Raw genomic sequence first — 57,671 nt, 5'->3', positions numbered from 1 at the left:
GAACTCGGTTTAGGCGGTTGCGCTGGCCACGAAGTGCGGGACCGAAGCGTGCGTGGCGGCAGTATCGGTGGCCGTCGGGGTCTGGCGCTTGTGTCGCTTGCGGGGCCTCTGGGCAGCCAGCAGGGGCCGTGCCAGCACCATCGCCGCGCTGATTTGCCGTTGGGGCCGGTGCTTGAGTAGCTTTTTTAGGTTGTAAGCCACGGCCGTCAGCAGCATGGTTTTGTGGGCACCGGCGTGGCCGCGCACGTTCATCCGGCGCAAGCCGTAGTGGTGAATCAGGTGGCCAAACACGGGTTCGACCGTGCCTTGGCGGAGGCGGCGTTTTCCTTGCCCGCGCCGGGTGTGCTGCCGCAGCCAGGCCCGGCGGTAGGCCGCGTCGTAAATCGTGCGGTTGATTTGCTTGCGCCGGGCCTTTGGCGCGCAGGTCGGTTTACGCGGGCATTGCGGGCAGTCTGAGCAGGTGGCCCAGTAAATCTTGTGCCAGCCGCCGTCCTGGTTCGTGTCGACCTTCTGAAAGGGGAGCGGCTTGCCTTCCATGCAGGTAAAAGAGTCGGTGGCGCGGTCGTAGGTAAACCCTTCAATTTCCGGCTTGTATGGGCCAACCACCGGTATCCAGGCCGTGATACGCTGGGCTTCGAGCAAGGCGTAGTTGGCGCCGTTGGCGTAGCCCGCATCGGCCAGCAGGTGGCGCAGGGGCAGCTCGTTCGTGCGCAAGCGCTGCTGCAGGCCACGGAGCAGCCGAGGCAAGTGGAGGCGGTCGCGGCTATCCGCAAAATCGGCCTGCACGTGGCTAATAACGCCTTTTGCGGTGTCCACCGCCAGGCTACAGAGGTAGTTCAGGGCCCGGGCTTTGCCGGGCTTGACGGAGATGCGCGCGTCGGGGTCGGTGGGACTGTAGTGGGTCTTGTTACTGAACAAGCGGGCTTTCTCGTGCTGCGCGCCGGGCACGCTGGAGTGGGCAGCGAGCCGGGCCTGGTGAGCTGCCAGGTTGCGTAATTGGTGGGCGGGCGCCGTCACCACCGAGGCGGCCAATACCGGGGCAGCCGGCGCGCCCGTGGCCAGCACGGGGCCATGGGTACCCGTTGGCCGCTTTTCCCGCACGGTTTCCAAGGAGGCATTGGCCTTAACCGGCGCCGAGTCGACGGCCTGCGTGTCGCCGGCCACCAGGCCGCGGGCCACGCACTGGGCGAAGACGTGGTCGAACAGGCGCTCGAACACGGAAGCCGGAAACAGCTGGCGGGTACGGCTGATGGTCGAGTGCCAGGGCAGCTCTTCGTCCACCTCGTAGCCCAAAAACAGCAGGATGTCGAGCCGCAGGGCGCAGTGCTCGACGAGGCGGCGGTCGCTGACCAGGTTTTCCAGCCGCCCGACGAGCACCAGCTTGAAGAACACCACCGGGTCGAGCGAAGGCTGCCCGGTGGGGCTGTAAAGACCCCGGGTCTGTTCGTAAAGAAACGTCCAGTCGACCAGCTCCGCCAGTCGGCGATACAAATTATGCGGCGGTACCCGCTCACTGAGCCGAAAGCGAACCACCTCTTTGTCGAGAAACAGCTTCTTGCCTTGCATCTTCCCTTTACGAACCCGAGTTCTGCAACAGCCACCCCTGTTTTATGGAACATCTGCCCTCTGTTATTTTAGTCGGCATTGTGTGCTTATTAGCTCCTTTTTGTGAACTGAGCGCGATGAGAAACCACGCCGGCATCAATCAGCAATGGCTCAGGCTAAAGGCTGCATCTGCGTTGGCTTAGGCCTAAGCCAGCAGCACACAGAGCAGCAGATATCCGCTTGTTCCGTAGCCGAAACGGTGGCTAACTAGCGTCCAGCCCCGGCAAGCCGAGCAAGTCCGCGACACGGCGCGCCACGGTTTTGACACGGGCGACATCCGGACCGGTGATGGTCAGGTGGCCCATCTTGCGGCCGGGGCGTGCGTGCTCCTTGCCATACAAATGCAGGTGCGTGCCCGGCTGGCGCAGCACGCTGCGCCAGTCCGGCTGCCGCGGCTGGCCCTCGGCGTCGAACCACACGTCGCCCAACAGGTTGAGCATGATGGCCGGGGAGTGCTGGCGCGGCTGCGGCAAGGGCAGGCCCGTCATGGCATACACTTGCAGGTCGAACTGCGACGCGTCGCAGGCGTCTAGGGTGTAGTGGCCGCTGTTGTGCGGACGCGGAGCCATTTCGTTGACCACCAGCCCCCCGTGGTCGCTGCCGTCTTCCACCACGAAGAATTCGACGCACAGCACCCCCACGTATCCGAGGTGCTGCGCGATGGAAACGGCCGCGGCGCGGGCCCGGTCGGCCAGGGCCGGCGGCATATTGCCTGCGTAGGCGTGGGTCACGGCCAGAATGCCCGCGACGTGCACGTTGCGCTGCGGGGCAAAGCTGACGACTTCTCCATCCCAGCCGCGCGCCACCAGCACCGAACACTCGGCGGTGAGCGGCAACATCTTTTCCAGCACGCAGGCCACGCTGCCCAGCTCCGCCCAGGCGGCGGCCAGCTCTTGGGCGGTCCTGACGCGGAGCTGGCCTTTGCCGTCGTAGCCCAGGCGCGCGGTTTTCAGGATGCCGGGCAGCAAATCCGCCCGGTCGGCCTGAATAGTTTGCAGCTGGGCCGGCGTTTCCAGCACCGCGTAGGGCGCGCAGGTCACCCCCGACAGGCCAGCGCAAGCCACGAAGTGGGCTTTCTCCTCGATGCGGTTTTGGGCAATGCCCACCACGGCCGCGCCGGGCGCCACGGGGCGGGCCTGCGCCAGCGTTTGCAGGGCCTGGGCCGGCACGTTTTCAAACTCGGTGGTGATGGCCTGGCACAGCCCGGCCAGCTGGGCCAGCCCGGCCGGGTCGTCATAGTCGGCCTGGATGTGGTGGTGGCTCACCAGCCCGGCGGGACTTTGCGCGTCGGGTTCCAGCACGGCGGTGAAATAGCCCAGGCGCTGGGCGGCGTGCACAAACATCCGGCCCAGTTGGCCGCCCCCCACCACGCCCAGCGTGGCCCGCTGGCCAGCGGCGTCCACCGTGCCTGGAAAAACCGGGGCAAGGGCTGCAAGGTGACCGTCGGCGCTCATATGGGCAGCGTCATGGCGCGGGCGGCTTCGGTTTGTTCGGCGCGAAACGCCTGCAGCTTGGTCGCCAGGGCCGGGTCGTGCAAGGCCAGCTGGCCCACGGCAAACAGCGCGGCATTGGCCGCCCCGGCCGTGCCAATGGCAAACGTGGCCACGGGTATCCCTTTGGGCATCTGCACGATGCTGTGCAGCGAGTCGACTCCTTGCAAGTGGCGACTGGCCACCGGCACGCCCAGCACGGGCACCGTCGTTTTGGCGGCCAGCATTCCGGGCAGGTGGGCGGCCCCGCCCGCGCCCGCAATGATGGCCTGCAAGCCGCGCGGGCCTGCCTGTTCGGCGTAGGCAAACAAGTCGTCGGGCATGCGGTGGGCCGACACCACGCGCGCTTCGTGGGCCACGCCAAACTGCGTGAGAATCTGCACGGCGTGCTGCATGGTGTCCCAGTCGCTGCTGGAGCCCATCACCACGCCGATAAGCGGCTTATCGGAGGAAGTAGTGTTCATTGAAATTACTTGGTCGTCATGCTGAGCGCAGCCGAAGCATGACGTTCTTAGTTAATGCTTTGCTTTTCGTCACCAATTAGCGCTCCAGCAGAATTTCCGTGCCCAACACCACCAAATCCACCCGGCCCTTCAAGGTCTGGTCGATGAAGGGGGTGTTTTGGGATTTGGATTTCATGAATTCCCGCGTGAAGGTGGTTTCCGCCCCGGTATCGAACAAAACGCACTCGGCTGGCTGGCCCACTTCGATGGTGGGGACGGGCAGGCCCATCAGGCGCCGGGGCTCGGCCGAATAGCGCTTCACCACCAGGTCCCAGCCAAACTTGCCGGGCTCCACGAAATGGTGGTAGAGCGACACCAGCGCCGTATCGAGACCGGTGATGCCGTTGGGCGCGCTGATGAAATCCTGGGCTTTCTCAAACGGCGTGTGCGGCGCGTGGTCGGTGGCAATGAGGTCGAACACGCCCTCTTTGAGGCCTGCGAGCAAGGCGTCGCAGTCGGCCTGCGTGCGCAGCGGCGGGTTCATTTTGTAGTTGGTGTCGTAGTCGCCGATGTGCTCGTCGGTGAACATCAGGTGGTGCGGGGCCACTTCGGCCGTCACCTTCACGTCGCCGCGCGATTTCCACCAGCGAATGGTTTCCATCCCGAGCTTGCTCGACACGTGCTGGATGTGAATGTGCGCGCCCGCCGCGTGGGCCAGGCGGATGTCGCGGTCGATGATGATTTCCTCGGCGCACGCCGGCGAGCCCTTGATGCCGAGCCGGTAGCTCATCACGCCTTCGTTGAGGGCGCGCGGCCCGGCCAGTTCCGGCACCTCGCAGTGGCTGGCAAAAAACATCCCAAACTCGGTGGCGTACTGCATGGCCCGCAGCAGCACCGCCGGGTCGTGGGTGGTGTCGCCGTCGTCGGTGAGCATTTTCACGCCCAGCCCGTGCATGCCCTCAATTTCGGCCAGCTCCTTGCCTTCGCGGTTCTTCGTCACGCAGCCGGAAGTGTACACCGGAATGCGGGACCGGTGCTTGGCGTTTTCCAGCACGGTGGCCACGGCGGTGGCCGAGTCGAGGGCCGGGCGGGTGTTGGGCATCATCACCACGCCGGTGATGCCGCCGTTGATGGCCGCTTCGCTGCCCGTGGTGATGGTTTCCTTGTTCTCAAAGCCAGGGGCGCGAAAGTGGACGTGGGCATCAAACATGCCGGGCATCAGCACCCGGCCGCGGGCGTCGATGACGCGGGTTCCCTCGGGGACGGCCAGTTTGGGACCAATTTTTTGAATAATTCCCTCGACAATCAAGACATCGCTCTCGACAAGTTCGGGTGAGTTTTCGGCGGCGATGCGGGCGTTTTGAAGGAGCAGCATGGAGGAAGAAGGGCGGTAAACCGGCAAGGGATGGGGAATATTCGGGTTATTAAAAATGAACGTCCTGCTGAGCGCAGTCGAAGCAGCTCTACCGCTTCGTCAGGCTCCCCTCTCTTTTGGAGAGGGGCCGGGGGTGAGGTTTCGCCGTCAGGCAAAGCGGGAGAGCTGCTTCGACTGCGCTCAGCAGGACCGCCTGGTTAAGGCAGCGCTACCGCGGCGCTGGCGCGCTGCGGGGCCACGTACGACTCCTGTTTCGGAAAGTCGCCGCCCGGCGTGAGCCAGTCGAGCACGGCCATGCGCACGGAAATCCCGTTTTCGACCTGGTTGGTAATCAGGCTGCGCTCGTAGTCCATCACCGCGTCGCAGAGTTCGACGCCCCGGTTCACGGGGCCGGGGTGCATGATGTAGAGGCCGCGGTCGCCGATTTCGGCCAGCCGGGCCGTGGTGATGCCGTAGACGCGGTGGTACTCGCGCACGCTGGGGAAAAACTGCACGTCCTGGCGCTCGAGCTGCACGCGGAGCAGGTACACCACGTCGGGCGCCCAGGCCATGGCGGCCTCGTAGTCGGTGAAGCGGCGGATGCTGGCCGGCACGTATTTGGGCACCAGCGAGCCCGGCCCCAGGTACGCCACCTCCACGCCCAGCTTCTGCAGCAGCGTGCTGGTGGAGCGCGCCACGCGGGAATGCAGAATATCGCCGATGATGAGGACCTTCTTGCCGCGGGGGTCGGGGAATTTTTCCCGGATGGTGAAGGCGTCGAGCAGGGCCTGGGTGGGGTGTTCGTGGGCACCGTCGCCGGCGTTGATGACCGAGGCCGTGGTTTGCCGGGCTATCATGCCGGGCAGGCCGGGGTGGCTGTGGCGCACAATGATGTAGTCGGTGCGCATGGCCTGGAGTGTTTCAATCGTCTCGCGCACCGACTCGCCCTTGGTGATGGAGGAGTTGGCCACGTCGAAGTTCGTGACCTCCGCCGAGAGGCGTTTGGCCGCCACCTCGAAGGAGGAGTGCGTGCGCGTGCTGGCCTCGTAGAACAGCATGAGCACGGACTTGCCCTCCAGCGCGGGAATTTTCTTCACCGAGTGGCTGAACAGTTTCTTAAAGGACGTGGATTGGTCGAGCAAAAACTCGATTTCCTCGCGGTGCAGGGATGCGATGTCGAGCAGGTCTTTACGTGCCATACCGGAGTGGGGAGAATAAGTGCGTGGTCAGTGGTTGCGAGTTGGCGTTTTTACCCGATTGGTGGAGCGATGCCCAGCTCCGTGGGCATAAAAAAACCGTTTCGGAATCCGAAACGGTAGCGGGGCAAAACCAGGAAAAAATAACGGAAATACCAGCGGCAAAATCAGGAGAACCGATGATGGCAAAGACCTCTCGGCCCACTCGCGGCGCCCTGCCGAGCAAGGTCCCGCGCTTCATCAACAAATTCTTTGGTTGAAGCATGGTGCAAAAATACGGCATTGTTACGCCCGGCCATCCATCGGTCATGTTAACTTTATTTCGCGCCGTTTTTTTCAACGTTTATTTTCGGGCTAACCGGCTAAACGACGCCCTTTTTATCCTTATTTTCTCCGTTCAAAAAAAATGCAGCCTGCGTAGCCAATTGCTCGGCAACGACCACCCCGCTTAACTTTGGCTCTTTATTTCGCCGCTTCGGCGGCAAGCGGCCTCTGGGCGGGCGCCGCACGTTAGCCCCGCGCCAGGCTCCGGTTTATGCGGCCTACCAGCGCCGGTCCTTCGTAAACAAAGCCAGGGCAAAGCTGAATCAGCGTGGCCCCGGCGGCCAGCTTCTCCTGCGCATCGGCCACGGAGTGGATGCCGCCCGCGCCGATAATCGGCAGCCCGCCGTCGGAGTGGCGGTGCAGGTAGCGGATGACTTCGGTGGCCCGCGCCCGTAGCGGCTTGCCGCTCAGCCCGCCCGCACCCAGCGAGGCCACGTAGCCCGGCGCGGTGCTCAGCTTGTCGCGGCTGATGGTGGTATTGGTGGCAACGAGGCCGCTGTGCCCGGCGCAGGTTGTCGAACACCAAGTGGTAGGCGCGCTTCGCATTGAGGTTGAAAAACAGGGGTTTGACAGAAGCTTTGTACGCGGGCATCAGGTCCTGATTGGTGGCAAAGGTCGGTGAATAAGGCTGCCAAAACCCGTCCTGGGTCCGGAATAATATTTAGGGAAATTTGCCTCAGGTTTACTAAATCAACCGTCTAAATGAACGAGTAGTTAGAACCCAACATCAAAACGGCCTGACGTGACGGAGATGGTACTGCCGCCCCGATAGTCAAGCGCAGAAAACTCAAAGGTGCCGGGCATCACGCGGGCGACGGTATCAATGCGGGTGAGCGTGACCGCCCCCGCGCGTGGACCATGTATAGAAACTGCCCGCGCTGCGATTAAGACTGCCGTAATCACCCGTGGAGGGTTCGTGGCCAAGGAGTAGGTGCCTGGCCGAAACGCGTCGCGCAAGGCCAAGTACATTTGCCCCTGTTCGCCATAAGCCGTTATGCCAATTTCACGTCGGTAGAAATAGCCCCGTAGCGGGGTAATAGGCTGAAAAACGTTTTGGCTAGACGTAGGCAGAAACACTTGGCCATCCAAGAGGCAGCCAAACGTGTTTTTTCCATCTTGCGTGGCCTTGGGCAACGGGCCGCCGTCGTCCTTTTTGCAGCCGACTAATAGGACGGAGATGGTGGCAGGGCGTGAGGATGGGGCCGAAGCGGGCGAGGTGCTTCGGCTGCGCGCAGCAAGACCGCCTTTTTAGGCAACTACTTACACCCACCGACGCTTAAAACAGGAAGTCGAACCCCACAAAAAGCAGTTTCTCCTCCCCCACCGAGTAGGTGGCGTTGATGACGGCGGCCTTTAGAATGTCGATGTAAATGCCGCCACCAAAGCCGCTGTGGAAAGCGTTGAGGCCGGTGTAGGTGCCGGTGTCGTTGTCGGAATACACGCGGCCGATGTCGGCCAGGCCCATGATGCCGAACTTGCCGGGGAAGAGGTAGGCGTTGAAGGAAAACAGCTCCAGGCGCGGCTCAAAGTTGGCGTAGATGGCCGTGCGGCCCGCAAAGCGGGTGCGGCGGTAGCCGCGCAGGTTGGTGGTGCCGCCCAGCGTGTTGGCCTGGTAGAAGCGGTAGTCGCCGTAGTTGTGCTGGTAGCCGATGCGGCCGGCGTAGGTAAGGTGGAAGGGGAAGTTGGGCGTGAGGTAGGCCCGGAACTCGGTGCTCAGGCGCCCGAAGCTCAGGCTTTCGCTGTTGAGCTGCCAGTTGTACTGGAACTCGTTGTACCAGCGCAGGCCAATGCGCGGGTTTTTGGCCGAGGAGCTGGCGTCGAGGTTGAGGTACATCAGGCCGCCGAGGTACTGATTCACTTGGAAGTCGGAGGCGCGCACGCCGAAGCGGCGGTTCTCATACGTCACGGTGCCGCCCTTGGTGAGGCTGTCCTTGATGGCCGTGCCGATGGGGTCCTGCTCGACGCGGAACTGGTCGTACTGCGGCCCAATGCCGAACTTGAGGAAGGTAAACAGCTTGCGCTCGAAGGTGGGCGCAATGGTGAGGCGCTGGAAACGCACGCGGTAGGCACTGTTCACGGTGCGGGCCGTCACCACGCCGCGGTTGGCGTCTTCGGTGGCCAGGTTCACGGTGTTGTTGCCGATGCCGAAGAAGTTGTAGAGCAGCTGCGGGCCGTAGTACTGGGCCGCCACGTGCAAGTCGGTCTTCTTGAAAATACGGGTAAACTGGCCGGTGTAGCGAATGTTGTAGGCCTCGCGGGCCGGCGCAAAGTTGGCCGCAATGGTCTGCTCCCAGGAGTAGGGCTCGCGGCGGAAACCGTAGTGGCGGTAGGTGGCCCCGCCGCCGATGAGCACGCCGTCGTCGATGTTGTAGCCGAAATACAGGGCCGGGCCAAAGTAGTCGAGCCGGTAGTCTTTCAGGTCGAAGCGGTGCGGGTAGTCGTAGCGGCTCACCTCGTAGCCGGGCTCCAGGCGCAGGCGGGCTTCGCTGCTGGCGTTCACCACGTTGCCGGTGTCGGCGTCGTAAATCTGGGTTTTGTGGAGCAGGCCGCCCACGTGGTCGCGGGTGGTGATGGTGTCGTGGCCGGTGCCGGCAATGATGCGCAGCTTCACGCCCTTTTTCACGTCGCCGCGCACGTCGTACACGTCCTTGCCGCTGATGCCGTAGAGGCGCACCTCGTCGGTTACTTTGTCATCGAAGGTGCGGTCGTAGAGCACCTTAGTAAGCTTGCCGTCCTTGTTGATTTTGCGCATCACCACGTGGGTTTTGTTGCCCGCCAGGCGCTCCACGGTGAATTTCTCGCGCTTCTTGGAGCCGCGCACTTCTACAATCTCGGCCAGCACGTCGGCGTACTTGCCGGCCAGGTCGGGCAGCAGGTCGCGGCGGCTTCTCAGCTTGGCCATGATTTCCTTGGCGTGCAGGTCGTAGATTTCCTTGGGCCACTTATCGCGGAAAGCCTTCTCAATCACCTCGTCGGTGAGGTGGCTTTTCATGTACTCGGCCTGCGCTATCCACTCCTCGCGGGTCACGGCGCTCATGAATACCCGGTCGTTGCTCAGGCCGGTCTGGTTCAGCCCCTTGTAGTCGGCGTAGTCGTAGCCGAAATTCTGGAAGTTGCGAATGGCAAACTTGCGCGAAATCAGGTAGGGCAGCACACCGTCGCCCTTGAAGAAGGCAATATCCCGGTCCTCGGGCACAGCCACGTAGCGGCGGTCGCCGTCCTTCTGCTTGGTTTCGCTCCAGCGCCACTGGTCCTCGTGCCGGTCCCAGTCGCCAATCCACATATCGAAGAGGCGCGAGCGGGCAAAGGCCACTTGGTCTACCTGGTTGTCGTTGTCGTCCAGCAGCTTGTCCAGCATCTTGTCGGTGCTCACCAGCTTGGTGGCAAAGCCCAGGCTGGCCACGTTGTCCTGGCTGTCCTTGGCGTCTTCCTCGATGGCGGCGGGCAGGTTGGCAAACTGCGCGTAGTACTGCCCCAGCAGCGGGTCTTGCGGAATGTAGACCGGCTCGGGGTTGGTGTGCAAAATGCCGGCCGCCGTGCCCAGCGGCGGCAGTACAAACGAGGCATACGGGTGCTGGGCCGAAATCTGGTCCTGCAGCACGGCCTTGGCCAGGCCGGTGCGCAGCTGCTCGGGCAGCACGGCGGCAGGGTCTTTGTCGATGCCGCGCAGCGAGTAGTTGTAGCCGGCCTCGTTGCGCACTTTCAGCGAAGCGGTTTGCTTGCCGCCGCCGGTTTTGTAGGGCATCAGGCCACCTTTGTCGTTGGCCAGGTCCAGGGTGCGGAATTTCACGGGCGTGGCCCACTCCTTGCGGTAGTGCTCGCCCAGCAGCCAGTTGTGGAAGCCGCCGTGCTTGTCGTAGGCGGGGTTGATGGCCACGGTCACGCTGCTGTCGCGGAAGTCGGGGCGCTTCGTGGGGATGGGGGCTTTGGCAATGGCTTCGGCGTCTTTCTCCTTTTTCTTTTCCTTGTCTTTCTTCTTTTCCTTGATGGCCTCCTCGGTCTGGGGCAACTTCTTGCCGTTGGCCTCGCCGTTGGTGGTGGTCAGGGCCGTTTCCGACACGGGCTGGGCCTTTTGGGTGGCAATGGCGCCCGTGGTTTTGGCGTAGAGCGGCGTGCGGAACACCCGGCGGGCCGTGGTGCCGTTGCCCTGCGGAATGAAGTACTCGGTCCACACCTGGCCGTCGTCGTAGTAGTTCACCTCGGCCCAGCCCTTCTCCTTGTCCGAAAAAATGGCCCCGCCGCCATCACCCGGCTTCACGTGCTGGGTTTTGCAGCCCGAGCCGCTCACGATGAAGTGCGTGCTGCCTTCCTTGTAATACTGGAGGTTGTGCTCGTGCCCGGCCGCGTAAATGACGTTGGGGTATTTGCTGAAAATATCGAGCAGGTTCTTGCGGTAGGCCTGGTAGGCGGGGTGCGGAATGTCCTGGTTGATGCCGCCGTACTTGCGGGCAAACGGGTAAATCGACCCAATAATGGGCAGCGGAATAAAGGCGTATTTGAAAACGATGCTGAGCGGAAAAATGTGGTCGGCCAGGGTGAAATAGCCGCCGTGAATGCCGTCGGAAAACAGCGGGTGGTGGGCAAACACCATGATGTTTTTCTCCTTGTTGCGCTCAATGATTTCCTGGAGCGCGGCGTACACATCGTCCTCGTTTTCGGCGCCGCAGTTGCCGTCGCGGCCGGAAGGGCGGTAGGCGGGCGGCGTCAGAAACCACTGCGAGTTCAGGGCAATGAGCACCAGGTCGTCCTGCACGCGCACCTCAAACGGGCCGGGGCAGCCGTCGCGCGGCACAAAGAAGTCGCCGGTGTAGCTGAACGCCGTCGAGTCCTTCATCATGTAGTTTTCCACGAAGGCCTGCTCGCGGTTCACCTGCTCCAGCCCGCCGGGGTTGCCCTGTATCCAGTCGTGGTTGCCGGGCGTCATGTACTTCTCGCCGGGGTAGCCCCGGAAAATATCGAGCTGCGTGGTGAGGCGCCTTTCGGCAATCTTGCGGTCGTAGGACCCTTCCGGCGGCATGCCGTAGTTGTAAATGTTGTCGCCCAGGTAGATGGTGGTGCTGTTTTTGCCGGCTTTCATGATTTCCTGGCGCAGGAAATTGAGGCTGGGCTCGCCGCCCTTCTCGGGCGAAATGGGGTTGCCCACGTCGCCAATCAGAAACACCCGGTAGCGGATGCGAGTCGAATCCGGCGGCACGTTGCGCTGCCAGTTCACGCCGGCTTTGCGGTAGTTGGGGCGGCTGCGGTGGGGGTTCTGGTCCGACTCGCCGGGCGAGGGTATTTCCTTTTGGGTTTCTTTCGGAACCGGGGGCTTCTTGGGCCCGGCAGGTTGGGCAAGGGCCGCGAGGGGCAGGCAGCAGGCAAGCAGAAAAGCAAGGCGGCGAAGTAAAATCATGTAATAGGGTACTAAAAAAGAGAGCTCCACACCCGGCCACAAAGCGCCGCCACCGCTCGGGGATGCGTGGGGAGCAGAAGCTTGGTAGGGCCCGTTACGCAAAGCACGGCAGTGCGGTTAAGGACGGGGTTTTTAACTTACGCCCCGCCCTTCGCGTTGAAAGCCCGGAAGCCCGTCGGATGAACCGGCCGTAGCTTCGCTCATCATGAAAGAAACTTCTCCCGAAGCCATCGAGACGGCTGCCGCGGCCACGCCGGCCGAACCAACGGAAACCCCGGCTGCCGATAGCCCCGCCGACCGCGTGGCCGACCCCGATGGCAAGCCCTCCAAAGCCAAAGCCTCGCCCCTGGCCAAAGAGGCCGAAGCGTACATTACCGCGCTGTTTGCCAAAGAAATGGCACCCCAGCTCACCTACCACTCCATTGGCCACACCGAAGCGGTGGTGAAGGAATGCCGCGCCCTGGCCCCCGCCGCCGACCTCAGCCCCGACGACACGGAACTGCTGCTGCTGGCCGCCTGGTTTCACGATGCCGGCTACCTCGACGTGTACGAGGGCCACGAGTTCCGGAGCATGGAGCGGGCCGGCGCCTGGCTGGCCGAGCACGGCATGGCCGCCGGCCGCGTGCAGCTGGTGAAGGACATGATAAAAGCCACGCACCGCGACGAAACGCCCGAAACCGAGCTGCAAAAGCTGCTGGTGGATGCCGACATGAGCAACCTGGCCCGCGACGACTTCCGCTCCCGCGCCGAGATGCTGCGCACCGAATGGGAACTGGTGCTGGGCAAAACCTACTCCAACCCCGAATGGGCCGAGCTCCAGCTCAACTTCATGCTGGGCCACAAGTACCATTCTGCCGCCGGCAAGGAGCGCTACCGCAAAACCTTTAAAAAGAACATTGAAGACCAGCGCGACGAGCTGAAAAAGCGGGAAAAGAAAGACAAGAAAAAGGCCAAGGAAAAGAACGAAACCTTCGCCGAGCCCAAGCGGGGCATCGAAACCATGTTCCGGACCATGTACGGCAACCACGTGAAGCTTTCGGCCATGGCCGACAAGAAGGCCAGCATGATGATTCAGCTCAACGCCGTGCTGATTTCGGTCATTATCACTTACCTGGGTGCCAAGATGGGCAAGGCCGGCGCCCTGGGCCCCATGATGAGCGGCAACCCCGTGCTGGGCATTCCGGTGAGCATCCTGCTGGTGACGGCCCTGGGCTCGGTCACCACGGCCATTCTCTCGGCGCAGCCCGACGTGACCAGCTTTGCCTGGCTCAAGAAAAGCCCCGAAATCGCCAGCAACCGCCGGGTCAACCTGCTGTTCTTCGGCCAGTTCACCAAGCTCAGCCTCGACCACTTCCAAAGCGGTATGCGCGAGATGATGCGCCAGAAAGAAGCCATCTACACCAACATGATAACCGACGTATACTACCTCGGCGAGGTGCTCTCGCGCAAGTACAACCTGCTGCGCACCAGCTACACCATCTTCATGGTCGGGCTCATTCTGACGGCCCTGTCGTTCGGCATTGCGCTGCTGTATAAGTCGTAACTGAACCCGAGAATGCAAGACGTGCGTTATATTTGCTGGGCAAGTTTGCCACCTGGGCCTGTAGCTTAACTGCATAAAGCAAGCCTCTCCTAAGGGCTAGAGTACAGGTTGGATTCCTGTCAGGCTCACTTAGTTAAGTCTCGCACTGTCGTCATTTTAATGGCTGATTAGTGCGGGACTTTCTGCTAATAGGCCGTGGTCGTATTCCCAGTGACAATTCGGACAGAGCACCAAAATGTTCTCCGGGCCGGATACTTGTTGAACCGTTGCTGAATCTGGGAAATCCCTGATGGGTTGCTTATGACAGTATTCCACATGCTTGTCGTATCCGCACGCTTGGCATACGCGAAGCCGGTGGGCATTCAGCAACCGCGTAATGCTATTGAGATATCCCCGGTAATAACTGGGGTGCTTGATGGCATCTTTGGCCTTGAGCTGTGCCACGGTTAGCAGCCGGTAATCTGCTTTGCGCTTGCCGTGTACTGCGCAAAATTGCCGGTCGCCCTGAATCAGGGTATCGCACTCGGCACATTTTCGAGTCAACTGCCGCTTGGGGGCCTGTTGGTTGGTATGAATGGCAGCGTGGGAGCGGGAACAATATTTGGGGTTCGATGTGCGAGCGCCACAGTGCTGACAGGTGTTCATGCCTCAACTTACTGAATATTGCTTACCAGCCCCGCACGCCGGGGGCCAATTCGTTTAAGTAGGTTTCCAGCCAGGTGTAGTCGCCAGGCGCCAGGGCTTCACGGTCAGCCGCATTGCGCGGGTTTAGGCCGTGCTTTTTTTCCCAGTTGTCGGGCATGCCATCTTGGTCCGTGTCGGCGGGCGGGGGGGCGGATTTCAGGTTCGGCCAGGCACTTTGGGTCACGGCGTAGGGCGTGCCGTGCGGGTAGCCGCCCTGCACGTCGATGATGCGGCCGGTACCGGTGCGCACGTTGCGCACAATGCGCTGGTCGAGCGTGTCGCGGGCCGGGCGCACGCAGCCCGCGCCAGCCAATACGGCTTCATAGGCGGCCTGGGCGCTTTGCGGAGGCAGGGCAATGCTGGGGAAGGGCACCGCAGCCTGCGCCGACACGGTATCGGCGGGACTGCCGCCGTTCATGGCCGCGCCCAGCCAGTTGCGGCGAGTTACTTCCGGCGAGCCGTCCACGTAATTTCCGTTCAAGTAATAGCGGCCGTAGGGCAGTTGGGGCAGGGCCGTGCCCCGGTCGGCCTGAATGATTTCAAACCGGCGCGGCACCCCACTTTTCAAGCTGGAGGAGGTAGCAGGGCCGGCTTTGTAGTAGTTGCCCACGATGTTGTACTGGCCGCCCCCACCGCCGTCGATGGTGTAGGTGCCCCAGTTGTAGATGACGTTGTTGCGGAAGTCGGCGGTTTCCTGGCCGGGCGTGCCGGGCGGCAGGTTCAGGCTGCCATCGAAGCGGGGGTTGCGGCCCTGGCAGTGGGCAAACAGGTTGTGGTGAAACGAGCCGTGGCGCCCGCCCCAAATGCCACCGTAGCCGTGCTTCTGGAAGTCGGGCGCCTCGTTTTCGAAGTGGTAGGAGTAATTCAACGGCTCCGAAATGAGGTTCCACTGCAAGGTCACACTGTCGCCGGCGTACACCGAAAACGCCTCGTCGGTGCTCCAGCTCATCGAGCAGTGGTCCACCATAATGCGGCTGCGGCGGTAGGCCCCGAAGGCGTCGTCGGCCCCGGCGCCGTCCACTTTGCCGCCGTTCTGGTACCGGTCGCCGAGGCGGAAGCGCAGGAAGCGGACCACCACGTTGTCGCCACTGATGCTCACCGAATGGTCAGCCAGGCAAATGCCATCGCCGGGCGCGGTTTGGCCGGCCACGGTGGTGTTGGCCGGTATTTTCAAGGGCTTGGTGAGATGGATGGTTCCACTGAGTCGAAACACCACCGTGCGAAAGGCCGCTTTTTCGCTGAGGGCGTGGCGCAAGGTACCGGGCGTGCCGTCGTCGGCCAGCGAAGTGACGGCGAATACGGTGGTAGGCGTGGCCGCCGTGCCTCGGCCGCCGGACGTGAATTTGCCTGCGCCTTCAGCCCCTGGAAAGGCTGGCTGTTGGGCCGACACGGAGCCGGTCAGCAATAGAATGAATGTGCCTAGAGGTAGCAGGCAGGGCACATGAGCGAATAAGAACATACAAAACAACCTATTGGTGGAAGTCATGACAAGATAGGTTGATGAGTATTTAATGGCATCTGGAGCCAGTTGCGGGCCGAAATAAAAACTCAGTTGCTGCTATCTGTAATACGGCGCAGTGCGGCTCACCTCACCCCCGGCCCCTCTCCCGCGGAGAGTGGAGCCAGACGCGAGAATCGTTGAACACACCCCTCTCCGCGGGAGAGGGGCCTGCCCCGTAGGGGTCCCGTGAGGCGCGCTATATTGGCGGCATGAAGCAACTTCTGATGCCCCTGCTGCTCCTCGCCGCCGCTTCCGCCAACGCCCAAAAAGCCCCCAACGCCCCCGAAAACCTCGTCCAGTACGCGCACCCCATCGTGGGCACGCAGAAAATGGGCCACACCTACCCCGGCGCCACCGTGCCCTTCGGCATGGTGCAGCTCTCGCCCGATACCGACACCCTCAGCTACGAGCAGAACGGCAAGTACAACCCCGACATCTACAAGTACTGCGCGGGGTATAACTACGACGACCGAACCATCGTGGGCTTCAGCCACACGCACTTCAGCGGCACGGGACACTCCGATTTGGGCGACTTCCTGCTCATGCCCACCACCGGCCCGCTCCAGCTCAATCCCGGCACCGCCGACCGGCCCCAAAGCGGCTACCGCTCCGCCTTCTCGCACCAGAACGAGGTGGCCGAGCCAGGGTATTATAAGGTGAAGCTCGACGACCACAACATCACCGCCGAGCTCACGGCCACCACCCGCGTGGGCTTCCACCAATACACGTTTCCGGGCACCGAGCCGGCCCACATCATCCTCGATATGATGGCCGGCATCTACAACTACCCCGATAAGAACGTGTGGAGCTACGTGCGCATCGAGAACGACTCGCTCGTGACCGGCTACCGCCAAACCACCGGCTGGGGCCGCACCCGCACCGAGTACTTCGCCATGCAGTTCTCGAAGCCCTTCAAAACCTACGGCGCCCGCAAATACGACCCCAAGGAAGCCTACCGGGGCTTCTGGGGCCGCTTCGACCAAACGAAAAACTGGCCCGAGCAGGCCGGCCGGCAGCTGCGCCTCTACTTCGATTTCAGCACTGTGGCGGGTGAGAAAATCAAGGTCAAGTTCGCCCTCTCGCCCGTGAGCACGGCCGGGGCGCTGGCCAACATGCGCGCCGAATTGCCCGGCTGGAACTTCGACCAAACCCGCCGCGCCGGCCAGCAGCTCTGGCAGCAGGAGCTAAGCAGAATCACCATCCAGACGCCCAACCGGGCCGATAAGGAGAACTTCTACACGGCCCTCTACCACGCCTGCCTCAGCCCTACTGTTTACGAAGACGCCAATCGTGGGCAGTATCGGGGCCTCGACCAAACGACTCAATTCAGCTACTCTGGGTTTCATTCCAGAAACGGCTTTACCAATTACACCACCTTCTCGCTCTGGGATACCTTCCGGGCCCTGCACCCGCTGTTCAACCTTATTCAGCCCAAGCGCAACGCCGACATGGTGAAGAGCATGCTGGCTCACTACGACCAGAGCGCCGAGCACATGCTCCCCGTGTGGAGCCACCACGCCAACGAGAACTGGTGCATGAGCGGCTACCACAGCGTATCCGTGATTGCTGATGCTATTATTAATGGCGGTGAGTTAACAGCCGACGATGCCGAGCACGCTTTGGCCGCTTGCGTAACTACCGCCCGCCACCGCTGGTATGATGGCCTTGGCGAATATATCGACCGCGGCTATGTGCCCAACGAGCGCAGTGGCACTTCTGTATCGAACACCTTAGAATATGCCTACGACGATTGGTGCATCGCCCAACTCGCTCAGAAGCTCGGCCACCAGGACATCTACCAGGAATTCAGCAAGCGCGCCACCAACTGGCAAAACGTGTTCGACCCGCGCGCCAATGCCATGCGCCCACGCCTGGCCGACGGCAGCTTCCGCCCCAAATTCGACGTGCTCAGCACCAACGGCCAGGGCTTTATCGAGGGCAACGCCTGGAACTACACCCTCGCCGTGCCCCACGACCCCGCCGGCCTCATTTCCCGCATGGGCGGCAACCGCCGCTTCGTGCCCCACCTCGATTCGCTCTTCACCATGCACCTGCCCGACTCGTTCTTCGCCGAAACCGAAGACATCACCCGCGAGGGCATCATCGGGGGCTACGTGCACGGCAACGAGCCCGCCCACCACGCCGCCTACCTCTACAACTACACCGACCAGCCCTGGAAAACCCAGGCCCAGGTCCGCAACATCCTCGCCCGCCAATACCACCCCACCCCCGACGGCCTCGGCGGCAACGACGACTGCGGCCAGATGAGCGCCTGGTACATTTTCTCGGCCCTCGGCTTCTACCCCGTCGCCCCTGGTTCGGGCCAGTACGCCCTCGGCAGCCCCCTCGTGCACGGGGCCGTGCTGCACCTCGAAAACGGCCAGTCCTTCACCATCCAGGTCAAAAACCAAAGCGCCAAAAACGTCTACGTGCAGCAAGTCACCCTCAACGGGCAACAGCTGACGCAGCCGTTTCTGGCGCAGCCGGACGTGGCCAAGGGCGGCTTGTTGGTGTTTGTGATGGGGGTACGGCCAGCGCGGAAATAGTCCGGCCAACCGTAACTTTGAATATGCCCCGTCCTACTGTCCAGTTCTTTGCCTCAGCCGCCGCGATGGAACAAGCCTTGCTCGCCCGCGGGGCCGACCTCACGATACCCGAGCGCCTGCGCGAGCTGCAACGCCTCAACGAGCACCTGTTTGCGCCACTCCGCGCCGCCCTGCGCGGTCGGCCCACCGAAACCCGCTTCTTCCCCCGCCACGCGCACGAATCCGATGACGACTTCGCCCGCCGGGTAGCCCACGAAAAAGAGCAATGGACTTATTCGATGCGAAAAGCGCCGCGCTGATTACCCAGCTTCAGCGCCAGCAGGTGGCCTACCTGCTCGTGGGTGGCTATGCCGTCAACATCCACGGCTACAGCCGCGGCACGGGCGACATGGACATCTGGATTCAACCCACCACCGACAACGTGCTACGCCTGGTCGCCGCCTTCGTGGCCTGCGACTACGACGTGACCGGCCTGGCCGAATACGCGCCCCAGGTGCCCACCCAGGGCCTTTCGCTGCGCGTCATCGACGAGCCCTTCATCCTCGATGTGATGACCCACATCAACGGCATCGACTTCGATACCGCCTACGCCCACCACAAAACCTACGACCTCGACGGGCTGGAAATTCACCTCATCCACCGCAATGACCTCGTGCTAAACAAGCTCAGCAGCGGCCGCGAAAAAGACCTGGCCGACGTCCGCAGCCTGCAATTCATCGAAGCCTATTGGAACGGCCAGAAACTGGAAGTGTACGAAAAGCCCACGCCCCAGCAGTCCAGCCTCCCAATGCCACCCGCCGTCGAGGAATAACCCTTCACCATCCAGGTCAAAAACCAAAACGCCCAAAACGTCTACGAGCAGCAAGTCACCCTCAACGGGCAACAGCTGACGCAGCCGTTTTTGGTGCAGCAGGACGTGGCGAAAGGCGGCACGCTGGTGTTTACGATGGGGGGCGCGGCCGGCGCGGAAGTAAAACCTAAACGAAATCATGTCTAGACTAGAACTACCGAAAACGACCCGTTTTGCTGAAGAGCAAGAGGTGCCGCGTTCCTATTGGGATAAGATTGCAGCACGGCGGGAAGCGCGTTTTGTTGAAGGCTTTGTACTGACGGAAGTAGAAGACCCAAAACAACTATTTCGATTTTACGCCGAAGTAAACATTAATAATTCGCGCTTGTGGGAGTTATTTATGCACCTAGCAGCCATGCTGCCGGATGTATGTGCTTGCCTTTTTTGTCCGTATGAAGGCGACGTAACTTATGGTGAGTATCAGGAAAAGGAAAGCATACTAGCCATCTTGGGCTCTTTGCAAAAAGAGTTGACCGAAGACTGCCGTCTGGAGTTCGGCCTCATTTACAATGACGAGTCAACCCTTACGGAAATCTATGTGGCGGAGTCAAAGTATGTAAAAATATGGGGCGTTGACCGGCAGCACTTCGAAAAGCTTATGGCTCAGTACGACATTCCATATTTTGAGGAAATGCAGTTCGTAGATGGATTTCCTAAAGTAGTAGTTCCCTTGACTACTCTAGATGCAGAAGCCAAATCAACAGAGGAAACCCTCGATTTGCTGGAAAATGCATTTGCACCTGACAACCAGAAGTAGGCATCAAAGGGCATATGCTCCGTAGCCGTTCATAGTGTAGTAGAACGAAGCCGCCCGCTCCCCTCTCCAGAAGCGGGCGGCTTCATTTCCAACCCCAACGAAACTTACGCCGCAGCCGGTTTCTCTTTGCCGCTGCCGCCGCCGGAGTTGATAATCTGGCGGGCCTGCGGGTAGCCGTCGTAGAGCGGGCGGTCGAGCAGCTTGAAGGCTTTCACGTCCTTGTTGTGAAACCCCGCCGCATTCCGGCAGGCGGACTAGCCCGGCTCAGGTCCCTGCGCCGTTAAAACCGGCTCCGTATTGCCCGCTTCTAGGCGCTGCTGGTGCTGGATGCCCCAGGCTTTTAAGACCTCAATCACGGGGGCGAGCGAGCGGGCGTAGGGCAAAACATGGTAGTCGACCACCACGGGCGGGCCGGGGTGAACCGTGCGGGCGATGAACTGATGGGCTTCCAAATCCTTCAGCTCCTTGGCCAGCACTTTGGTGGAAATACCCGGCACGCTCCGCTCCAACCCGCGAAAATGCCGGGTACCCGACTGAAGCGCCACAATGATTTGGAGCTTCCACTTGCCATTGACCACCGACAGGGCGTTGCGCAAGCCCTGCATCGTGAGGGCGCATTGGGAAAGGTTATCGTGGTCGGTCATGGCAGGCAGCAGCGGAAGGGTACGAAGGGGCCATTTGCACTGATTACCGGCGGGTAATCAGGCTACCACCGCGTAATCTGAAGTGGCGGCAAGGTACAAACAAAGGGCAGACTGATTACTTGAGGTAACCTGAGTACCAAACAACAGCTTGGTGCATCAGTGGGCGGGCAGTCATTCGGTGGCCAGTGGGCCAGGGAGGACGAGCCCGCAGTTCATCACCTCATTTACCCCTTTTGTTTATGCAGATTCTGCAAATCATTTCCAGCGCCCGCGGGGCCGAATCGTTCAGCACCCGCCTCGGTCAGGGCATCATCGACAAGCTGCTGGCCGCGCAGCCCGGCAGCAGCGTTGTGGTGCGCAACGTGGCGACCCAGCCGTTTCCCCACCTCGAAGAAGTTCACCTGCAAGCCTACTTCACGCCTGCCGAAGGCCGCTCCCCGGAGCAGCAGGAAGCCGTGCGCCATTCCGACGAAGCCATTGCCCAGGTCATGGCAGCCGATGCCGTCGTCATTGGGGTGCCGTTCTACAATTTCAGCATTCCCTCAGCACTGAAGTCGTGGCTCGACCACCTCACGCGGGCCGGCATCACGTTCCGCTACACCCCCACCGGCCCCGAGGGCCTGCTAAAAGGCAAGAAGGTGTACCTGGCGGTGGCCAGCGGCGGCATTTATTCCGAGGGCCCCATGCAGCCTTACGATTTTGCCACGCCCTATCTGCGCTGGATGCTGGGCTTCCTGGGCCTGACCGACGTGACCGTGGCCCGGGCCGAAGGCGTTAAAATACCCGAACTCCAGGATGCGGCGCTGCAAAAAGGCATCGACAGCGTGGCCATATAGCGCACGCGCTGAGCTTTATACCAGTCATTGGTTTCAGTAAGTTGCCCTCACCCCGGTAATCAGACGACTGGCCGTGCTTATTCAAAGCTGTTCCCGCGCCCCACTGGCTAATGCCATATTCGCTTCGCATGGACGAAACATGCTGCGGAGCTGGTGCACTCCATAGCATGTAAAACGTTCGCGAAAAGGAGCAAAAACCCGGTCATGCTGAGCTTGTCGCAGCACGACCGGGTTTGCTTACGAAGTTGTTTAGGCAGTGGGTTCCGCTCGGTCCGACGGCGTAGGCGTCTGACCGGTTGCCGCCCGAACGAGGCGCCAACGGCCGGTGACCGACGACCGGTCGGACGCCTACGCCGTCGGACCGGCAAGCGAGCCCCTGCCGAAACAGCTTCTACATGACCGGACTTTTGTTTTACCTTTCATCATGCTAGCAGCCATCTTAAAGAACCTCTTCGACCGCGACCTGAATAAGCTGAGCCAGGAAATCGAGGCTTACCCGAACGAAAACGCCCTCTGGCGCATCGAGCCGGGCATCAGCAACTCGGGCGGCAACCTCTGCCTGCATCTGCTCGGCAACCTCAACACCTACATCGGCGCGGAGCTGGGCAACAGCGGGTACATCCGCCACCGTGACCGGGAGTTTTCCGACCGGTACGTTCCCCGGCCCGAACTGCTTGCGGGCATCGCCACGACCCGCCGCGTGGTAGAAGCGGCGCTGGCACAACTGGCCGACGAGCAGCTCGCCGCCGAATACCCCGTTGTGGTGTTCGAGAGCCCCACTTCCGTGGCGTACATGCTGATGCACCTTGCTACCCACCTCACCTACCACCTGGGGCAAATCAACTACCACCGCCGCTTGCTGGATGCTACCCAAACCCAAGCCCCAATGCCACAGGAGGCCTGAATCAGCCCCTCGCCCGCTACGCAAAATGCCTTGTTGGGCCGCTCCTTCCAAAGGACCGGCCCAACGAGGCATTTTGCGCTAAAAGGTACCATTATTGATTTGCTACCAACACTTTGAGCTTCTTATACGTCCGCTTCGACTGCGCAAACTGGCTGCGCACGGCCTCGCGGATGTCGCCCTTGAGGGCAGCGCGGCGCAGGGCTTTCTTGTAGGCTTTGAGGGCCCACCGCTCGCCGTAGAGGTTGGCGGCCAGAATGGCCTTTTCGTCGCGGCCCGTCACGGCGGCCTGGGCATCCATCAGCTTGCGGTAGAGCTTGCCTTTGAGGGTGGTGCCCGTTTCACGTTCGCCGCCTTCGCGGGTCAGGTAGCGGTTCAGCTCCTCGGCAAACTGCTGGCTCTGGCCCACCAGCTGCTGGTAATAAGCGCGCAGGTCGCCGTTCTTGGTTTCGTCCACGGCACGCTTGTAGCCTTTGATGCGGTCGTTCACGAAGAGCAGCAATTGGTCGAGCGCCGCGGCCGTGCGCTTGGCCTTGCCTTTTTTCTTGGGGGCTACGAGGTAGGCCAGGCCCGCCGCCAGCAGCGCCCCGCCCACGGCTTTTTGCGTGGTGCTGAGGCTCTTGAACGCGCCCACGGCCTTGTTGCTCGCCTGTTTCACAGAGTCGGGCACTTGGTCGAGCAGGTCGTTAGCCTTATCAGTGGCAGTGGTCGTAATTTGGTCCATCAGGTCGTTGGCCTTTCCGGCGATGCCGGGAGTAGATTCGGAAGATTCCATTACACTAGAAAACAGATGATTGTAAAATATTCTCTTCTTACGGCTAGCGGCTCCTGCGCGTTCACCTGCCGCTAATAAAAACTGCCCGCGCCCCGCTGGCAGCAGACCCGTTCATTTCCCCCGCCCGCGCAATTTATTCCCGGCCGCATCGCCGGCTCCAATTGCCCGCGGCCCTTCTGGCTGGGCCGGTCTGGCAACGATGCGGCTGCGGGGCAGCTATTTGCATTAACCCTGCGCATGACCGTTTACAACATTCCCCACGACCTGCTACCGGCGGGCAGCCCCGCCCCTGCCGACATTCTCATCCGCAGCTACGTTTCGCGGCAGCCCACCGTCAAGAACAAGCTTGTGCTGAACTGGAACATGCTCAACCTGCTCATCGACGGCCGCAAGACCATCATCCAGGCCGCCGATACCGTCACGGTTTACCAGGATGAAATTCTGCTGCTGGCCGCCGGCCATTGCCTCACGAGCGAGCTTTTGTCTGACCAGGGGCAGTTCCGGAGCATCCTGCTCTACTTCAGCAACCAGGTGCTGGAAGATTTTCACGTGCGCCACGCCGCCCGGCTGCACCGGCCGGGCGCAGCCCCTGGCGCACCGCTGGTCACTTTCGGCAAGGATGCTTTTATCCGCAACTACATCGAATCGCTGCGCTTGCTGCTGCAAGCGCCCACGCCCCCGGGTCCCGAAATCCGGCAGCTCAAGCTGGAAGAGCTGCTGCTTTACCTGCTGCACACCAACCCCACCGGCCTGCGCAGCTTCCTGCTCCACCCGCGCACCCGCCCGCCCGAGCTTACGCTGCGCCAGGTGGTGGAAACGCACATCGGCCAGCCCATCACCGTGGAGGAGCTGGCCTTTCTCTGCCACATGAGCGTGTCCACGTTCCAACGCAAGTTTGCCGGCCTCTACGGCCAGCCGCCCCAAAAATGGCTGTTGCACCAGCGCATGCAGCGCGCCGCCGCCCTGCTGCACCATCAGCACCAGCCGCCCAGCGACGTGTACCAGCAAGTGGGCTACGAAAGCCACTCCGGCTTCTCCGAAGCCTTCAAAAAGGCTTTCGGCGTGTCGCCCCGGGAGTTCAGGCAGCAGAAGCTGGTAGCGGGGTGAGGAAAGGCCCGCATCCAAGTTGACCGCCCAACCACAGCTTTTGACCGAAACGCGCTAACCCACCCCTTCGGCCCCCGCCCAATTTTGCAGCATTCTTTTTCACTTCCAACAAGCTGCTGCCATGAGCACCCAATCCGAAGAAAACAAGGCCATCATCCGCCGCTACAACCACGAGGGCATCGCCCAAGGCAACGCCACTGCTTTAAACGCACTGCTGGCCCCCAACTTCATCAACCGTACCGCCCCTGCGGGCATGGACGCCGGCCGCGACGGCATGTTTTATTTTTTCCTCCACATCCTGCACCCCGCCTTCTCCGGCTTGCACGTAGAAATCTACGACCAGGTAGCCGAAGCCGATAAGGTGACCACCCGCAAAGCCATTACAGGCATCCACACCGGCGAGTTGCTGGGCCTCGCCCCCACTCAAAAGCCCGTCGTTATTGAGGTCATCGATATTTTCCGCTTGCAAGAGGGCCGGCTGGTGGAGCACTGGGGCCTCACTACGCTGCCCGCCGTTATGGCGCAGCTGGCAATGCTCTAGCCAGCCCATTCTATCCAGAAAAACAGCAACTTACTGAGAAGCTAATTAATTGAATTGCAAGTATTTGTATCGCCACCAATGAAGCTGTTTCGAAAGGGTCTCGCTTGCCGGTCCGACGGCGTAGGCGTCCGACCGGTCGTCGGTTAACGCGCCATCTTGTCGAAGGAACTGGTGTGGGGACGCGAACGACACAGTTCGCGCTAGGGTACACCGACTCCGAAACCGCTCTAAGCTACTCCCAGCACTGAAGCAGCTTCTGCATGAGCCCTCCATTGAGAAGGCCTTGCAGCATCACCTTGCTTCCTCATAAGTCCTACCGGCCCGTCCACGTTTATGCCGGGAGGCGATAAAACGCATCCCGATTAAGCCAAAATCCTTTCAGCGACACTATACAAAGCTCACTGCGTCCTGTTTGCAACCCATTTTGTGATAAAGCTACTGATTAGTTGGGCTCACCCCTTCAGATGCACCCCATTATCCTATAAAAACAGTCATTACACTAAATACCACCCTTTACACAGCGCCCTTATCGACAATTACTCATAGCACAATTTCTTAGTATAATTAAATTTTCTATTATCCTCGCGGAACACCGATGGGCAGGTTGGCCCAAAATCTGCATACGTAGATTGTGCGGGGTTTTAAAGCCTAGCTATCCCGATTCAGCCGCAATACGGGCTATTTGCAAAGCAAAAGGTGCGTATTTACCCGCAAACCATTCGTCGGCTGCAACTATTTGTTTGCCGATTCCTGCCGGCAGTTCGCCCATAAAAATCACAGTTTTGCGCGACTAATTATTTTAAACTGCTATCTTTCTAATCTGGAAAGCCCTTTGCCTACGGGCTGGCTTTTCTTTCTATCCTCTTTGTACCCTCCCACCGTGTCCATCGAACTAGAACTGACGGCCCCTTTGGCCTCCCCCGCCCTCGGCTTTTCGCCCGAAACGGCTCCCGCCCGCACTTCCTACGACCACGTAGTGCTGCCCGGCGACTTCCCCGACCCCACCGTCACCAAAATTGGCGACACTTATTGGGCCAGCGCCACTTCGGCCGAATGGGGCGCCGTGTTTCCCATCTTCTCCTCGAAGAATTTGCTCGACTGGGACTTGGTTGGCCACGTCTTCCCAGAAAAGCTGCCCGACTGGGCCAGCTCCAACTTCTGGGCGCCCGAATTCCACTACGAAAACGGCCGCACCTACCTATACTACACGGCCCGCAGCAAAAAGGGCGGCATGCTGTGCGTGGCCGTAGCCAGCGCCGACCACCCGGCCGGCCCCTACCGCGACCATGGCCCGCTGGTGGGCCAGGAAGCTGGCTCCATCGACGGCTTTGCGATGCCCGATGAGCACGGCGACCTCTACCTTATTTGGAAAGAAGACGGCAACTCCTGCCACCAGGAAACGCCCATCTGGGCCCAGCGCCTGAACGACGAGCGCACCGCCCTCATCGGCGAAGCCACCGAGCTGTTCACCAACGACGTGCGCTGGGAAGGCCCGCTGGTGGAAGGCTCGGCCCTGGTGCGGCGCGGCGGCTGGTTCTACATGTTCTACGCCGGCAACTCCTGCTGCGGCAAGGGCTGCAACTACGCCACCGGCGTGGCCCGCTCCCGCAGCCTGCTCGGCCCCTGGCAGAAGCACGAGCAAAACCCCATCCTCGACCGCAACGACGTGTGGAAGTGCCCCGGCCACGGCACCGTGACCGAAATGGACGGCCGCTGGTTCCTGCTCCACCACGCCTATGCGGCCGAAAGCCACGAGTTTGTGGGCCGGCAGGGCCTGCTGAGCGAGTTTACCTGGAACGAGCAGGAATGGCCCGAGTTTGTGAACCGCAGCCCACAGGCCCCCGCCCTGGTCGATATGGCCCGCTTCAACATCGCCGAAGAGTTTGCAGGGGAAGCCCTGGGCCTGGAGTGGCAGTGGCCCATCACCGCATCGAAGCCAGCGGCTGCCGTGCGCCACGGCCAGCTGCACCTCGCGGCCGGTTCCTCGCGCCTGGGCACCATCATTGCCCGCCGCACCCACGCCGCCACTTACAAAGCCGCCACCACCATCGACTTCGCCAACCTACCGGTCGACACCTTTGCCGGGCTGGCCGCCGTGGGCGACCCCTACAATGCCCTGGCCCTGATGGCCGGCAATGGCCAGCTGCAAATCTGGCACGTGCGGAGCGGCAAGCAGCAAACCCTGGCGCAGGCCTTCGTTGAGCCCTGCGATACCCTCACGCTTCGCCTCGAAGTGTGGGGCGGCCAGCGTTACCGCTTCGCCTACAGCACCGACGGCACTACCTGGCAGCCCCTGCCCACCGAAAGCTTCACCCTCAACGGCACCTACCTGCCGCCCTGGGACCGGGGCGTGCGCGTGGCCCTCATCGCCCAAGGCGCTGAGGGGGCTACCGCCACGTTCAACAACCTCATTATCCGCAACCAACGGTAGGCGCACGGCAACTGAGTAGCTAATACCATGCTGCCCCGGCAGCGCATTTCGCTAGCCCAATCCGCTTAAGTACTCGTGCAGAAGTAATTTTATTCGCTCGAACGTCCTGCTGAGCGCAGCCGAAGCATCTCTCCCGCGCAAGTAATCTGATTTACTACTTCAGTAGAGATGCTTCGACAAGCTCAGCATGACCACCTTTTTACTATCCCTTTACGTTTGCTTGACGACTTAAAAAGAGAAGCGCCCGACACCATGGTGTCGGGCGCTTCTCTTTTTAAGCGGATTGGGCTAGCGGCCTAGCGGCGGTGCTTTTTGCTTTTGCTCTTCGCCTTTGAAGGCGTGCTTTTTTTCTTCGTGGCTTTGTGCGAAGTGCTGCTTTTCTTGGCGCTGCTGTGGCTGCTCTTCGCCTTGCTTTTGCTTGAATGCGAAGACGACTTGCTCTTCGTTTTCGATTTACTTGATTTCGACTTGGTGCTGCTGTGCGAGGCGGCCTTGTGCGACTTCGACTTGCTGCTGTGGCTGCGCGAGGAATGCCGGGCAGCACGACGGGCTTCGGCCCGGGCCTCGGCGCGGGCTTCGGCTCTGGCCTCGGCGCGGGCTTCTTCGCGGCGGGCGGCGGCGCGGCGGGCGGCCACGGCTTCGGAGTGCCGCACTTCGTAGCTGCGGGCGGTACGGGCCGGAATGGCAACCTCCTCAACAGCCTCGGAGTAGTGAGCGGTGGCATCTGTTTCGGGAGCAGCCGTGTTGTCGTCGGCGACTACTTTGGGCGCCTCCGTCACAATTTTCTTACGACGCACCGGCATCAGAAAATCACGCTCGGCGCGTTCGCGGAGGCTTAGGTTTTCTTCCCCGGGGAGCTTGGTAACGGGGATTGACTTCTCTGTTTGGGCATTTGCGCCACCCCAGGAGAGGAGCAGCGTAAGGAGGACAAATAGATGCTTCATAAACGAATAAAGGAATACCGACGGAAGACAAAGCTACATCTCACCCCGTTTAAATGCAAGGGTAAAGTCGCTTTAAACGCTATAGGGGCTATTTTGGCGTCTCAGGGGCCTATTTCGCCCGCCGAGTGGCTAGGGAGCTATGCGTAAGCGCAACCCGGCCGAATGCGTTCCAAATTCGGGCGCATACAGGCATTGCACCTGGCTGAGGCCGCCCGAAAAGCTGCCGGCCTGGCTGGCCCGCAAGCGGTATTCGAACACGTGGGTGCCGCGCGGCACTGCGCCCAAAAAGAAGTTGGTAGCGGCGTCGCGCGGGCTTTCGTAATAGCCCAGCCCGTTCTGGTAGCGGTAGCCACTGGTTTGGGAAAGGGGCTCCAGGCCGGCGGCGCGCTGGTCTTTGAGGTGCACGTACTCGAGAGACCGGTCGGTGCGCAGCACGAGGCGCACCACCAGGGCATCGCCAACTTTCAGCGGGGAAGTGGCCGTGAGCTTTTCCAGAACCGGGCCGCTGGCGGTGCGGGTTTCGCGGTAGAGTTCGCGCTCCAGGCTGAGGGGGTTGGCCGTGGTGGTGGCCGTTACCTTGTCAAAGTCCTCAAAATACTGCCAGTAAAGCGCGCCCCAGGCCACGCCCGCGTCGGGCTTGGTGAGGATGACCTTGCCCTGGGCGGGCCGGACCTCGGCGGCGGGCCAGCTCACTTTGTAGTAGCCGGTGCCGGCTTGCGTGGCCTCGGGCTTAATGGTTTGGCTGCCGACGGTGACTTGCAGGGGTTGGCTGGGAGCCAGCCAGTCGGAGCCGCACAGCAGCAAGGCGTAGCAGGCATCGGCGGTAGCGCGGGTGCTGGCCCAGCTGTGGGTTTGCTTCTGCTTGAGGAGCCAGAGCTTCAGCTCATCCACGGATTGCTGGTCGTTTTTGACTTCGTGGTAGGCCTCTATGATGGTGGCCTGGGTTTCGGCGGGGGCTTCCGGCCAATAATAGCCGCCGCGCACTTCTTTCCAGTACATGCCCAGCTCGGGCGAATGCAGGGCATTTTCGGACAGCCCGCGCATGATTTCTTGGGCTGCCGGAGCAGCTTTATTATCGCGGTAGAGCGCCAGGGCCATTTCGGCCTGGAGGTAGCGCGTCTGGCCGGGCCAGTAGGCAGCGGCCTGCTGGCAGTAGTACGTATGGGCCTCTTTCTCCAATCCGGCCAGGCCAAATACGTCGGTCGGCCAGAAGCTGCGGGCGTACAGCGCCTGAATGGCCAGGGTGCTCAGGTGGTCGTCCTTTAGCTTCATGCCATTCTGTTGGCGCAACGTTGAATAGTCCTCGGCCAGTTGCAAATCGAGGTAACGCAAGGCCTGCCCTAGCACGGGTTCCGCTACCCTATCCGTGGCGGCGTCGAATACCCCCAGCTGCCTCAACTTGCCAAAACCGGCCACAATCAATTGGGTGATGTACCGGTCGCCCGGCATTTGCTCAAACCAGGGGAAGGCGCCATCGGGCTGCTGCATTTTCTGGAGCTTGGCCAGGGCGCTGGCCGTTTCGGCTGCGAGCCGGGGCTGGTCGAACAGCTCGGTGAGGCGGGCCAGCCGCTCGGTTTCGCTTTGGGCGTCGCGCACCCAGGGCGTTTCCTGCAACAGCAGGTTTTTGAGCTCCTGGTTTTGGGCCAGCTTGCTTTCGAGGGCGTTTTTCTGGGCCGCAGTGCCGTCCCGGGCTTGGCGCTGCCACTCCTTTAGAACGGTTTGGAAGCGCGGGTTGCTGCGCAGGATGTGGGCCGCCATCAGGTTGGCGTAGAGGCGACTAAATACCTGCTCGGAGCATTCGTAGGGATATTCCGTCAGGTAGGGCAGGCTTTGCACGGCGTACCAGGCGGGGTTGGCCGTCATTTCCAGCGTGAGAGAGTAGTTGCGGCGGGTGGGGCTGCTGGTGCGGCTCAGCTTCGTGAGTTCGAACTCCCGGGTGGCCGGCCCCACGATGGGCAACGGCAGGCTTTCGGTGAGGAGCAGGCGGTTGGGCAGCACGGGCAGGGTGTTTTCTTCGCCGTCGGAGAACGTGGCGGGCGGGGTCCTGCTTTTTCGTTTTTTGCCGCCGGGCTCCTTTGCGCTGCTGGTCTGGGCCACCACCCGGTAGGTCACGGCCGTCGGGCCAAAATCGGCGGGCAGGGCCACTTCCCAGCCCAGGGCGGTGCTTTGCCGGGCCGCGACGGCCACGGCCTGGCGGGCCGGGCCTTTGAGTAGCTGATTGGTGATATCCTGGCCGGTAGCGGCGTCAAGCAGAAAGAGCTGGGCGCGGCCGCTGGATGGGCTGTCGGTCAGGTTGCTGACTTTGGCCGTGAACGTGAACTGGTCGCCCTGCCGGAAAAAGCGCGGGGCATTGGGCGTCACCTGAATCTGCTTCTGCGTGAGCAGCTGCCGGGCCAGCAGGCCGGTGTGCAGGCTTTTGTCGTGGGCCAGGGCCAGCAGCTGCCAGCGCGTCACGGCCTCGGGCATCTGAAATTCGAGCACGATGTTGCCGTCCGCATCGGTGCGCAAGGCAGGCTGCCAGAACGCCGTTTCGCGGAAGTCCTTGCGGGCCACGATGGCCGCGAGGTCGGGGACCGTTTCGGTTGGCTTGGCAGGCTCGGGCTGGCTGGGCGGCAGGCCCTGCTTTGGGTTGGCAATCCTGGCCGGTGCAGGCATCGCGGCCGCTCTTACAGCTCGGGTAGCTGTGGCCCCAGGCGCCCCCCATGAGTCATTTCCATCTTCTTCCGGCGAGAAGCCCGCCGATTTTTCGTCATCGCTAAGCATGGAGGTTTCATACCGTCTCCCAAGCGGCAACATCTCGCCGTACACGTCCAGAAAGTAAGGGTAGCGCACATCCGCAGGCCCGTTCGTCGGCCTATTCATAAACAGGTAGTACGAGCCCAGCTGCCCAAATGTGCCGTTCCAGCTGTACAGCGTTGGGTAATCCTGGCCACCGAACGCTAGGGGCGCGAAGCTGTGGGACCGGAATGCATCGAGGCTTTGGTCGTAGAGCGTAGCCAGCAGCTCGGCATTGGCCGCCTTGCCATTGGCCTGGTGGACGGTGATGCGCCAGGTTTCGCGCTGTCCGGGCAGCAGCTTGTCCCGAAAGGTGCTAATGTCGAGACGTAACGGCTGGGGTTTTTCGGCCACCTGAATGGTCGCGTCGTGGCGGTAGAGGCGGTTGTCGCGCACCTGGATGGTGTGCACTACCAGGGGCGCAGTGCCACCGGCCGGGTTTGGCGCAATGCTGATGCGGCGTTGCTCATTGGCATCCAGCGTCAGCCACTCTTTGCGCAGAATCTGGCCGTTGCTTTCTACTTCCAGCAGCACGTGAGTTCCGGCGTGCTGGCTCCCCAGCAGCACCGCCGCCGGTTGGCCCAGCGCCACGGAGTCTTGCAGGGCCATAAACCAGTCGGGCGTGGCGAAGGGGACGGTGGCAGCCTGCGAGTCGAAGAGAAAAAAGTCAAGCACAGCGCGGGCCGAGTCGGGTCCGAGGGCTTCGAGGCGGTAGCGCCCGGTGGGCAATGCCGTCAGCGCCGCCTGCAGGTCCAGCTTAGCGCCGTTTTTGGTATTAAAGGGCAGCGCTTTCACTTGCCGGGGCTCGTCTTCGGCCGCTTCCTCCGGGCTGGGCGGGAGGCCCGGCGGGTCGGCCTTCAGCGGCCGGGCCAGAATGCGCAAGGTGCCGGCCGTGGGAGTCGGCTCGCCGGCGGCGTTGCTGCTCAGCAGGCGCCAAGCGGGTAGGTGCTGCTTGTCGGCGTGGTCCGGCCCTTCCAGGCTAAGGCTGATGGGCTGATGGCCAATGCTGACTTGCTGGCTGCCGGTATGGGTTTCGCCAGCCGCGTCGGTCACGTCGGCCGTGATGCCGAACAGGTAGCCGGGCAGCCAGCGCTGCTGTTTGGCGGGCTCCCCCAAGGGCGGCGTGAACGTGATGGTAAAGTAGCCCTGCGCATCGGTGGCCACTGTATCGTGGGCTATTTCACGCTCGCCGCCGCCCTGGGGCACAAAGCCCCCCCGGCCGTAGCCAAACAGGGGCCACAGCTCCCGGCGCGTGACGCGAAAGCTCACGGTGGCCCCGTCAATCGGCTGCCCGGCGTAGGCCAGGGCGCGGCCCCGCACGCTCACGGGCTTGCCCAGTTCGGGCAGCCCCGTCGCGGGCTCAAACGCAACGTCAAACGTGGGCCGCTTGTAGTCTTCCACCGCGAAGCTCAGGCTGCCATCATCCGTTTGCAGGCTCATTTCGCCGTTTAGCAGGCCCGTGGGCAGCACCAGGGAGCCCTGGAAGGAGCCAAAATCCGAGGTGGTAAAGGGCAGGGTTTGCACTGTCTGCCCGTTCACGTCAACCAGCCGCACCGAGATGGGCTGACCACCCAGCAGCCTGCTTTTGGCACCGACGCTTTCGGTCAGAATGCCTTTGAAATACAGGGTTTGCCCTGGCCTATAAATGGCGCGGTCTGAGAACAGGAAGGTATTGCGCTGAGGCTGTGGCTCGGCAGGTGTATAGAACGAGTAGTCAGTGCTTAGGTCGCGAAGCAACAACGTATCCGCACCTCGCCAAAGCTTGGTAGCTATCAGCCGTTCGGGCTGCTGGTCGGTCTCTTCGGCTGCACGCGGCAGCGTCACTTCGCCGCTGGCGTTGGTTTGCAGCACTTCGCTTTTGCGGATGAGCTGCTTGCGCGTGAGAGGGACGTAGCGGGCAAAGGTGCACTGCGTTCGTATGCCCACCAGAGGCGTCCCGCTTTGCCGCTGTAGTGCGAGCAGTTCGGTATTGCCCGTAAGCGGGTTGTGCTGGTTCAGGGCACTAAGCTCGCTGACGCCCAGCACGGCATAGCTCGTCACGCCGCCGGGCTGCTGCGTGGTGGGCTGCTGGGCCTGACTACTGACGATGAGCAGGTAGTAGCCTGCCGGCAGCGCCGCCCCGGTGCCAATCAGCGTTTGCAATTCATACTGCCTGGCAGATGCAGGCACCGGCACCTCCCAGGCGGCCGCGGGCCGGGCTTTCAGGACGTGGGCGTAGCGCTGGGCCAGGATTAAGTCGCGACGCTCGTCGCCGTTGTAGAAGCTCTGCCATTCGGCCAGCGTAATGCGGTAGGCCCAGGCGTGCAGCTGGGGCACATTTTTCACTGTCAAGGTGAGGCGCCAGGGCTGGCCGGGGACCACAATGTCGGCGCACCGAAACTGCAGCGTGGGCTGCTCCAGCTGCTGGCGCAGGCTCCGGGCCCGCCGGGCCCCGCGCGAGTTTGGAAAGCGCGCTTCGGCTTCGCGGGCCAGCTTCGCGGCTTCGGCCGGATTTCGGTTGTTCAGCAGCTCCACTTCGCGCGCCATAAATTCGGTGCTGATGGGCAGCGCCGCGTAGGTTTGCGCCAGGCGGGCCAGCGCGGGCTGGTAGTGCTCGTCCAGTGTCCCGCTTGCAGTCAGGTCATGCAGGTACGCTATGCGGCTCAAATCGACATCGGCCAGCGCGGCCAGGTTCTGCGGACTCTGTTGCAGCCGCGAGGCCGTGAGGCGTTGCAACAGGTGCAGCGCGTGCAGCTGCCCGTTTAGCGAGTCAGCATCCGGCGCCAGCAGGTGCAGGGCCGCAAACTCCTGCGCCGTGCCAAATACCTTGGGCTCCGTGAGCTGAAACTGCTGCTCGGGCCGCGTGATGTACAATTCCTGGTTTTGCAGGCCCTCGACGGCGCGGTGGGCCAGCAAATCGTAGAGGCTGGGGCGCAGGGCCCGGCCTTCGGCGTCGCCGCCCGCCACCAGGTCGCCGAGCTGGGCCAAGCTGATTTTCAGCTGCCGCTGCGGCTCCTCTTCTACCGAGAGGTAATAATGCCGCACAATGGTGGCCCCCAGCCGGCCCACGTCCCAGGTAGCCAGGGTGCTGCCCCCGTCGGCAGCGGCGGTGCTGTCGCGGGTAGGGTCTGCGCCGGCCGTGCGCTGGTAAAGTCGGCTGCGATTGGCGGCCAGGTAGTTGGCGTAAAGCCCGCCCAACAACGAATGCAGGATGGGCCGGGCCGGGAAAGTCGCTGTTTTCACGTCGTGCTCCAGCAGGGCAATGGCCTTTTCGTCGGCGTCCTCTTCCTTGCTTTCCAGCAACCGGATTTTGTAGAGCAGGGCCCGCACATAGGCCGGCGTGTCGTGCGCCTGCCGGGCCTGCCGGTAAATGGCGTCCACCAACGGCGCGGCCGTGGCGGTCTGGTGTTTGGCCAGCAGCGCGTCAATTTTCTTCCACTGCGCGGCATAGCGGCCGGGAGGCACGGGCGCGGCAACACTGGTCGTCATCAGCAACAGCAAAACTAAAAAGAAGGCTCGCATAAAAGATTTAAAACCGCAAATAGTAGAAGCTATTCGATGATGTCAGCTATACGGCAAATGCACATTGCCTCACCTGTGCTCGCGTGGAAGTAGCCCCGACCGTAAAACGCATGAATAACGCATATATTGATTATCTATGCTATTATTGCTCTTCATCCACCGTTCATTACTCGCTTTCTATTCTCATGGAATCATCTTTTCTGCCAAAAATTGGCCTTAGCGCGCTGCTATTCGTGGGCTCCGCATTCGCTGCCCAAGCCCAAACCAAGATTAGCGCGGGACCGCGCCTAGGAGGCAACCTGAGTACATTTAACACCACTGGCTCCAACACGGGCACCGCCAGCAATATTTTTAGTGGCCAGTTTGGCGCAGCTATGGATATCAGCTTTGGCGGTTTCTCTTTCCAGCCGGCGCTGCTATACACCCAGAAAGGCTCTGAGCTCAACTTCACCAGCACGCAAAACTCCTCTTCGGGCGGCAGTGGGTATTCTTACACCTACAGCGAAACGGTGACCATTAAAGCCACGCCGCGCATCAATTACTTCGAAATTCCGCTCAACCTGGTGTACACGGCCGAAGGGTCGGGCTTCCAGGTATTTGCCGGGCCCTACTTGGCTTTTGGCCTCGGGGGCACGTTCGAATACGACTACAAGGACGTGAGCACCGATACGCAGACCTACGGCGGCACCACGTACACCAGCAACCACAACGAAGCACAGGCCGGCAAAGTCGACGTCACGTTCGACGACAAATACCCCAATCCCAATCTGCTGAGTGCGCCTCCGACCAGCATTCCCTTCCGCAAATTTGATATGGGCCTGAACGGCGGTGTCGGCTTCCGTCGGGGACCGGTGCAGGTACAAGCCGGCTACAGCATGGGGTTCAACAACCTGATTCCCAACGATTCTGATGGCAAAGATGTTGGCATCACGGCCAAGAACCGCAGCATTCAGCTAGCCGCCACGTATCTGTTTGAGCTGAGCAAATAAGCCACCGGCGGCCCCGGCAAACCAGCAGCGGGCACCGGGGCCGCCGAAAAGGCTTTAGGAAGTGGCAAGCACACCTGGCAGTGGCATTCAACCCACTGTCTTGCTACTGGGCTGCTGTTGAAGCAGTTCTCGCCGCGTTAGCATTTGGGCCTGCTTGCGGTTTTTCACCGGCTAGCGGCTCGTTACGCACGCGGCCTCAGGCATCCGACGAGCGGATAGCCGGCGAACAATCGCCAGCAAGCCCCGCCGACGCGACTGCCTAAACAGCTAGCTTCCGCTACCGCATTGCTCCGGACTACTTAGGCCTCGCCCACTTTCACGTTGGCCCCTATCCCGTTGCCAGCCAGCACGGCTTCGGCCTGCGCCACGTGCCGCTGAATGTGCACCACCAGGAACTCCAGCTGGTCCGTCAGGCGGAACATAAGCAACGGAAAAATAGCGTTGGGAATGCGCACGGCGTTGGCGTTTACCTGGCGGGCCAGCAGCACCAGGCGCAGCAGTTCATCAATCTGGCGGCTGAAAACCTCGGCGACCGTGCGGGGCAGGCGGGTGCCGGTGGGCGCGTAGCGCTGGGGCGTGGTGTAGGCTTTCACGCTGACCGGGGCGCGCATGGCTTCAATAAAACGCCGCCCAATGTAGCCTTGTTTGGCCGTGGGCGCGGGGGTTGAGCCGCGGGCCTGTGCCCGCTTGATGCGGGCCGCGATGCTGGGCAAGTAGTAGCCCCCCACAATGTTGAGGTGCTCAAGGCACTGGCCGGCACTCCAGCGGCTGGGGCTGGGGCGGCGGTTCAGCTCCTCGGCGCTCAGCGGCCGGAAGCGCTGCTGGGCCAATACCCGCAACACCAGCAGGTCGTTGGTGAGTTGGTCAAAAAAATCAGTGGTGGCGCGGACGGCAGCGGGCATAGGCGCGGGGCTAACAAGCCGTAAACATACAATTTAGCAGCGGATTCCGAATAAATTCGGATTGAAAGAGTTGGAATAAACCCGCCGAATGGATTCGGCTCGGTATATTGGCTGCATGATAAAACAATACTTTCGGCAGACTAGTGCACTGATAGCCTTGCTGGCGGCCGTCCCGGGCGGGACCCACGCCCAAGCCGTGCCCAACGCCGGCGAGCGGGTGGAGAGCCTGGTCACCTTTGGCGCTCAATCGGATAAGATGTGGGGCGACGACGACTACACGCAGACGTTCTTTTTTCTTATTCCTGAGCAGCAGCGCACGCCGGTCTACATCCGCGTGTGGGACCCCGACTGCGGCGGCAAAAACGACGACCTCAAAGGCCCCGCCAACACCACGACCTCGTTCAGCCTCTACGGCGGCCCTGGCACGTTCAGTGGCCCGCAGGCCCGCGACCCGCGCCCCACCAACCCCGTGCCGCCCGGCCGCCTGCTCAAAAGCGTTACGTTTGGGGCCGACCCCAAGTACGACGGCAAATGGTACACCTTCGGCCCCCTCAACCCGCTGGAAGGCGAGATGGTGAACGAGTTCAAAGGCCACGTTTTCAAGTTGGTGGCCCGGGGCCTCAGCGGCAACGATGGCAACCTGTACCGCTATTTTTTCAGCACCAGCCCCACGGCCAACGTGTCGGTCGAAGGCGGCAACGCCTTCACCTACGAGTACTGCTTCCGCCTGCCGGCCACGGCCAGCAAAACCACCGTGCACCTCTACCCATTCGTTAACGACAAAGTGGTGAGCATCAAACAAAGCAATTTCGATGCAGATAACGCGGCCACCCTCAACGTGTTCAGCATTGCCAAAAACGGCCAGCCCGGCACCATGAGCGGCGACGGCGAGTGGGCCAACAGCGTGTTCCCCATCTCGCCCAAAGAGCACGGCCTCAGCCTTGATTTCCGCCTCACGTCCAACAAGCCGGCCCCCAACGACATGGTTTTCTACGTGACCGACCAGTACGAAACGGCCATGCCTTTCTTCGCGATTCCGCTGGGCGGCCCGCCCCGCTACCAGTACGATATCAACGTGAAGGTGCACCGGTAGGCGTGCACATTTGCTTCAAACACCACAGAAAAAGGTCCGACTTGCGCTTTGCTTAGTCGGACCTTTTTCTGTGGTGTTTGAAAATTCACCAGGATGCCAAGCGCGGCTGTTTGCCTACTCGTCGGCCTCGCCGTCGCGGCCGGCGTTGCGTTGGGGGGCGCCGTGGTCTTCGCGGTTAGCCTCGTCGGGGCGGTTTTCTTCGCGGGCGGCCGTACCGTAGTTCTGGCTGCGGTCCTGGCTGCGTTCGTCGCCTTTGGCCGGCGAGCCGGCTTTGCTGTTGGGCTGGCTGTCGTCGTAGGCGTCGTTGTAGGAGCCCCCGCGCGAGCCTATGCCCTGGGCAGCGTCGCCGTTGTTGGCCTGCGCTTGGGTGTAGCCGTTGCGGTCGTTGCCGGTCTGGAAATCAGGCGCAGCGTTGGCCTGGTCGCGGCCCCGGTCGCCATAACCCTGGCTGTCGGCGGGGCGCTGGCCGCGCTGGTCGGCCATTTCGGGCTGATTGGTAGAATAGTCGCTGGGTACCACGTGGTGGCCTTGCTTGTCGGCGCCGCTTTGGGCCGGGAGGTAGTCTTCGGTTTGGTTGCGTTGGTCGGGCGTGGCCGCGGCTTGCGAGGTAGCGTTTGGCGCAACGCTCTGGAGCGTGGTATGGCCGTAGTCGTCGGCATAGCCACGGTCGGGGCCTTTCACGGCGCCATTGTCGTTTTGATAAGCCGCTTTGGCATCCGTGCGGGCCGGGTCGTTGCCGGGGTTGCCCGGCGCGCTGCCGCTGCTTTCGTTGTTGGACTGGCGGCGGTTGGCCGAGGAGGCGTCATCGGTGCCCCGCTCAAACCCGTACTCCGAGCGGGAATCGGACCGGGCATCGCGGCCGTCGTAGTCGCGGTAGGCATTGTCCTGCGGGCCGGGAGCACCGGGGCCGCCGTAGTACTTGTCCTCGGCTGTGTTGTTGGGTTCGTAGTCGGCCAGGCGGTTTTGGTTGCCGAAGCCGCCGTGCGTGGTGCCGCCCAGGTTCTGGGCGCCAAATTCGCCCCGATTGGGGTCGCTGTTCTGGTTTTCGCGGCGGTCCTGGTCGTGGTAGCTGTTTTGGGTGCTGTTGCTGAAGTTGCCGCCGTACGTATCACCGGGGGTCAGGGAGGCGGGGTTGGCTTCTTTGTTTTCCTGCGGCTGGTTGTCGCCACCCACCGCACCGGCGCCCACGCTGGTTTCCGAGGCTGCCAGCGACTCGCTGGAAGTTGGTTCGGTACCGCTTTGTGCAGCGCCCTGTCCGGCGGGAGCAGCGGTGCCGGGCTGGCCCACGCCCAGACCAGTATTGTGCTGAGCAGCAGTGTTGCCCACGGGCCCGTCGATGCGGTTGCCAGCGATGTCGTTAGGCTCGGTATTCAGGGTTTCTTCCTCGTTTTGCATGGTGCGTGAATAAAGGGTGGGAGCTGGTGACGGACGAGCCAGCGTTCTATACGCGTGCCTCAACCCGTGGTTTTCATTCCTTTCTTTTGGCCTTCGCCCACGCCTGCACTGGCGGGAATATGGACGATTCGACCGCACGATTTTACCTTTGCTCGGCTGCGCTCCACACTTTCCGGCTCAGACCACCCAACTCCCGCCCGGCTTGGTGCGTTAGGCAAAGGCCACCCCTCATTTATTATCCCCTTTATATGTTTACCGGCACCGTTAAGTTTTTCAACGACACCAAAGGCTTCGGCTTCATCATCGCCGACGACAACCAGGAAGAAATTTTTGTCCACCAAACCGGGCTTATCCACGAAATTCAGGAAGGCGACCGGGTGCAATTCAACATCAAAGCCGGCAAAAAAGGCCCCAATGCCGTGGATGTTACCCGCGTGCAATAAGCAAGCGTCAGACTTGTAGTATAAAAGAAAACGTCATGCTGAGCGCCGCCGAAGCATCTCGCGTGCAATAGTAAATCAATCGTTTACCGGATTTGATTACTACCCCACGCGAGATGCTTCGGCGGCGCTCAGCATGACGTTTTTTATTTGTGAATCAGGCTTGGCGACTCCAGCCTACTTCTTCTCCACGTGCTTGGCCACGCGCACGCCCACGGCCATGAGGCCGGGCAGCTGGTCCTGACGCATGTATTGCTCCAGCGTCAGCGTGTAGCTCCCGGGTTTGGCAAAGTGCTGATTGGGCAAAGCCAGCAGTTGCAAATCGTAGATGTCGCCGGTGCCGCTGCCCTTGGGCTCGCCGGTTTTGGGGTCCATCAGGAGTATTTGGTGCAGCAGCGGCTGGCCCACCGGCCCGCCGGGTCCGGTCAGGGTATGCTTCATGTACAGGTTATAGAACCCGTAGGCCGACGCATACCGCACGTTGAAATACACATCGTAGCGCGCCGTGGTATCCTGGATGGCAAAGGTGAAAGCGGGCTTCTTCTGCACATCCCAGGAGTAGTTGGCGAAGTCGATGTTTTGCTCAAATACCCGGTTGGGGTCGCAGGCCGTGAGCCCGGCCAGCAGTCCCAGCATAGCCATAGCACGAAGAGCAACGCGCTGGTTTTTACTAATAAGTGGCATTCAAAATCGGGATAGTAGACAAACAATTACGCCCCAGCCGGAGCCGCTGGCGGTCCGGCCGGGTTGCTGTTGCCTTCACCGGCAGGCCCACGGCCGCCCCGTCGGTTGCGGCCGCCCCGGCCTTCGCGGCGCTCGTTGCCGTCGCGCGGGGGCCGGGGTTCACCGCCTCCATCGGCATTGGCGCGCGGAGTGGCGTTGGCATCAGCAGGAGTATCGGTGCGGCGCCCGCCCTCGGGCCGGCGGTTGCGGCCGCTGCCTTCAGGGCGGGACTCTCCGGCGTCGCCGGAGCTTGCGCCATCCTTGGCTTCGGAACGAGAGGTATCGCCGCGGCCGCGCCCACCCCGGCGGTTGAGGGGGCGGGCAGCGGCTCCCCGGCGGCCCCGCTGCTCGGGCACATCACCGAGGGCAGGCACGGGGTTGTCGGGGTCGCCGGGACCGGGACTGGTCATTTGCTCCGGCGGACGGGGGCCGCCGGGCGCAGCACCAGCAGGCCGGCGGCCGCTACGGTCGGAACGGCCTTCGCGCGGCTCGCGGGCCGGGCGGCCTTCGCGCGGTTCCCGACCTTCGCGGGGCTCGGTGCCGGGCTCTTGGGCGGCGCGGGGCTCCCGGGTGGGCCGGGGCTCACGCGGCTCGCGGCTTTCCCGGGAGGCGCGGCCTTCCGAAGCTTCGGCAGCGTTGGCGCCATCTTTTTCGCCCCGGCCTTTTTTGCGTTTGCTGCGCTTGGCGCTGGACTTGATTTTATCGTCGAGGCGGTCGAGCGAGCCTTCCACGATGGCCGATACTTCGGGCTCGGGGGCTTCTTCGCGGGGGGCCAGCAGGGTTTCGATTATCTCGCCGCGCTTGTTCACTTCCAGCAGCTCGCGCACGCGGGTCGTGTCGAGCATCACCCAGTTGTTGTCGCCTTTGAAAGCAAACCACATGCGGCGGCGAAAGATGTCGGTTTTCTGCAAAAAGGCTTCGCCCTTGCTGGTTTTCAGCGGGCGCTGCACCTGCGGAATGTCCTTTAGGGCGTCGAGGTAGGCGTCCAGCTCATAGTTGAGGCAGCACTTGAGGCGGCCACACTGGCCGGCCAGCTTTTGCGGATTGAGGCTCAGGTTCTGGTAGCGGGCTGCGGTGGTGCTCACGGTTTTGAAATCCTGAAGCCAGGTTGAGCAGCACAGTTCGCGCCCGCACACCCCAATGCCACCAATGCGCCCCGCCTCCTGACGCAACGAAATCTGGCGCATTTCCACGCGCACCCGGAACTCGTCGGCCAGGCGGCGGATAAGCTCGCGGAAGTCCACCCGGTCCTCGGCTGAGTAGTAGAAAAGGGCGCGGGTGCGGTCAGCTTGATACTCTACATCAGAGAGTTTCATGCGGAGGCGCAACTCGCTTACCACGGCGCGGGCCCGGAACATGGTGCCGGTTTCGAGGTCGCGCACGGCCTGCCACCGCTCTTCGTCGTCGGGCGTGGCAATGCGCAGGATGTTGCGGATTTCTTTCGAGTCGGTGGGCACTTTCTTCTTGCGCATTTGCAGGCGCACCAGCTCACCCTTTAGCGAGACGTGGCCGAGGTGCCAGCCGGAGCCAGCGGCGTCGACCACCACGGCATCGCCCGTCACGAGGGGCAGGCGCTGGTCGTTGCGCATGAACTCCTTGCGGCCGCCTTTGAAGCGGACTTCTACGATGTCGAACCCGGCAAAAGAATCGGGAATCTCCACGTCCTGGAGCCAATCGAACACATTCATGCGGGTGCAGCCGCCGGAGCTGCAGCCGCCTTTGGAGCCGCAGCCTCCTACTTTGGTGGTGCCGCAGCCCCCACCGGTTGAACAAGTTGAGCAAGCCATCTGGCTGATTATATATAAGTGAAGCGGCGCATTGTCCCGGCCGCTGATGAGTGGGAATCTAGCAAAGATAACCCGTTTGGGCAGGCAGAAAGTTTGGGCGGGAAATAGGCCTCGCCGTTAGGGCAACGGATGGTCAAGGTCCATTATGTCGGCCACAAATTCGGCCAAGACGCGGTAAGCAGGATGATAAGCCTTAGCTACAGCGTCCAGTAAGTTCCGCAAGCGGGGGTCGCGCTCAGCGTCTTGGGTTTTGCAAAACGCTTTGAATGCATCCAAATCATTGGGCAATCCGAAATCGGCCGGAGTCTTGCCCAATTCGGCCGCGCGGTCGAGCAGCCATACTTCGCAGGCCGGATTGATGGCAATTAGAAATTGGCTGGAAAATTCCGCGTGTTGCAGCAAGGCGTGTGAATGCTGCTTGCGGGTCAGGCTGCCACTAAGCACCCGCGTGAACCCGCGCAAGTGAGGATGCTCGTAAAAGTCTTTGTCAACGTCCACAATGCCCACCACCCGGCGCGTATTGCTGGGGGCCGTGGGTTGCAGGCGCATCACATTACCTACTTTTTTGATGCCCTGGCCGTGGCTCACAAAGTTGAGTAGCCGCTTGTGGCTGGCGCGGTTTTCCCGCAGCAGGGTTAGCGTCACGGCCGTGTCGGCGTAGCATTCGGGCACAAACAGGACGGGGGTAGGAGCCGCCATGCGCTAGAAGTCGGTATCGGGGCCAGGCACGAAACGCGCCATGTTGTAGAACACGTCCAAGCCATCGGCACGAATGGCCCGCACTTCATCGTCATCCAGTTGCCGGACTTTGGTTTGATAGTCCTCGTAGTAGGCCACGAACATGGCCAGTTCTGGTGCAAGTTCGTCGTTGGTTAACATCTCCTCCAGAATCTCCGTGATGAGGTAGGGACTGTGCGTTGCCACGAAAAACTGATTGTTCCGGCTAGCTACAATGCGCCGTCCCAACTGCGATACATACACGGGAAACGAGTGCGCCTCGGGCTCTTCGAGCAGAATTACCGCGTCGTCGTTGCTTTCAATCGCAGCGAGATAGAAGATGAGGCGCTGGAGAGTATCGGCAGTGCTGGAATACGGGTAGGAATAGATTATACCATCAAGGTCTTTGATGACTTCAAGCTGTTTATTTTCCATGTGCAGCATCAGCTTCAAGCCATATTTGGCAAAAAGCTTTGCTACGTCCTGCCGCAAAACAGAGAATGCTTGTATACAATTTTTAAGATTATCACCTACTGGTGGCTGTAGGTATTGCGTCCCATACTCCTCAATGACAGGATGACCTTTTACAAAAAAATATGGTCTTATATGCACCTTTCTTATTTGGTCGGAGGCAGTTATCATTTCAATTGGCTTCCAATGCCCCTGCTCATTCGGAGCATCAGTATCGCGATTGCCCGAAGTATTGAATTCTCGGCGCACATATTCTAAACCATTGAATTCTTCTGGATTACGGACTATGTATTCAGCAAAGCCAGCCATAAAGTCTATTCTGGTTTCCTCCCATTCATTATCAGTCTTGCCAGTCAGTCCCATTGCAGTACCCCATAAAAAATGGAATGCCTCTTGGTTAATGTATACAGATTGGAAATAGCCTTTTCGCGCAATTGGAGTTATGAATGCAATATCTCTATTCGACTCTATTTGAACGGTATTAGCAACGAGATTATCGAAGAATAGCTGATTCACTCGCTCATATCTAAGGAAGCCACTCATGAAACGCTTCTTTTTATCATACACCATCCCTCCCAGCAAGCTCATCGCCTCCAGGATATTCGACTTTCCAACGTTCGGCTCGCCGATGATGATGTTCACCCGGCGCGGCTTCATTTCCACGTCTTTGATAGACTTGAAATTCTGAATGCGCAGGGTGGTGATGGCGTTTTTCATAGCAGTGGATTTTTGGTAAAAGTACGGGCAGAGTCCACGCCGTATCCCCCTAACGCAAAACGCCCCGACCAAAGCGGCCGGGGCATTTTTCAAATCAATCCGATTAAGCACCTACTCGCCGGGCTTCAGTACCACTTTGGTGCAGTTGTCCTTTTTGTTGCGGAAGATGTCGTAGGCGTGCGGGGCCTGGCTTAGCGGCAGACGGTGCGAAATAATGTCATCGAGCTTCACGTCGCCATTGGCTACGTGTTGAAGCAGCTTGTCGATGTACTTGTGAGCGGGCGCCTGGCCGCCTTTCAGGGTGATGCCTTTGTCGAAGAATTGGTGGATGGGGAAGTTGTCGAAGGGCGAGGAGTACACGCCCAGCACCGATACGAAACCGCCCCGCCGCACGGCGCTCATGCAGGCCAGCAGCACTTTGTCGGAGCCTTTTTCGAGGTTGATGACGGACTTAGCGCGGTCCAGCACGTTGCGGTCAGGCTCGAAGCCTACGGCTTCCACCACCACGTCGGCGCCGTAGCCGCCGGTCATGCTCCGGATTTGGTCCACCACCTGCTGGTGGCTTTCCCAGAGAATGCCTTCGGACCGGGCCGACTGCTTGGCCTTGTCCAGCCGGTACTGCTGGGTATCGACGTTGATGACGCGCTTGGCCCCGCGCAGCCAGGCCGATTTGGCCGCCATGATGCCCACCGGGCCAGCTCCAAAAATAGCCACCGTTTCGCCCCCTTTCACCCCAGCCCAGTCGATGCCGGTGTAGCCGGTGGGGAAGATGTCGGTGAGGAAAAGCACCTGCTCGTCGGTGAGGTTATCCGGCACTTTGCGGGGGCCAAAGTCGGCATAAGGTACGCGCACGAACTCGGCCTGGCCGCCATCGTAGCCGCCATACAGGCTGGTATAGCCGAACAGGGCGCCGCCTTTTTCGGTCATCAGGCCGCCTTCGGGGCCGTAGTGGTCGGGGTTGGAGTTTTCGCAGTGGCCGGGCAGGTCGTGGTTGCAGAACGCGCAATGGCCGCAGGCCACCGGGAAGGGCACCACCACCCGGTCGCCGCGCTTGAGGTTGGTGACGCCCTTGCCCACTTCCTCCACAATGCCCATGAACTCGTGGCCCAGGGTTTGGGGGGTAGGCTGGGGAATGCTGCCGTTGTAAATGTGCAGGTCGGACCCGCAGATGGCCGTGCTGGTCACACGCAGAATAATGTCGCGCGATTCCTTGATTTCGGGGTCGTCAACGTTGTCGACGCGGACATCTTTGGCACCGTGAATGCGAAGAGCTTTCATGAAACAGGCATTAGAAATGGGAAAGGAAGAACTTCCCGGCTAACGGCCTGATTTCACTCAGGTTACTACGGCTGAGGCTACAGCTGGCCTGAACCTCAGCCGTAGTTCCAAGCCTTACATCTGATAAACAGCCACGCCCGCTGCGGTAAAAATATAAGCATACATTTCGCTTACCAGCACCTGGCGCACGGTGCCGGGGTCGAGGCCAGCGGGCAGGGCCACGCGGCGCTCGGTCAGGTTGTAGAGGTGGAAAAAGTGCAGCGCACCTCCATCCAGATAGTACAGCTCATCGCCGCGAAAACCGATGGTGCTCAGGCCGGGGAAGGGCAGCTTTTTTTTGTAGTTGCCCAGGTTATCGAACACGTACACGCCGGTGCTACGGTCCACGAGGTAAGTATTGTTCTGGTACTGGCGAATGAACCGGAAGTCGGGCCGGGAGCGGCCGATGAGCAAATCCAGCGGCGTATTCTGCACGAGGCGCAGGGTGTTGGGGTCGAATTCGCGCAGCACAAGGTTGCTTTCGTCGAGCAGCCAAATGAAGTTGTCCGGTGCCAGCGTAGCCACCCGCACGGTGCCGTCGATGTAGTCGGCCAGTCGCACTTCGCTGATGAGCGACAGAAACCGGTCGAGCAGCACCAGCTGCTGCCGGTCGTCGTTGAAGACGAGGGTGGTGGTCACGTTCCAGGCCTCTACCTGGGCGGCGTGGCCCGGCTGGGTGGGGGCGTAGGTACTCAGGGGTAGTCCTTCGGGGCCATACTGGCGGAGGTTATTGTCGGCATCGGCCACATACAGCGCCCCCCGGCGGTCCAGCGACGCGGCCCCCGGATTGGGCAGCTTGATAAGGCGCAGCAGCTTCCAGGGCGCAGCGGTGGGCGCGGCCGTGGCATCGAGCGGCGGCTGGGGCACGGGCTGCACGGGCGCCACCGTTTGGGTGGCCGCTGGCGCCGTGGAAGCGGCAGAGGGGACGGTGGTTTGGGCGTGGGCGAGGTTAAGAGCCAAGAGGTTAGAGCCAAGAACAAAGAGCAGGAAGGCGCGGGCCTGGCACCTCACCCCCTGACCCCCTCTCCAAAAAAGAGGGGGCACCGGCCATGCACCTGACGAAATCGTCCTCACGAACCGGTGCCCCCTCTTTTTTGGAGAGGGGGTCAGGGGGTGAGGTTGCCGAAGGCCACTACTTCTCAAAATGCCGCAGAGCCAATTCATTGCCATCATACACGCCGTAAGAACAATAATTGACCCATTCGCCCAGATTCACGTAGCGGCTGCCGGGCGCCACCTCCACATCGAGTGGTAAGTGGCGGTGGCCAAACACGTAATAGTCGTGGTGTAAACGGTTTTCCAGCTCGCGGCAGTATTGCAGCAGCCATTCTTCGTCGCCAAAATACGTGGTATCGTCCTTGCCGGTCTGCATACGGCTGCGGCGGCTCCACTTGTTGGCCATGCCAATGCCGAAGTTGGGGTGCAGCCGCGCAAATAGCCACTGCGCCACGCCCGAAGTAAATACATGCTTCAGCGCCTTGTAGCTGTAATCCTTGGGCCCCAGCCCGTCGCCGTGCCCAATGTGGAAGAGCTTGTCGCCAATGCGCTGCGATACTTCCTGCCGCAGAACCGGAATCCCCATTTCTTGGGTGAAGTAGCCAAACATCCACATGTCGTGGTTGCCGGTGAAGATGGTGATGGGCAGGCCGCCGTCGGTCAACTCGGCCAGCTTGCCCTGCAAGCGGCTGAACCCGCGCGGAATGGCGTGCTTGTATTCAAACCAAAAGTCGAACAAATCGCCCAGTAGATAGATGGCCGCCGCGTCCTGCGCCGCCGCATCCAGCCAGCGCACAATGCGCTTTTCCCGCGCCAGCGAAGTAGCCGCATCCGGCGCGCCCAAGTGGAAATCGGAAGCGAAATATACCTTCTTGCCAGGCGGCAAGGCAAGGTCAGACAGCAAATGGGGAGACTTCATTCGGTTTAATGAGGAATGAAGAATGAAAAACGCCTGTCATCCTGAGCTTGCGAAGGACCTTGTCACGATGGCACTGATTGTAAGTACTGCAAACCGTTCTTTGGTCGTAAGGTCTTTCGCAAGCTCAGGATGACAGGCGTTTTTCATTCTTAATCAAGCGCAACGTCGTCTTCTTCCAACAAAAACAACGCAATGCGGCGCGGGCCGTGCGCGCCCAACACCAGCGTTTTCTCGATGTCGGCCGTGCGGCTGGGGCCACTGGTGAGCGACACCATGGACGGCAGCCGGGTGCCGTAGCGAACTTGCACCACGCCCAGGGCCTCCCCTATTTCGGCCACTACCTGGCTGGGCCGGGCCAGCACTAAGTGCTGGTCGGGGTAGATGCTGAGCCGGCGCCCGCTAGCCGTGGCCGCCGATACCAACACGCTACCGGTGCGGGCCACCAGTGCCTCGCAGGACGTTAGCCCCAAGTCAGCTTTTTCAATAAACTCTGATTCGTCGGCCCGAAACGCCACCCCGGCTTTGTACAGCAGCGCCTGCATTTCAGGCTCCCACACGTAGGGAGCCGAAACTTGCTGCCGTTGCCGAAAACCGTTGAGCTGCGCTGCCAGATGCGCCAGCGACTCGCAATAGTAGAACTCGCCTCCCACCCGCTGGAAGCTCTCGGCAAAAGCCACCACGATGTCGGGGTTGTTCAGCGGCGGGTGTACAGGCGCGGTAAAATTGGGCCGGGGCGGCAGTGGGGCCGGCCCAGCCGCCAAACCCTGGCGGATTCGGGCCAGCACGGCGTCGCGGGAGGTGGTGGACATAAATGCAAAAGTAGTACGCATAAAAAAAGCCAGCCCCGCAAGGCTGGCTTTTCATCATATCAAGCGCGCAACGCGCTTAGCCGGCCACTGCGCTGCCGCTGGGAGCCGAAGCCTCGTTGCTGCGGTTGTCCTCCAGGCCGGGCAGGTGCAGGTCGGGCAAGTCGCTGCCGAGCTTGCCGCCAGCGGCCTGTTCGCCCTTCACTTCGCTGGCGGTTTCGCTGCGGTCGGTGCCGGCCATATGGGCCTGATAGTTGGTCTGGGTTTCGAAGGGGCGCGGGCCCACGAGGCGGGTCAGGTCTTCCTGTTGCAGCACTTCTTTTTCCAGCAGTTCCTTAGCCACTACCTCCAACTCGTGGCGGCGCTCCGTCAGCAGTTCTTTGGTGCGAACGTAGGCGTTTTCGATGATGGTGCGCACTTCCTCGTCAATCATCTGCGAAGTGGCTTCCGAGTAGGGTTTAGAGAAACCGTACTCATTCTGCCCCTTCGAATCGTAGAACGACACGTTGCCGAGCTTGGCATTCATGCCGTACATCGTCACGATGGAATAGGCCATTTTGGTGATGCGCTCCAGGTCGCTCAGCGCGCCGGTGGAGATTTTACCGAATACCAACTCCTCGGCCGCGCGGCCGCCGAGGGCCATGCACATTTCGTCAATCAGTTGCTCGGTGTTATACAGGAACTGCTCCTTGGGCAGGTATTGCGCGTAGCCCAGCGCCGCTACACCACGGGGCACAATGCTCACTTTCACCAAGGGGTCGACGTGCTCCAGGAACCAGCCGGCAATGGCGTGGCCGGCTTCGTGGTAAGCCACAATGCGCTTTTCGCCGGGCGAAATGATTTTATTCTTCTTCTCCAGGCCACCAATCACGCGGTCAATGGCATCGGTGAAGTCCTGGTCGGTCACGAATTTCTTGTCGCGACGAGCGGCAATCAGCGCAGCCTCGTTGCAGACGTTGGCAATTTCAGCACCGGCGAAGCCCGGGGTTTGGGCCGACAGACGGCGGGCGTCCACGTCGGGGCCCAGCGTGATGGGCTTCAAGTGCACCCGGAAAATCTCGGTGCGGCCGTTGATGTCCGGCTTGTCGATGCTCACCTGCCGGTCGAAGCGGCCAGGGCGCAGCAGAGCCGAATCCAGCGTGTCGGGGCGGTTGGTAGCGGCCAGGATGATGACGCCCGAGTCGGTGCCGAAGCCGTCCATTTCCACCAGCAGCGAGTTCAGGGTATTTTCCCGCTCGTCGTTGCCGCCGGGCATCGAGCCCTTGCTACGCGAACGGCCCACGGCGTCGATTTCGTCGATAAAAATGATGCAGGGCGCTTTGGCTTTGGCCTGCTTGAACAGGTCACGTACCCGAGCCGCACCCACACCCACAAACATCTCTACAAAGTCGGAGCCCGAAAGCGAGAAGAACGGCACATCGGCCTCGCCGGCTACGGCTTTGGCCAGCAAGGTTTTGCCGGTGCCGGGAGGGCCTACCAGCAGGGCACCTTTCGGAATCTTGCCGCCGAGGATGGTGAACTTGCTGGGGTTCTTGAGGAACTCTACGATTTCCTGCACTTCCTCCTTGGCCTCTTCCAGGCCAGCCACGTCTTTGAAAGTAATTTTCACCTTGTCGCCGCCTTCAAACAAGGCCGCGCGACTCTTGCCGATGCTGAAAATCTGACCACCGGGGCCACCGGCACTGCCCATGCGGCGCATCAGGAACCAGAAGCCGACAATCATCAGCACGATGAAGCCGTAGGTACCGATGTAGTCGCCGGGGCTCTGGCGCGAATCGATGTTGAGCGGGAGGCGCTGGGCGGCCGGCAGATTTGCCTGGAGCTTGTCCAGGTTTTCTTGAAACAGCTTGGCATCCACCACCGGAAAGTAAAACTGGGCGCCGCTGCTGGCAGCCCCAAAGGGCGTGCGCCGCGTCAGGTCCTGCTTGTACTCTGGCTTGGCCAGGGCCTCGCTTTTCAGGGTAACTTCCACCACCTTCTCGTTGATGATGGTGATGTCGCGCACGTCGCCGGCAGCCAGCATGGCTTCGAATTTCTGCTGGTTAATCTTCGCGGGTGAACCCAGGTTATTGACCCACATCACCCCGAACAAGAACACCAGCAAGCCGGCCAGCACCCACAGCTGCACGCCCGGCCGGGGAGTGGGCGAAGACACCAAGGGCTTCTTTTTCTTATTGTTATTGGGATTTTTATCCGACATGTAAATAGCTAATTAAAATCAGGTACACCACGGCCCAAACACCGCGCCGAAAACAAATGTTCGGTAAAAGCCAAGACGGCTGACGGGACGTTTTATTTTAAATTTCCACCTGTCATTTCGGAGGTGGTTGTCATCCTGAGCAGCGCGAAGGACCTTCTCACCAAAAAAAAGTTTTGCAGTAATCCAAACGGTGCGAATGTGAGAAGGCCCCTCGCGCTGCTCAGGATGACAACCGGAAACAGAATGACGAGCGTGGACGGCTGCTTACGCCGGCTCCGCTTCGATATAACTGATATCCGCGTCGCCCCACAGTTCTTCCAGGGCGTAGAACTTGCGGCGGTCGCGCAGAAACACGTGCACCACTACGTCCACGTAGTCGAGCAGCACCCACTCGCGGTTGGTGCGGCCTTCGGTTTGCCAGGGGCTTTCGCCGGTTACTTTTTCGATTTCTTCTTCCACCGACCGCGCCACGGCGTCGAGTTGCGTATCAGAGTTTGCTGAGCAGATGATAAAATAATCCGCCACGGCGTTTTTTAGCTGCTTCAAATTCAGCACCACGATGTCGGACGCCTTTTTGTCCTGCATCCCGCGAATAACCAAATCTGCCAATGTGTCTGAATCCTGCCGGACCAACGTGCTTTTCATATTGTCGTGTTAGGTGTGAGCTTTACAGCCGAAAGTCTACGAAGTTAACGATACGCGCAAGAAGGAAGTGGTTGTTCTCCCCCAAACCCTGTTTACGGGCCGCCAGCTAGTCTGGCTGCCCACCTGTGCGTCCACCAATTCGGAGGCCCAAACCCTGATTCTCCAAAACCGGGCCAGCGAGGGCTGCACCGTGATTACGGACTTTCAGACCGCCGGTCGGGGCCAGCGGGGCAACCAGTGGGAGGCCGCACCGGCCGAAAACCTGATGCTTTCGGTGGTGTGGCAGCCCACGTTTCTGGCCGCCGCCGAGCAGTTCCGCCTTAGCCAGGCCGTGGCGTTGGGGGTGTTCGACTGGGCCGCCGCCCTGCTCGGCTCCGACCTCAAACTGAAGCTGAAGTGGCCCAACGACCTGCTCTACGGTGACCAAAAGCTGGGCGGCATCCTGATTGAGAACACCCTGAGCGGCCCAAAGATTCAATATAGCATCATTGGCATTGGCCTGAATATCAACCAGCAGGACTTTGCCATTGCCACCGCCACCTCCATTGGCCAAATCACGGGCCGGGCCTACTCGCGCGAAACGCTGGCCGCGCGCCTGCTCGAATGCCTGGAGCGACGCTACCTGCAGCTGCGCGCCGGGCAGGTGGGTACGTTGCGGCACGACTATTTGCAAGCCCTCTACCGTTACCAGGAAGCGCATTTGTTTATCGTGAATGGCCAAAAGGTGCGAGGACAGATTGTCGGAGTGGAGGACGATGGCCGCTTAGCCGTTCGCATCGGCGACGAGCTGCGGCGCTTTGGCTTGCAGGAAATTCGGCACGCCTAAGAGGCTGTTTAAATTAATAAGAACGGTCATGCAGAGCGCAGTGAAGCATGACCATTTCATTGAATTTTTAGCTAACTCAAACAGCTTCTAAGCAACCATGCCCGGGATTTCGGCATCCAAGGCCTATATTCAAACCTTCTAATAAAAAAGTTGCTTCTCAGGCAACCGTCCGGGCTGGGGTGCCGAGTTGGCTTTGGTACGGGCACTCAACCTTCGGTGCTTTCAGCCGTCCATTGCAAACCGAAACCGCAAAGCTGGCGTTGTGTCAGCTCAAGGCGGAAGTCACTTCGGCACGGTGCTTGTCTTCCGCTGCATAACCCTTCGTTCTTCTTCACCCTTCATTTTTCTGCGTCTCTTATGAAACTCTTTACTCGTTCCGCGACAATGGTTGCCGCGCTGTTTCTCACCGCCGCTTCCGCCTTCGCCGCCAACATCACCATTCTGGTAGGTGACAACTACTACCGGGGGCCAGGCAATACCAACGGCACGGCCGACATCCGCACCATCACGGCCGGCGACCGGGTAACGTGGAGCTACGTGGGCTTTTCCAGCCATCCCACCATGTCGGACAGCTCGCCGGCTGCCTGGAGCATTTTCCAAATGAATGCAGCCAGCACGACGTTCAGCTACACGTTCAACACCGTTGGCACCTTCCCCTACCATTGCACGGCCCACGGCGGCGTGGGCACTGGCCAATACGGCGTCATCACGGTGGTAGCGGCTACGCCCACGGCCACCCTGGATGCCCGCGAAGCCGGCATTTCGCTCAACGTATTCCCCAACCCCAGCCGCGGCCAGGTAACGGTGCAGCTGACCCAGAAGCCCAGTGCCGGCGAATACAAGCTGCGCCTGAGCAACATCATCGGCCAGGAATTGCGCACCATCGCCCTCAAGCCCGAGCTAACGGCCGCCGGCCTGCCCCTCGACCTGAGCGACCTGCACACCGGCGTGTACTTCTACAGCCTGCTCGTCGACGGCAAGGTGGTGAGCACGAAGCGTCTGGTTTTGCAGAACTGATTTCGCAAGGCCGAGTACCCCGAATTTTTAATTCGGCCCGAGCGGGCGACTCCTGAGGTTATCGCTCACATGGGCCGAATTAAAAATTCGGGGTACTCGTGCTTCGCCGCCTATTGTTTGACCAAAAAGCAGCCCCGGGCTGCTTTTTGTGTTTCTGGGCTGAATTGGTTGTTGGCAAGCGTCAGTGCAACGGTGCATTGCCTACTTTTGCCTTTTCACTGATTAGCCTGTTGCTTTTTCCGGCATTGCGCCCTTTGCGTAGCTGCCGGGCCCTTGTGCCTCATTCGTTTCTATGCGTTCCTTTAAAAGCCTGAACAACCTCGTCGGCTGGCTCGTGTTTGCCATTGCCGCCGCCACCTACCTGCTCACCCTGGAGCCCACCGCTTCGTTCTGGGACTGCGGCGAGTTCATTGCCTGCTCCTACAAGCTGCTGGTGCCGCACCCTCCGGGAGCCCCCACGTTCCTGCTACTGGGCCGGCTGTTTTCGCTGTTTTCGTTTGGCGACGTGACGAAGGTGGCCGTGCTCATCAACGCCCTCTCGGGCCTGAGCAGCGCCTTCACCGTGTTGTTCCTGTTCTGGATTATCACCCGCATGGCCCGCAAGCTGGTGCTGCGCGAGGCCGTGAACAACAGTGGCCTCGGCGCAGAAGCCATCGAGCCCACCGGTGCCCAAAGCCTGCTCATCTTGAGCGCGGGCGTGGTGGGGGCGCTGGCCTTCGCCTTTTCCGATTCGTTCTGGTTCAATGCCGTGGAGGGCGAAGTATACGCCATGTCGGCCCTGTGCACGGCGGCCGTGGTGTGGCTGATGTTGAAGTGGGAAGCCCACGCCAACGAGGCCGACTCGGACAAGTGGATTATCCTGATTGCCTACGTCATCGGCCTCAGCATCGGGGTGCACTTGCTGAACCTGCTCACGCTGCCGGCCCTGGGCTTCATCTACTACTACCGCCGCACGGCCAACCCGTCGCTGAAAGGCGGCATTATCGTAATGGTGGTGAGCATGATTATCGTGGGTTCCATTTTGGTGGGCATCATTCCGGGCCTGCCCACGCTGGCCGGCAACTTCGAGGTGTTCTTCGTGAATACCGTGGGCCTGCCCTTCAACGCGGGTTTGTTCATCTTCTTGGTGGTATTTATCGGGCTGATTTGGTTTGGCTTCCGCCTCTCCTACCAGCGCCGCAGCCAGCTGCTGAACACGGCCATGCTGTGCTTCGTGTTCATCCTGATTGGCTACTCGTCCTACCTCATTGTGCCGATTCGCAGCTCCTTCCAGCCTACCATCAACGAGAACGACCCGGAGGATGTGCTGAGCTTTGTGAGCTACCTCAAGCGGGAGCAGTACGGCTCGCGCCCGCTGCTCTACGGCCCACAGTTCAACGCCCAGCCGGTGGACTACGCCGAGGGTGCCCCCCGCTACGCCCGCGACCTGAAGACCGGTACCTATAAGGAGATTCTGCCGCGCCAGCAGGAGCCCGTGTACCGCGACGAGGACAAGATGCTGCTGCCCCGCATCTACAGCTACGAGCCCGACCAGATTGCCAACTACAAGAAGTGGGTGGATATTCAGGACGGCGTGAAGCCCACCATGGGCCAGAACCTGGGCTTCCTGTTCCGCTACCAGATGGGCCACATGTTCTGGCGCTACTTCATGTGGAACTTCGTGGGCCGCGAGTCCGACGTGCAGCAGGCGGGCGTGGTGACGCCCTTTAGCCCCAGCGCCAAGAGCCTGCCGCCCCGCATTGGCGAGAGCCCGGCGCATAACAACTTCCTAGCTTTGCCGCTCATTCTGGGTTTGCTGGGCCTGTGGTTCCAGAGCCGCCGCGACAGCAAGGACGCCTGGGTGACGGGCCTGCTGTTTCTGATGACCGGCCTGGCCATTGTACTCTACCTCAACCAGCCGCCACGTGAGCCGCGCGAGCGGGACTATACTTTCACGGGAGCCACGTTTGCCTTTGCCATCTGGATAGGGCTAGGCGTGCTGGGCGTGGCCGAATTGCTGAGCAAAGTGGTACGCGCCGACGGCCTGCGGGCCGGTCTGGCGCTGGCCGTCGGTCTGCTCATTCCGGGCATTATGGCCGCGCAGGGCTGGGACGACCACGACCGCAGCAACCGGTACAACTCGGTGGACTCGGCCAAGAACCTGCTGAATAGCTGCGCCCCGAACGCCATCCTGTTCACCAACGGTGACAACGACACCTTCCCCCTCTGGTACGCCCAGGAGGTGGAGGGCTTCCGCACCGACGTGCGCGTGGCCGTGCTTTCGTACCTGAACACCGACTGGTACATTGCCCAGATGAAGCGTCGCTCCTACCTCTCGCAGGGCTTCCCCATCAGCATGGGCCCCGAGGCCTACGCCCAAGGCACCAACGACATGGTGCCCTTCGCCGCCAACCCGGCCGTGCAGAGCGTGAACCTGAAAGAGTTTATCCAGCTGGTGCAAACCAACAACCCGCTGCTGCAAGTGCAGTACCAGGAAGGCGGCCCGATGATGATGAGCTTCCCGACGCCCAACTTCTACCTGCCCATTGATACAGCGGCGGTGAAAAAGCTTGGCATTATCCCCAAAGACCGGGAGAAGCAGCTGGTGGACCGCATGGACTGGAGCATGGGCAAGCGCGCCATTGAGAAGAAAAACCTGGTGATTCTCGACATGATTGCCACCAACAACTGGCAGCGGCCCATCTACTTCAGCAGCACCGTGGCGCCCTCCGACTACATGAACCTGCAGCCCTACTTCCAGATGGAAGGCATGGCCTACCGCCTGCTGCCGCTGAAGGACCCGAACTACGACCCGCGCGGCGGCGGCGACGAAGGCTTCGTGGAAAAGGACCTGACCTATCAGCGCCTGTTCAAGGACTTCAGCTACCGGGGCCTGCAAAACCCGCACATTTTCTACGACGAGAACAACCTGCGCTTCCCGGCCAACTACCGCGACAAGTTTGCCCGCCTGGCCAACGCCTACCTCGCCGACAACAATGTGGCCAAGGCCAAGGAAGTGGCCACCAAGTGCCTGGAGCTGATGCCCGACGCCGCCGTGCCCTACGACTACTACTCGCCCCAGCTGGTGCCCGCCCTGGTAGCCGGCGGCGAGAAGAAGAAGGCCGACCAACTGCTCGATACCATGACGGCCCGCTCGGAGCAGATGCTGGCCTACTACGCCACCAAGCCCGACGGCAGCCTCTTCGAGGACGACCAGCGCGGCTACCTGCTGGGCCTGCAAAGCGTGTACCGCGCCGCCGAGATGGCCGGCGACAAGGTGCGCAGCGAAAAAGCCCTGGGCCTGATGAACCAGTACTACCCGCGGTAAGTAAGATGGTAAATGAGTAAAGGCCGGTTCGCAGGGTGCGGGCCGGCCTTTTTGCTTAATTCTGAACGGTCATGCTGAGCGGAGTCGAAGCATCTCTCCCGCGTAAGCAATTATTTACTCTCGTAGTAGATACACCCGGCCGGGCGCGGCCACGGCCGTGGCGGTGAAATCGCCGAAGGACGCCAGGGACTCGCGGGAGGCTTTCAGGTGCAGGAAAAAGCTCTCGTACTTGTCGAGTTGGTAGTCTTTCATGGGGAGACGGAGGTAGTAGATAAATGCCAGGTAGAACCGTCCTGCTGGTACCGGGAAGGTAGCAGGGAAAAGTTAAAGCTTGCGGTCAAAGCGCCCCTCGGTGACGCGTACACTGTCGCAGCCAAGCTTATAGAGCGTGAAGGCGAACGTGCCGGAGATGATGCCCGCTTTCCGGTCTAGCCGCGTGATGACAAGTAGGCCGCGTCTGTAGTAGGCATCATTGCCAGGAAATTGGCAGGCTTGCGTTCTATCGATAAATATTCCTTCCTGGTGGTCGATAATTGCCAGGGAATAGCTACCTGCCGTGGGGATGCTGTCTGCGTAAAAACCCAATACTTGGGTATCATTGACGCCTTTTCCACCGTCTCGGTAAGCTGCTACATTGAGCGTACCTTTTCGATAGGTTGGGTCATAACTGACGGTGTAGTTGGAATACCCGCTGTTTCCTTTCGGTGTCCACGCTCGGCCGTTGACGAGACAGCCGAAGGTATTGGCCCCGGTTTGTGTAGCTGGGGGCAGTTGGTCGGCTGGGTCGGCGCCGTTCTTTTTGCAAGCGGCGAGTAGCAACACAGCAGCCAAGACCGGCAATATTCTCAGCGCGCGTATTTGCTTCATGATGATAGAACGTGCATGGTGTAAACTTGCCGCGCGCAACTGCCGCCGCCGCTAACGCTCCTGAAGATTACCGCATAGCCGCTACCATTTGCAAACTACCTTTTGCGAGAATCGCACTTTTCAGCAGGCCATACATGGCAGCAGTTCGCCGCCGCAAGTCTGCGTATCTTCCTGCTAAGTCAATTTCTGGCGGCTTTCTTCCGTTAGAAAAGGGACTTTACACTTTTCCCCCGAACTTCCCGGCATGGCTCACCCTTCGCGTCTTTGGCTTCGTCTTGGCTGGCTGCTGCCGCTGCTGTGCGCCGCCGCCCCCTTGGCCCCGCGCCCCGACTACGCCGGCCTCTACCGCGACGCCCCGCACCTGGAAGTGGACACCCGCCGCGAGGGCGACAGCCTGCGCCTCTACCTGCGCCTGCCCGCCCCCGCCCGCCTGGGCCTCGGCCACGCGCTGCGCCTCACGGCCTGGCCCAGCTACGAAGCCAAGTACCCGCTGTGGCAGGACAGCCTGCCGCGCCGCCAGCAGCACCCGCGCCCCGAGGCCGATGGCAGCGTCCGCCTCAGCACCTGCCTGGCCGCCGCCCGCCTGCCCGCCGGGGCCATCCTGGAAATCACCACCGCCCCCGCCGATGCCAAGGACGACTACCAGGAGCCCACCACCACCGCCTGGCTGCGCCTCACCGAAGCCCTGCTGGTGCGCCCCTTCGTGCTCACCGATTCGGCCGGGCAGCCCCTGGCGCGCCGCTACGTGCGGGCCGGCGAAACCTTCGGCGTCGACAGCTACGGCTTGATGCAGCCCGTGCGCTGGAAGCGCTACGCCGTGACGCCCACCCCCGCCCTGCCGCCCATGACCAACCCGGCCGCCATGCCCGCCGGCCCGCGCCTGCTGCCGGTGCTCGATTCGGCCGAAGCCCGGCCCGGCGAGCCCCTGCGCTTCCGCGAGCCCGGCCTGTATGCCCTGCGGGTGGGCGGAGTCGGCGGCATGGCGCCGCGCACGCTGGCCGTGCTGGTGGCGGCCAACCAGTACCCCGCCCTCACCACCGCCGCCGAGCTGATTGAGCCCCTGCGCTACCTCACCACCAGCCAGGAGCGCCAGAAGCTCACCGATGCCCCCGACCCCAAGCGCGCCGTCGATAAATTCTGGCTCGACATCGCCCAGGGCAACCACAACCTGGGCAAAGACCTGATTCGGCGCTACTACGGCCGCGTGACGGCGGCCAACCGCCTCTTTGCCGCCCACAAGGCGGGCTGGCTGACGGATAGGGGCTTATTGTACGTCGTGCTAGGGCCACCGTCCAGCGTGCGCCGGCTTCTCAACGGCGAAGAACGGTGGTACTACAACGAAGGCGGCATTGGCGGCGGACCCATCACCTACACCTTCCGGCCGCGGCCGAGTACCT

Annotated in this window: 46 protein-coding genes and 1 tRNA gene (1 of these 47 only partly in view); 19 read left to right on the top strand and 28 right to left on the bottom strand. The window is 61.2% G+C overall.

Annotated features, from left to right (window positions below):
• Positions 1 to 9 precede the first annotated feature (9 nt).
• The 7 genes from JKL48_RS05975 to JKL48_RS23050 all read right to left on the bottom strand — a co-directional run bounded on the left by JKL48_RS05975 (position 10) and on the right by JKL48_RS23050 (position 11,804).
• Positions 10 to 1,566 carry an IS1182 family transposase gene (locus JKL48_RS05975; protein ID WP_201979908.1) on the bottom strand — a complete coding sequence of 519 codons (1,557 nt, stop codon included), beginning with the start codon at positions 1,564 to 1,566 and terminating at the stop codon, positions 10 to 12.
• Positions 1,567 to 1,808: 242 nt separating this feature from the next.
• A complete protein-coding gene (locus JKL48_RS05970) occupies positions 1,809 to 3,059 on the bottom strand; it encodes a 5-(carboxyamino)imidazole ribonucleotide synthase (RefSeq protein ID WP_201979904.1) in 1,251 nt (416 codons plus the stop codon).
• A complete protein-coding gene (purE, locus tag JKL48_RS05965) occupies positions 3,056 to 3,559 on the bottom strand; it encodes a 5-(carboxyamino)imidazole ribonucleotide mutase (protein WP_201979902.1) in 504 nt (167 codons plus the stop codon). The genes JKL48_RS05970 and purE overlap by 4 nt, the downstream gene beginning before the upstream one ends.
• 76 nt (positions 3,560 to 3,635) lie before the next feature.
• On the bottom strand, positions 3,636 to 4,913 hold the full coding sequence (locus tag JKL48_RS05960) for a dihydroorotase (RefSeq protein ID WP_201979899.1): 1,278 nt from the start codon (positions 4,911 to 4,913) through the stop codon (positions 3,636 to 3,638).
• Positions 4,914 to 5,110: 197 nt separating this feature from the next.
• Entirely contained in the window at positions 5,111 to 6,091 is a 981-nt protein-coding gene (locus JKL48_RS05955; RefSeq protein WP_201979897.1) for an aspartate carbamoyltransferase catalytic subunit, read from the bottom strand.
• A 507-nt stretch (positions 6,092 to 6,598) separates the two neighbouring features.
• Positions 6,599 to 6,958, bottom strand: a complete 360-nt coding sequence (locus tag JKL48_RS05950) for a dihydroorotate dehydrogenase (protein WP_201979895.1) — start codon at positions 6,956 to 6,958, stop codon at positions 6,599 to 6,601.
• 730 nt (positions 6,959 to 7,688) lie between these two features.
• Positions 7,689 to 11,804 carry a metallophosphoesterase gene (locus JKL48_RS23050; RefSeq protein ID WP_236668641.1) on the bottom strand — a complete coding sequence of 1,372 codons (4,116 nt, stop codon included), beginning with the start codon at positions 11,802 to 11,804 and terminating at the stop codon, positions 7,689 to 7,691.
• A gap of 205 nt (positions 11,805 to 12,009) precedes the next feature.
• Here JKL48_RS23050 and JKL48_RS05940 point away from each other — a divergent pair, with 205 nt between their 5' ends.
• A complete protein-coding gene (locus JKL48_RS05940; RefSeq protein WP_236668640.1) occupies positions 12,010 to 13,347 on the top strand; it encodes a Pycsar system effector family protein in 1,338 nt (445 codons plus the stop codon).
• 54 nt (positions 13,348 to 13,401) lie between these two features.
• Positions 13,402 to 13,475, top strand: a tRNA-Arg gene (locus tag JKL48_RS05935).
• A 28-nt stretch (positions 13,476 to 13,503) separates the two neighbouring features.
• Here JKL48_RS05935 and JKL48_RS05930 read toward each other — a convergent pair.
• Positions 13,504 to 13,992, bottom strand: a complete 489-nt coding sequence (locus JKL48_RS05930) for an HNH endonuclease (RefSeq protein ID WP_201979893.1) — start codon at positions 13,990 to 13,992, stop codon at positions 13,504 to 13,506.
• Positions 13,993 to 14,014: 22 nt separating this feature from the next.
• Entirely contained in the window at positions 14,015 to 15,436 is a 1,422-nt protein-coding gene (locus tag JKL48_RS05925; protein ID WP_201979890.1) for a pectate lyase family protein, read from the bottom strand.
• 305 nt (positions 15,437 to 15,741) lie between these two features.
• Between JKL48_RS05925 and JKL48_RS05920 the strand changes: the two genes are divergently transcribed.
• From JKL48_RS05920 to JKL48_RS05900, 5 genes are read left to right on the top strand one after another with little or no spacing between them, the layout of a single operon-like run.
• Positions 15,742 to 18,078 (top strand): GH92 family glycosyl hydrolase, encoded by a 2,337-nt coding sequence (locus JKL48_RS05920; RefSeq protein WP_317191899.1) that lies wholly within the window; start codon positions 15,742 to 15,744, stop codon positions 18,076 to 18,078.
• 23 nt (positions 18,079 to 18,101) lie between these two features.
• Positions 18,102 to 18,377, top strand: coding sequence for a hypothetical protein (locus tag JKL48_RS05915; protein ID WP_201979888.1), 276 nt, complete (start codon positions 18,102 to 18,104; stop codon positions 18,375 to 18,377).
• The gene (locus JKL48_RS05910; RefSeq protein WP_201979886.1) at positions 18,344 to 18,889 is read left to right on the top strand and encodes a DUF6036 family nucleotidyltransferase; all 546 of its coding nucleotides are present in this window, start codon (positions 18,344 to 18,346) and stop codon (positions 18,887 to 18,889) included. The genes JKL48_RS05915 and JKL48_RS05910 overlap by 34 nt, the downstream gene beginning before the upstream one ends.
• Positions 18,890 to 18,898: 9 nt before the next feature.
• Positions 18,899 to 19,075, top strand: coding sequence for a glycoside hydrolase domain-containing protein (locus JKL48_RS23720; protein WP_201979998.1), 177 nt, complete (start codon positions 18,899 to 18,901; stop codon positions 19,073 to 19,075).
• Positions 19,068 to 19,685 carry a hypothetical protein gene (locus JKL48_RS05900; protein WP_201979884.1) on the top strand — a complete coding sequence of 206 codons (618 nt, stop codon included), beginning with the start codon at positions 19,068 to 19,070 and terminating at the stop codon, positions 19,683 to 19,685. The genes JKL48_RS23720 and JKL48_RS05900 overlap by 8 nt, the downstream gene beginning before the upstream one ends.
• A 104-nt stretch (positions 19,686 to 19,789) precedes the next feature.
• On the opposite strand, the gene JKL48_RS23045 is transcribed toward JKL48_RS05900, so the two are convergent.
• Together JKL48_RS23045 and JKL48_RS05895 are read right to left on the bottom strand one after the other, a co-directional pair.
• Positions 19,790 to 19,900 (bottom strand): Eisosome component PIL1/LSP1 family protein, encoded by a 111-nt coding sequence (locus tag JKL48_RS23045; protein ID WP_236668639.1) that lies wholly within the window; start codon positions 19,898 to 19,900, stop codon positions 19,790 to 19,792.
• A gap of 39 nt (positions 19,901 to 19,939) precedes the next feature.
• Positions 19,940 to 20,329 (bottom strand): winged helix-turn-helix transcriptional regulator, encoded by a 390-nt coding sequence (locus JKL48_RS05895; RefSeq protein WP_201979881.1) that lies wholly within the window; start codon positions 20,327 to 20,329, stop codon positions 19,940 to 19,942.
• Positions 20,330 to 20,568: 239 nt separating this feature from the next.
• Between JKL48_RS05895 and JKL48_RS05890 the strand changes: the two genes are divergently transcribed.
• Positions 20,569 to 21,165 (top strand): FMN-dependent NADH-azoreductase, encoded by a 597-nt coding sequence (locus tag JKL48_RS05890; protein ID WP_201979878.1) that lies wholly within the window; start codon positions 20,569 to 20,571, stop codon positions 21,163 to 21,165.
• A 424-nt stretch (positions 21,166 to 21,589) separates the two neighbouring features.
• Positions 21,590 to 22,069, top strand: coding sequence for a DinB family protein (locus JKL48_RS05885; protein ID WP_201979877.1), 480 nt, complete (start codon positions 21,590 to 21,592; stop codon positions 22,067 to 22,069).
• Positions 22,070 to 22,160: 91 nt separating this feature from the next.
• On the opposite strand, the gene JKL48_RS05880 is transcribed toward JKL48_RS05885, so the two are convergent.
• On the bottom strand, positions 22,161 to 22,841 hold the full coding sequence (locus tag JKL48_RS05880; protein WP_201979876.1) for a ferritin-like domain-containing protein: 681 nt from the start codon (positions 22,839 to 22,841) through the stop codon (positions 22,161 to 22,163).
• Between the two features lie 237 nt (positions 22,842 to 23,078).
• Between JKL48_RS05880 and JKL48_RS05875 the strand changes: the two genes are divergently transcribed.
• The 3 genes from JKL48_RS05875 (at position 23,079) to JKL48_RS05865 (ending at position 26,920) form a co-directional block, all read left to right on the top strand.
• Positions 23,079 to 23,948 (top strand): helix-turn-helix transcriptional regulator, encoded by an 870-nt coding sequence (locus JKL48_RS05875; RefSeq protein ID WP_201979875.1) that lies wholly within the window; start codon positions 23,079 to 23,081, stop codon positions 23,946 to 23,948.
• A 121-nt stretch (positions 23,949 to 24,069) separates the two neighbouring features.
• Complete coding sequence (locus tag JKL48_RS05870; RefSeq protein ID WP_201979874.1) at positions 24,070 to 24,489, top strand: ester cyclase; 420 nt, start codon at positions 24,070 to 24,072, stop codon at positions 24,487 to 24,489.
• Between the two features lie 865 nt (positions 24,490 to 25,354).
• Complete coding sequence (locus tag JKL48_RS05865) at positions 25,355 to 26,920, top strand: family 43 glycosylhydrolase (RefSeq protein WP_236668638.1); 1,566 nt, start codon at positions 25,355 to 25,357, stop codon at positions 26,918 to 26,920.
• A 296-nt stretch (positions 26,921 to 27,216) separates the two neighbouring features.
• Here the strand turns inward: JKL48_RS05865 and JKL48_RS05860 are convergent, their stop codons facing one another.
• Together JKL48_RS05860 and JKL48_RS05855 are read right to left on the bottom strand one after the other, a co-directional pair.
• A complete protein-coding gene (locus JKL48_RS05860; protein ID WP_201979873.1) occupies positions 27,217 to 27,864 on the bottom strand; it encodes a hypothetical protein in 648 nt (215 codons plus the stop codon).
• 129 nt (positions 27,865 to 27,993) lie between these two features.
• Positions 27,994 to 34,107 carry an alpha-2-macroglobulin family protein gene (locus JKL48_RS05855; RefSeq protein ID WP_201979872.1) on the bottom strand — a complete coding sequence of 2,038 codons (6,114 nt, stop codon included), beginning with the start codon at positions 34,105 to 34,107 and terminating at the stop codon, positions 27,994 to 27,996.
• A 218-nt stretch (positions 34,108 to 34,325) separates the two neighbouring features.
• Between JKL48_RS05855 and JKL48_RS05850 the strand changes: the two genes are divergently transcribed.
• Positions 34,326 to 35,129 (top strand): outer membrane beta-barrel protein, encoded by an 804-nt coding sequence (locus tag JKL48_RS05850; RefSeq protein WP_201979871.1) that lies wholly within the window; start codon positions 34,326 to 34,328, stop codon positions 35,127 to 35,129.
• A 299-nt stretch (positions 35,130 to 35,428) separates the two neighbouring features.
• On the opposite strand, the gene JKL48_RS05845 is transcribed toward JKL48_RS05850, so the two are convergent.
• The gene (locus JKL48_RS05845; protein WP_201979869.1) at positions 35,429 to 36,031 is read right to left on the bottom strand and encodes a DinB family protein; all 603 of its coding nucleotides are present in this window, start codon (positions 36,029 to 36,031) and stop codon (positions 35,429 to 35,431) included.
• A 115-nt stretch (positions 36,032 to 36,146) separates the two neighbouring features.
• Between JKL48_RS05845 and JKL48_RS05840 the strand changes: the two genes are divergently transcribed.
• Entirely contained in the window at positions 36,147 to 37,124 is a 978-nt protein-coding gene (locus JKL48_RS05840) for a hypothetical protein (protein ID WP_201979866.1), read from the top strand.
• Between the two features lie 114 nt (positions 37,125 to 37,238).
• Here JKL48_RS05840 and JKL48_RS05835 read toward each other — a convergent pair whose 3' ends face one another.
• Positions 37,239 to 38,519, bottom strand: coding sequence for a hypothetical protein (locus JKL48_RS05835; protein ID WP_201979863.1), 1,281 nt, complete (start codon positions 38,517 to 38,519; stop codon positions 37,239 to 37,241).
• Between the two features lie 248 nt (positions 38,520 to 38,767).
• Here JKL48_RS05835 and JKL48_RS05830 point away from each other — a divergent pair, with 248 nt between their 5' ends.
• Complete coding sequence (locus JKL48_RS05830; protein WP_201979860.1) at positions 38,768 to 38,962, top strand: cold-shock protein; 195 nt, start codon at positions 38,768 to 38,770, stop codon at positions 38,960 to 38,962.
• 174 nt (positions 38,963 to 39,136) lie between these two features.
• Here JKL48_RS05830 and JKL48_RS05825 read toward each other — a convergent pair whose 3' ends face one another.
• The 10 genes from JKL48_RS05825 to rsfS all read right to left on the bottom strand — a co-directional run bounded on the left by JKL48_RS05825 (position 39,137) and on the right by rsfS (position 50,257).
• Entirely contained in the window at positions 39,137 to 39,601 is a 465-nt protein-coding gene (locus tag JKL48_RS05825; protein ID WP_201979849.1) for a gliding motility lipoprotein GldH, read from the bottom strand.
• Between the two features lie 68 nt (positions 39,602 to 39,669).
• Positions 39,670 to 41,469: a regulatory iron-sulfur-containing complex subunit RicT gene (ricT, locus tag JKL48_RS05820; protein WP_201979846.1), complete on the bottom strand. Its 1,800-nt coding sequence runs from the start codon at positions 41,467 to 41,469 to the stop codon at positions 39,670 to 39,672.
• 117 nt (positions 41,470 to 41,586) lie between these two features.
• A complete protein-coding gene (locus tag JKL48_RS05815) occupies positions 41,587 to 42,168 on the bottom strand; it encodes a hypothetical protein (RefSeq protein ID WP_201979843.1) in 582 nt (193 codons plus the stop codon).
• Positions 42,169 to 42,171: 3 nt separating this feature from the next.
• On the bottom strand, positions 42,172 to 43,374 hold the full coding sequence (locus JKL48_RS05810) for an AAA family ATPase (protein ID WP_201979841.1): 1,203 nt from the start codon (positions 43,372 to 43,374) through the stop codon (positions 42,172 to 42,174).
• Between the two features lie 111 nt (positions 43,375 to 43,485).
• The gene (locus JKL48_RS05805; protein WP_201979839.1) at positions 43,486 to 44,652 is read right to left on the bottom strand and encodes a zinc-dependent alcohol dehydrogenase; all 1,167 of its coding nucleotides are present in this window, start codon (positions 44,650 to 44,652) and stop codon (positions 43,486 to 43,488) included.
• 114 nt (positions 44,653 to 44,766) lie between these two features.
• Positions 44,767 to 45,651, bottom strand: coding sequence for a hypothetical protein (locus tag JKL48_RS05800; protein WP_201979837.1), 885 nt, complete (start codon positions 45,649 to 45,651; stop codon positions 44,767 to 44,769).
• Positions 45,652 to 45,823: 172 nt separating this feature from the next.
• Positions 45,824 to 46,606: a UDP-2,3-diacylglucosamine diphosphatase gene (locus JKL48_RS05795; RefSeq protein ID WP_201979835.1), complete on the bottom strand. Its 783-nt coding sequence runs from the start codon at positions 46,604 to 46,606 to the stop codon at positions 45,824 to 45,826.
• Between the two features lie 149 nt (positions 46,607 to 46,755).
• Positions 46,756 to 47,415, bottom strand: a complete 660-nt coding sequence (locus JKL48_RS05790) for a LutC/YkgG family protein (RefSeq protein ID WP_201979833.1) — start codon at positions 47,413 to 47,415, stop codon at positions 46,756 to 46,758.
• A gap of 76 nt (positions 47,416 to 47,491) precedes the next feature.
• Positions 47,492 to 49,612 (bottom strand): ATP-dependent zinc metalloprotease FtsH, encoded by a 2,121-nt coding sequence (ftsH, locus tag JKL48_RS05785; protein WP_201979826.1) that lies wholly within the window; start codon positions 49,610 to 49,612, stop codon positions 47,492 to 47,494.
• A gap of 264 nt (positions 49,613 to 49,876) precedes the next feature.
• Positions 49,877 to 50,257 carry a ribosome silencing factor gene (gene rsfS / locus JKL48_RS05780; RefSeq protein ID WP_201979820.1) on the bottom strand — a complete coding sequence of 127 codons (381 nt, stop codon included), beginning with the start codon at positions 50,255 to 50,257 and terminating at the stop codon, positions 49,877 to 49,879.
• Between the two features lie 67 nt (positions 50,258 to 50,324).
• Here rsfS and JKL48_RS05775 point away from each other — a divergent pair, with 67 nt between their 5' ends.
• The 3 genes from JKL48_RS05775 (at position 50,325) to JKL48_RS05765 (ending at position 55,407) form a co-directional block, all read left to right on the top strand.
• Positions 50,325 to 51,083: a biotin--[acetyl-CoA-carboxylase] ligase gene (locus JKL48_RS05775; RefSeq protein ID WP_201979816.1), complete on the top strand. Its 759-nt coding sequence runs from the start codon at positions 50,325 to 50,327 to the stop codon at positions 51,081 to 51,083.
• Between the two features lie 357 nt (positions 51,084 to 51,440).
• Complete coding sequence (locus tag JKL48_RS05770) at positions 51,441 to 52,100, top strand: T9SS type A sorting domain-containing protein (RefSeq protein WP_201979815.1); 660 nt, start codon at positions 51,441 to 51,443, stop codon at positions 52,098 to 52,100.
• Positions 52,101 to 52,392: 292 nt separating this feature from the next.
• Positions 52,393 to 55,407, top strand: a complete 3,015-nt coding sequence (locus JKL48_RS05765) for a glycosyltransferase family 117 protein (RefSeq protein ID WP_201979807.1) — start codon at positions 52,393 to 52,395, stop codon at positions 55,405 to 55,407.
• Positions 55,408 to 55,521: 114 nt separating this feature from the next.
• On the opposite strand, the gene JKL48_RS05760 is transcribed toward JKL48_RS05765, so the two are convergent.
• A complete protein-coding gene (locus JKL48_RS05760) occupies positions 55,522 to 55,659 on the bottom strand; it encodes a hypothetical protein (protein WP_201979793.1) in 138 nt (45 codons plus the stop codon).
• Between the two features lie 72 nt (positions 55,660 to 55,731).
• Positions 55,732 to 56,274, bottom strand: a complete 543-nt coding sequence (locus JKL48_RS05755) for a hypothetical protein (RefSeq protein ID WP_201979792.1) — start codon at positions 56,272 to 56,274, stop codon at positions 55,732 to 55,734.
• A 244-nt stretch (positions 56,275 to 56,518) separates the two neighbouring features.
• Between JKL48_RS05755 and JKL48_RS05750 the strand changes: the two genes are divergently transcribed.
• Positions 56,519 to 57,671: the 5' portion of a GWxTD domain-containing protein gene (locus JKL48_RS05750; RefSeq protein WP_201979790.1), read on the top strand. It continues 134 nt past the right edge of the window; the window shows 1,153 of its 1,287 coding nt (coding positions 1-1,153); its start codon is at positions 56,519 to 56,521; its stop codon lies off the right edge, out of view.

The organism is Hymenobacter rubidus, from assembly GCF_016734815.1.
In the GTDB taxonomy this organism is placed as follows: domain Bacteria; phylum Bacteroidota; class Bacteroidia; order Cytophagales; family Hymenobacteraceae; genus Hymenobacter; species Hymenobacter rubidus.
Note: the sequence above shows the minus strand (reverse complement) of the source record. Positions and strands in the feature narration are given on the sequence as shown.

Bases quoted from the DNA above. Each gene is read 5' to 3' on its own strand.
- JKL48_RS05920 (WP_317191899.1), top strand. From the start codon at position 15,742: ATGAAGCAACTTCTGATGCCCCTGCTGCTCCTCGCCGCCGCTTCCGCC.
- JKL48_RS05940 (WP_236668640.1), top strand. From the start codon at position 12,010: ATGAAAGAAACTTCTCCCGAAGCCATCGAGACGGCTGCCGCGGCCACG.
- JKL48_RS05955 (WP_201979897.1), bottom strand. From the start codon at position 6,091: ATGGCACGTAAAGACCTGCTCGACATCGCATCCCTGCACCGCGAGGAA.
- JKL48_RS05835 (WP_201979863.1), bottom strand. From the start codon at position 38,519: ATGCAAAACGAGGAAGAAACCCTGAATACCGAGCCTAACGACATCGCT.
- JKL48_RS05825 (WP_201979849.1), bottom strand. From the start codon at position 39,601: ATGGCTATGCTGGGACTGCTGGCCGGGCTCACGGCCTGCGACCCCAAC.
- JKL48_RS05895 (WP_201979881.1), bottom strand. From the start codon at position 20,329: ATGACCGACCACGATAACCTTTCCCAATGCGCCCTCACGATGCAGGGC.
- JKL48_RS05815 (WP_201979843.1), bottom strand. From the start codon at position 42,168: ATGGCGGCTCCTACCCCCGTCCTGTTTGTGCCCGAATGCTACGCCGAC.
- JKL48_RS05915 (WP_201979888.1), top strand. From the start codon at position 18,102: ATGCCCCGTCCTACTGTCCAGTTCTTTGCCTCAGCCGCCGCGATGGAA.
- ftsH (WP_201979826.1), bottom strand. From the start codon at position 49,612: ATGTCGGATAAAAATCCCAATAACAATAAGAAAAAGAAGCCCTTGGTG.
- rsfS (WP_201979820.1), bottom strand. From the start codon at position 50,257: ATGAAAAGCACGTTGGTCCGGCAGGATTCAGACACATTGGCAGATTTG.
- purE (WP_201979902.1), bottom strand. From the start codon at position 3,559: ATGAACACTACTTCCTCCGATAAGCCGCTTATCGGCGTGGTGATGGGC.
- JKL48_RS05870 (WP_201979874.1), top strand. From the start codon at position 24,070: ATGAGCACCCAATCCGAAGAAAACAAGGCCATCATCCGCCGCTACAAC.
- ricT (WP_201979846.1), bottom strand. From the start codon at position 41,469: ATGGCTTGCTCAACTTGTTCAACCGGTGGGGGCTGCGGCACCACCAAA.
- JKL48_RS05850 (WP_201979871.1), top strand. From the start codon at position 34,326: ATGGAATCATCTTTTCTGCCAAAAATTGGCCTTAGCGCGCTGCTATTC.
- JKL48_RS05970 (WP_201979904.1), bottom strand. From the start codon at position 3,059: ATGAGCGCCGACGGTCACCTTGCAGCCCTTGCCCCGGTTTTTCCAGGC.
- JKL48_RS05755 (WP_201979792.1), bottom strand. From the start codon at position 56,274: ATGAAGCAAATACGCGCGCTGAGAATATTGCCGGTCTTGGCTGCTGTG.
- JKL48_RS05765 (WP_201979807.1), top strand. From the start codon at position 52,393: ATGCGTTCCTTTAAAAGCCTGAACAACCTCGTCGGCTGGCTCGTGTTT.
- JKL48_RS05975 (WP_201979908.1), bottom strand. From the start codon at position 1,566: ATGCAAGGCAAGAAGCTGTTTCTCGACAAAGAGGTGGTTCGCTTTCGG.
- JKL48_RS05770 (WP_201979815.1), top strand. From the start codon at position 51,441: ATGAAACTCTTTACTCGTTCCGCGACAATGGTTGCCGCGCTGTTTCTC.
- JKL48_RS05885 (WP_201979877.1), top strand. From the start codon at position 21,590: ATGCTAGCAGCCATCTTAAAGAACCTCTTCGACCGCGACCTGAATAAG.
- JKL48_RS05875 (WP_201979875.1), top strand. From the start codon at position 23,079: ATGACCGTTTACAACATTCCCCACGACCTGCTACCGGCGGGCAGCCCC.
- JKL48_RS05900 (WP_201979884.1), top strand. From the start codon at position 19,068: ATGTCTAGACTAGAACTACCGAAAACGACCCGTTTTGCTGAAGAGCAA.
- JKL48_RS05950 (WP_201979895.1), bottom strand. From the start codon at position 6,958: ATGCGAAGCGCGCCTACCACTTGGTGTTCGACAACCTGCGCCGGGCAC.
- JKL48_RS05795 (WP_201979835.1), bottom strand. From the start codon at position 46,606: ATGAAGTCTCCCCATTTGCTGTCTGACCTTGCCTTGCCGCCTGGCAAG.
- JKL48_RS05790 (WP_201979833.1), bottom strand. From the start codon at position 47,415: ATGTCCACCACCTCCCGCGACGCCGTGCTGGCCCGAATCCGCCAGGGT.
- JKL48_RS05930 (WP_201979893.1), bottom strand. From the start codon at position 13,992: ATGAACACCTGTCAGCACTGTGGCGCTCGCACATCGAACCCCAAATAT.
- JKL48_RS05860 (WP_201979873.1), bottom strand. From the start codon at position 27,864: ATGAAGCATCTATTTGTCCTCCTTACGCTGCTCCTCTCCTGGGGTGGC.
- JKL48_RS05910 (WP_201979886.1), top strand. From the start codon at position 18,344: ATGGACTTATTCGATGCGAAAAGCGCCGCGCTGATTACCCAGCTTCAG.
- JKL48_RS05810 (WP_201979841.1), bottom strand. From the start codon at position 43,374: ATGAAAAACGCCATCACCACCCTGCGCATTCAGAATTTCAAGTCTATC.
- JKL48_RS05855 (WP_201979872.1), bottom strand. From the start codon at position 34,107: ATGACGACCAGTGTTGCCGCGCCCGTGCCTCCCGGCCGCTATGCCGCG.
- JKL48_RS05760 (WP_201979793.1), bottom strand. From the start codon at position 55,659: ATGAAAGACTACCAACTCGACAAGTACGAGAGCTTTTTCCTGCACCTG.
- JKL48_RS05960 (WP_201979899.1), bottom strand. From the start codon at position 4,913: ATGCTGCTCCTTCAAAACGCCCGCATCGCCGCCGAAAACTCACCCGAA.
- JKL48_RS05840 (WP_201979866.1), top strand. From the start codon at position 36,147: ATGATAAAACAATACTTTCGGCAGACTAGTGCACTGATAGCCTTGCTG.
- JKL48_RS05880 (WP_201979876.1), bottom strand. From the start codon at position 22,841: ATGGAATCTTCCGAATCTACTCCCGGCATCGCCGGAAAGGCCAACGAC.
- JKL48_RS05890 (WP_201979878.1), top strand. From the start codon at position 20,569: ATGCAGATTCTGCAAATCATTTCCAGCGCCCGCGGGGCCGAATCGTTC.
- JKL48_RS05830 (WP_201979860.1), top strand. From the start codon at position 38,768: ATGTTTACCGGCACCGTTAAGTTTTTCAACGACACCAAAGGCTTCGGC.
- JKL48_RS05845 (WP_201979869.1), bottom strand. From the start codon at position 36,031: ATGCCCGCTGCCGTCCGCGCCACCACTGATTTTTTTGACCAACTCACC.
- JKL48_RS05805 (WP_201979839.1), bottom strand. From the start codon at position 44,652: ATGAAAGCTCTTCGCATTCACGGTGCCAAAGATGTCCGCGTCGACAAC.
- JKL48_RS23050 (WP_236668641.1), bottom strand. From the start codon at position 11,804: ATGATTTTACTTCGCCGCCTTGCTTTTCTGCTTGCCTGCTGCCTGCCC.